This is a genomic window from Micromonospora sp. SD19, assembly GCF_054462275.1.
In genome coordinates, this window is the sequence record NZ_JBTLMN010000010.1 from 57,672 (window position 1) to 115,342 (window position 57,671).

The window sequence follows — 57,671 nt, forward strand, 5'->3', positions numbered from 1 at the left end:
GAACGCCACGAACGGCGACAACAACGGCGAGCACTGGCGGGTCACCACCACCGACGGAGTCCAGTACTACTTCGGGTTGAACAGCCTGCCCGGCCAGAGCAGCGGCACCAACTCGACCTGGACCGCACCCGTGTTCGGCAACCACGACGACGAGCCCTGCCACGCCAGCCAATTCCTCGACTCGGACTGCACCCAGGCGTGGCGATGGAACCTCGACTACGTCGTCGACCCGCGCGGCAACACGATGTCGTACTGGTACGACAGGGAAAACAACAAGTACGCGCAGAACCTGACTGCGGCGTCCGACGTCTCCTACGTCCGGGGCGGGATGATCCGCCGGATCGACTACGGCACCTGGGACCGCGGCGCCAGCGACCGGTCGACCACCCCGATCGCCCAGGTCCTGTTCACCCCGGACGACAGGTGTGTCACGTCGAACTGCGGCACCCACAACGCGACGAACTGGCCGGACGTGCCATGGGACCAGGAGTGCACAGGGTCGGAGTGCGGCGACAACTTCTCCCCGACCTTCTGGACCACGAAGCGACTCGCGAAGGTCACGACCCGGGTCTGGGACACGACGAAGGCGACCCCGGCCTGGCAGGACGTCGACTCCTGGACCCTCACCCACACGTTCCCGTCACCCGGTGACGGCACCAACGCGGGGTTGTGGCTCTCCTCCATCGCGCACACCGGTCACGTCGGCACGGCCGTCACCCTGCCGCCGATCACGTTCGAGCCGACCGCGATGCCGAACCGGGTCCTCACCGACTCGAACACGACGAACAACTGGCAGCGGATCGGCAACATCGTCGCCGAGACGGGTGCCAAGATCCAGGTCACCTACAGCCTGCCGGAATGCCACAAGGACAACGTTCCGAGCGACGCACACACCAACACCAAGCTTTGCTATCCGGTCATCGGACCCGACCCCAACGGTGCCGAGGGCGCGCTGCTGACTGAGTGGTGGCACAAGTACGTGGTACGCCAGGTGTCCGAGTCGGACGTGCAGCTCGCCGGTGGACACCAGGCGCCGCCGAAGTTCACCACCTACGCGTACGGCGGCAAGCCGGCCTGGCACTACTCGGACGACGACGGTCTGATCAAGCCGAAACACAAGACCTGGAACCAGTTCCGGGGCTATTCAGAGGTCACCACCCGAGTCGGCGACACCGACGGCCGGAAGACCCTGACCGTCACCAAGTATCTGCGCGGGATGCACGGTGACCGCTCCAGTCCCACCGGTGGCACCAGACAGGTCACCGTCGGTGCCTCGCTGGGCAACGAGACCGTTCACGACGAGGACTGGTTCGCCGGCTCGGTGCGTGAGGAGACCGTCTACAACGGCGACCTCGACAAGCCGGTCAGCAGAACCGTGAACGTACCCTGGCAGTCCCCGCCGACCGCCAGTCGCACGATCAACAATGACCTGGTCACAGCCCGCTTCACCAACACCAGGCTGACCTATTCCGCGACCGCGCTCGGCGTGGACGGTGCGGCCGGCTGGCGGGTCACCCGCTCCACGTCGGCGTTCGACGACACCTACGGCACGCTGAACTGGACCCAGGACGACGGCGACGTCGACGTGGTCGGTGACGAGCAGTGTGTCACCCAGACCTACAACCGCAACCTGGGCAGAAACCAGACCGGGTTGTTGAAGCGGGTCACCACGAACGCCCTGCCCTGTGGGACGGCACCGGTCAGCGCCGACGACGTCGTGGCCGATGCCCGTTACAGCTATGACGGTGCGGCCAGCGCGGACACCGCACCGACCTACGGCTCCATCTCCCGGACCGAACAACTGCGGGACTGGACGGCCACGGCCGGCACGGTATTCCAGACGGAGGGCCAGGCTACCCACGACGCCTTCGGCCGGGCGGTCACCACGACCGACGCACGGTCGGTGACCACCGCGACCGCGTACACACCGGCCGTGGGCGGGCCGGTGACCAGGGTCAGCAAGACCATCAAGAGCGGATTCAACTGGACGAGCCACGAGGAGGTGTCGCCGTACTGGGGGACGGCCTGGAAGACCACCGACGTGAACTCGCGAGTGGCCGAGGTGACCCTTGACGGCCTGGGACGGACGACCCAGGTCTGGAAGGTGGGCTGGTCGAAGGCGGACAACCCGCAGAAGCCGTCCGCCCGCTACGTGTACACCTATTCACCGACCCGGTCCGACTACTCGTCGGTCAAGACCGAGACCCTGAATTCGGCCGGCAACTACCAGACGACGTACCAGATCTACGACGCGATGCTGCGGCCCCGGCAGACCCAGTCCTCCGGGATCGGCGGCGGTCGTCTCGTCACCGACACCATCTACGACCGCTGGGGGCGGACCGCCGCCGCGTACGGGGCGCATGCCGAGCCGGGCACGGCCTCGGGGACGCTGTGGTGGGAGCCCGAATGGTCGGTACCGGCGGTCGCCCGCACCGAGTACGACGACGCCAACCGCCCGATCGCGGAGATCTCGCTCGCCGGGGACGGTGTGACGAACCTGGTGGAGAAGTGGCGGACCAGCACGTCGTACCGGGGTGACAGCATCGCCCGCACCCCGGCCCCCGGTGAGGTCCCCACCACCAAATTCCTCGACCTCAAGGGACGCGATGTCGAGGTACGCCAGCACACCACTGCGGCGGGTGTCTCCGGCGCGTACGACGCGGTCAGGTACACGTACAACCGGAAGAACCAGCTCACGAAGATCACCGACCCGGCCGGCAACGAGTGGACCTACAAGTACGACATCAGGGGTCGACAGATCGAGTCCCGCGACCCGGACAAGGGCACCAGCCTCTCCACCTACACCCTCTACGGCGACCTGGAGAAGAGCGTCGACGCCCGTGGGGAGGTGCTCGTCTACACCTACGACGCGATGGGCCGCCGGACCGGCCAGTACGACGATGAGGTCTCACCGGGCAAGCTGCGGGCCGAGTGGAAGTACGACCAGCTCTTCACCGGCGTCACCGTACGCGGACAACTGACCCAGTCGACCCGGTACGAGCCGGCCGGCTCGACGAATGCGTACACCTGGCGGACGATCAATTTCAACACCCGTTACCAGGTGACCGGAGACCAGTACGTCATCCCGGGCACGGTGACCGGACTGGGACAGGAGTGGACCTACTCGTACGGGTTCGCCCCCACCGACGGGACGCAAGTCTCGATCACCTACCCCGCAGCCGGGGGCCTCGCCCAGGAGACGGTGAGCACCGGCTACGACGGCACGACTGGACTGCCGCAGACGCTGACCACGAACCTGCCGACGGTCGGTTCGTACGTCGTCGGGCAGCAGTACACCGTGTACGGCGAGCCCACCGTCCTGACCCGGAAAACCGCCGGTGGGACGTACGTCGAGGACAACAACGTCTACGAGACGGACACCCGCCGGATCCGACAGACGACGATCAAGCCGGAGACCTCGCCCGGCACCATCTCCGACCGCACCTACTCCTACGACGCCGCCGGCAATATCCTGCAGTTGGTCGACAAGCCGGGGGCCGGCCAGGCCGAGAGCCAGTGTTTCCGGTACGACGGGCTGCGCCGCCTGACCTCGGCCTGGACACCCCGAGCCGGCGTGGAGTGCGCCACCGATCCCTCGGTGGGGAACCTGGGCGGACCCGCCCCCTACTGGACCGACTGGACGTTCGACCGGATCGGCAACCGGCTGACCCAGACCAGCCACGGCTCGACGGGCGACACCACGAACACGTACACGGTGCCCACCAGCGGCGCGAACTCCGTACGGCCGCACGCGGTGACGTCGGTCCGGACCGAGGCCCCCGGACAGGGGCCGGTGACCAACTCGTACGGCTACAACGCCACCGGCGAGACCATCACCCGGCCGGGTGTGGCCGCCGACCAAACGTTGGCCTGGGACGCCGAGGGTCGACTGACCAGCGTCACCGAAAGCGGCGCCACCCTGGCCAGTCACGTCTACAACGCCGACGGCGAGCGGATCCTCCGGCGGGACGCCACTGGCACCACCCTCTACCTGCCCGGAATGGAAATCCGGCGAGACCTCGGCGCCGCGCAGAACACCGCCACCCGGTACTACTCCTTCGCCGGCAAGTCGATCGCCAGCCGTTCGAGCGGCGGTGGACTGCAGTGGCTGTTCAGCGACCACCAGGGCACCCAACAGATCAGCGTGAACGCGGCGACCCAGGCGGTCACGATCCGCCGCCAGACCCCGTACGGTGCACCGCGCGGGGACCAGGCGGCCTGGCCCAACGGCAAGGGCTTCGTCGGTGGCGACATCGACTCGACCGGGCTCACCCACATCGGGGCACGGGAGTACGACCCGACGCTCGGCAGGTTCGTGTCGGTCGACCCGTTGATGGACCAGAGTCAACCGCAGCAGTGGCACGGCTACGCGTACGCCGGCAACTCGCCGATCACCTTCAGCGACCCGACCGGGCTGATCCAGGATGACGTCTGGGCTGGTCGGGCAAGTCCGGACGAGGTGAAGCGGAACGACGGAGGCTCGGGTTCCGGCGGTGGCGGCGGCGGTGGTGGCGGTGGCTCGAAAGCTGGCCAACCGGATCGTGATGAGGAAGTCAAGAAGCGGCGGAAAGCCTACATCAATTTCACGATTAACTACATGGGTGACTGCGACACGTACGGCCTCTCCCGCGGCTGGCGCCATTTCAGGTGCCACATAACCGACTTCACTCCGGCTGAACTCCAGTCGTCGCTGGCCGCCTTCATGTGTGAGGTCGAGGGTGACTGCGCTATGCGGGACGCCCGGGCCAAGGAATCGAAGCTCAAGTTCTACGAGTGGATGAGCTGGATTCCTGGCATCGGGATTCCGTACTCCATTGCGCTCGCCAAGGAGAAGCTTGACAACGGCGACTACGTTGGGCTGGTTCTCGATCTCGCCGGAGCAATTCCGGTGGGCAAGGCCGGAAAGGTTGTCGGCGAAGGCGCCGATCTTCTTTCCGGTGCCTCGAAGGTAGCCGATGACGTGGTCGAGGCATGCAAGATTGGCAACAGCTTCAGTCGGGACACGCCGGTACTCATGGCGGATGGTACGACGGAGGAGATCGGGGACGTCAAGGTCGGCGACCTGGTGCAGGCGACCGACCCCCACACCGGTGTGACTGCAGCCAAATCGGTGACTCGCCTGCACCTGAATCGCGACTCGCAGCTCACGACGCTCGTCGTGCTGCTGCCCACCGGCGCGAAGGCTCATGTCGAGACCACGTGGGAGCACCCGATCTGGTCCGTCTCCCGTGGTGTCTGGGTCGATGCTGCAGAGCTTGTGCCAGGAGAGAGGCTGCGCTCAAGCGCTGCCGGCGAGGTCCGAATCGCGAGCGTCCGTAACTACACTGGCGCCCAGTACATGTACAACCTCACCATTTCCGACACCCACACGTACTATGTGCTCGCCGGCAACACCCCGGTCCTCGTCCACAACACGGGTCCCTGTGGGCCGGGTACGGCTTTGCGTCCCGTAGGCTCCGCCTTGGAGTCTGTGAACGACATCATGGCTAATCCGCAGCTTTTGAAAGGAAAGACGCCAGCTCAGGTTGAAGCTGTTATCGGTTCTACGCCTGGATGGAGGGTTGAAACCCTAGGTAAAGGCAGTAGGGCGGGCCAGGGTTGGGTTTTCCGGCGTTACAATGCTCGCGGGAACCCTACTGGTGAGCAATTGCGCTGGCATCCCGGGGGAGGGCATCATGGACCTGACCCCTACTGGCGAGTCAAGGGTCCAAATGGGGATCTTGGAGGGGTGATCTATCAATGATAGTCCCGCCGGCAGGTGATTCTGGGCGTCTCCTTCACTGCCTCCTGGAAGTGCTTGCGCGCCTCTCGTGGCCTGCGGATCGTCAGCGAGCATATCTTGCCGAACTCGGTGTGGCGCCTTCGACTGACGAGCTCGCTTTGGAGTTTGACGATGCGCTGAAACCACTTCTTTCCTTATATGGCAAAGTCGGCATTGATGAGGAATCTGGGAAGATGCTCGCAGCGATAGATACCGCCTTTGCGGAAATGGAGTCGAATTCTGACGAACTCGATTCTGCCTGGGGGTGGGATTCCTTGGATGGCGATTCGCGCTGGACTGCGATTAGGCGCATTGCCGCCACGGTAAGTGCTCGGCTCCAGAATGGCGTGTCCGGCGTGGTGGGCGACGTGACATAAGGGCATCAACGCCAAAGTGACGCGCTGGCAATGGTGCGATATATGGGCGGCGACCATGCAACCGTCGTTACGCAGCGTAGTGGCCTGCTGTTCAGGGGTGTCGGCGGCAGCTTACGTTGCCGTCACGGTTGCCGTCACGGTTGCCGTCACGTCGTGAGATAACGTGCGATGCCAGTGAGATCCTATGTGGAGCGGGTCGGCCTGTGTGTGGGGTTGGCACTCTCGCTTAGCCGAAATACTTAATCGCTGGCTCCGGTCATCTCGCCGCGCCTGTTTATCGCCTTTCGTGAGATCTGCGTCGGCCTGGAATCCTTCCCATGTCCATGAGAAGGCCCACGGCCATGAGCTCGCCGATTCCGAATGGCGCTTTAGGTCGACGGCTGATTCCCGTTCTGCACAAGGCCCACTCCTTTGCCTTCCGCAGGAAGACCAAGCCCTCGACAATCGAGATTAGGGCCCCTAGGCCGCCCTTTTCCAGGTAGCCGGCGAATAGGCCGGGAGGTAGGTCGTCATCCCTGCCAGCCGCGACTGGTTCTGTCAAGATCTCGCCCCACCCGGGCCATGCTTCCCCCCGCCATCGGGCCGCCATCGCGCACGTAAGGCGTCGAAAATCCCGACGCAGAGTAACGGTGAAGCCCAAGAAATAAAGAAGCCACATCGCTGCGAGGAGTAGCAGGGAAGGAGCGAGCTTAACACCGGGGCTCGTCAGAATGAACGCGGCCATGATGGGAATCGTGACCATGCCAAATATGAAAATTGAACCAAGGGCAGCTTTGAATTTCACGGACAAAGGATCACGATTTGACCGGGGCATGCGGAAGGGTGCCTTGTAGAGAGCGCGCAGCGCAGTGAAGTTTGCCGCTCGAAGATTACCGTCGCCGTCCAGTTCAAATAGCGCTACCCGATGGGACGGATCTGAAGCCCACTCCTCGGCCTTCTTTGTATAACCGCTGCGGGCGAAAAAGAAGGCTTGCTGTCCAGGCTTCGTTAGCCCAGCCAATCGCTGCACCTCACTGATTCCCACACGCTTGGTGTGCCACAGTTTGACCTGTGCAACTGCGCCCCGCGCGGCTACGTCGATCCCGTTATCCGGGCCCACTGGCGTAACCTCAGCATCCGGGTAGCCGAATCGTCGAAGCCAGGCCGCCGCCATTTTCTCGGCATCGCGGTAATCGGTCAGTGCTACCTCATCCTTGCCTTCAGCTGGCGGCACATGTGTCTTGAGGATGCGCGGCAGTACCACCTCATCCTCGAATCGTTGGTCGATCGGTATGAACATGCAGATTGCGAGGGCGGCGACTTGAGCTATGCTGCATAGCCCTAGGAGCGTTCCCACTATCGCCTGGCCGTGCTCCATATATCCGAAGAAAAGAACCGCTGCTGCCCCAAGTGCCGACACCCAGGCCACGGCCCAGCCCTTAACCTCTGTGTCGCCATCGAGCCTTACCCCTGCCGCGAATCGTGCTACCGATAACGGAAATAGCGGCAATAGGATCACGAAAAAGACCCTGTCCGGCAGTAGGGCCGCCTCTGCGATCCCCGGAAAATTGTAGGAACCAATCACTACAACCACAGTGAACACTAACGAGGCCGCGGCTCCGAGCTGGCGCCTAGCGCGATGAGCTTTCGCGTACGACTGCGACCAGTCGCGCCGAGCTTCATAAATCGATCTTCCTGTGACGTCGGAATCCGGCCGCAGGGCGGGCGGCTCAGGCCGAGCCGGGTTCATCATGCCTCCATCATGGACCAGGGGTATGACAGGGAGATGCCCCGGCTCTGGATGTCTTCGGGTGATTGATGTCCAACTTGATTTTTAACCTGTTCGGCGTGGACGGGGATTCGCCGTCTTCGTTTTCTTGGTGTCCGGTTTGCTGGTCGTCTTGGTCGTCGCGATGTGGACGTCGTGACGCGGGGTGGGCTGGGTGTTGCGGCGACCGGGTGGTCGTCCGGGTCCTGGCTGGGAGGGTTTCGGTGCGCCGGCGGGGCAGGTGGTCTTCGTGCGGAGGTGTCGAAACCCTCGGCGGACGCGGGCGGGTGACAGGCGCTGGGATGGGGTGGGTTTCTCCCAGGGGCGGCGCAGGTCGGCGGACGCGGTGCGGGCCAGGCGGAGTGTGTGGGCGGCGAGGATCAGCCACGTCCAGAGGTCGGCTGCCTGTGGGGTGCGGATTTTCGGGCAGGTCCAGCCGAGGGTCTGTTTGAACAGGCGGAATGTGTGTTCGATGTCGAAGCGGCGCAGGAAGGTTTGCCAGAGCCGGTCGACGTCAGCGGCAGTGAGGGCGACGCCGGACCACCATAGGCACACCGGTTTCGGGGTCGCACCGCTGGGCAGGTGGCCGACCTCGAGGCGGATGACGGTTCCCTCGATGATCGGCAGTGTCTTCGCCGTGTTGGTTCAGGCGTTGCGGTGGGTCAGCCGGGGATGCAGCCGGTTCCAGGCTCGGGCCCATGCGGTGCCGTAGAGGCGGGTGTCGGTGATTGTGGCTGCGTCGGGTTCGCCCCAGGTGGCGGGATCGCCGAAGATGAACTCGCCGCCGTGGCGAGGCGGGCGGCCGTTCGTTCCCGGCAGGCGGGGCGGCGCGGCCCGGCGTAGTACCCGGTCCGAGCGCATCCGGGCGAGGACCTGCATGGGCAGATCGGCCAGGAGGAACGCCAGGCGGGGCGCGTCGTAGCCGGCGTCGGCCACGACCAGGACGTCTGGGTCACCTGCCTGCCACTGCCCGGCCGCGACCAGCCGGCCCACGATGGCGCGCACCTGCCCGGCGGTAATCGCCGCCGCGTCAGCACCGGGCGCCAGCCGCACCGCGTCCAGCGGCGCGGTCCACGAACTGCGGCCCGCCTCCAGGGCCACGACCATCGAGTACGGCCAACCCGGCATGATCGTCTGGTCCTTGCCACGCCCGTAGGTGTGGCACAGGATCCGCTGCGGCGAGGTGTGGGCGTCCGGCCTCAGCCAGCAGGTGATACCCACTGCCAGCACGAGACGCCCGTCGGCCCGCCCGAGGCAGCGGCAACCCGGCGAGAGCGGTCCGCAGCCGATCGATGTCCAGCCGTCCGCAGGCAAGGGCGTCGTACAACGCGCCGTGACCGCGGCGGTGCTCACCCACCAGCGACAACTCCACCAACGACCGGACCGGCCCATCGGCGCACAACACCGCGTCGGTCAGGTCGAACAACGCGTCAGCCCGAGAAGTCATGCAGTCGTAGAACACTCGCCGGAACCTGTCCAGGTCCCCGACGGCATCAGCCACACCACGGTCATGCACACTGGTCAGCAGAACAGCCCTTGGTCGATGCTCTTCCCTAGACAAGAAGGTCATCGACCAAGGGCTGTTTCCGTGGCCAGCTAGGGTCCCCAGAGGACCCACAGAGGTTAAAGATCAAGCTAAGGGATGTCTCGCAACTGGGTGAAGACGTTGCCCAGCACCAAGCCAGCGTTCAGCCGGTGAGGATGATGTTGCGGAGGTCGGCGATGCCGGGACCGACATCGGTCAATGTTCGGCCGGCGTAGCGGTAGTCACACGGGATCTCGAAGCACTTCATCCTGGCCTGAACGTCTTCGACTCCTGCCCGGACCATACGTGTTCGACGTTGAGGTCTTGCTTCCAGGCTGGTAGAGCGCTGCCGTCGGTGGGTTTGCGGTACGGGATGATCACCTCGGAGTTACCGCGGTAGCCGTCGTCTGCCATCACTGGCCCGAGCTGCTCATCACCGGTCGCGCACCCGGTGATCGATTCTCCCACGGCCTGGCCTCGGTTCGGAGCTGATCCAACGTGCCTGGGCAGTACATCTGCTAGCCCTGACGCGGTTCCATGAGCCCCATACCGCAGCAGTATCCACGGTCGGAAGGGCGCGGCTCTGTCGAGGACTACGGGGCTGTAGACGTCGATTCGGAGCCCACTCCCAGCTACTGGTCGATCGTGACGCGGCTCATTCCCGCCGCGTGAAGGGCGACCGCCCGGCGGCAGTCAGCACGCATATCGTAAAGCGGGCGCGACACGGTGGCAGGCCAGCGGGGCAATCAGACCTGGCAAAGGCCTGTTTGCGGCCCCCGTTTACCCCCCGAAAACCCCGCCCAGTCGTTGACGAAGGGTGACAAGGAGCGATGAACGCCTGGCGGTGTCTTGGCAGCTCAGCGACCACTTTCGGCAAGCAATGACAAGCTTGATCCGGTTACTATCGGTAACAAGGGGTCGTCGGTTCGAATCCGGCCGTCCCGACAGACAAAAAGCCCTGACCAGCGGAAACGCTGGTCAGGGTTTTAAGTTTGTCTATGGGGTGTTGAACCGCCCCCGAAAACCTCCCATTTACCGGGGTCGGTAACCAGGTTCGTCATCCCTGCGCGGCGAAGATCGCGTCGCGCTACGCCATGGGCACCGCGTTCGGGCCAGGCTCAGGCGGGAAAACCACCGGCCCGGAGCAGAGCGCCTGGAAGCCGATTGCCCAGTCTTCCCTCCAACCAAGAGACGGTCGAGGTGAGTTCCTTCAGGTCCAGGCCGGTGGGCAGCCCCATCCGGTCGAAGAGGTAGACGAGATCCTCGGTGGCGACGTTTCCGGTCGCCGCCGGTGCGAACGGGCAACCGCCTGTTCCGCCGATGCTGGCGTCGAGGGTGGTGACGCCCGCCTGGACTGCCGCGACCGCGTTGGCCACGCCGGTGTGCCGGGTGTCGTGCAGGTGCAGCCGCAGCGGTGTGCGGGACTGCGTGATCTCCCGGGCGAGCGTCAGCCGTTCGGTGACGTCGGAGGGTACGGCCACTCCGATGGTGTCGGCGAGGGCCAGCTCGTCCGGACCCGCGTCCCGCACCCGGGTGAGCACCTCCCGCAGCCGGCCCAGCGGGACCTCGCCCTCGAACGGGCATCCGAACGAGGCGCCGATGGTCACCGTCGCGAACACCCCCGCCTCGCGCGCCGCCCGCACCAATGCCGCCGCCGTGTCACAGGCCTGGGCCGTGGTCATGCCCTGGTTGCGGCCACAGAAGGTGTCCGTGGCCACGACGACGACGTTGATCTCGTCGACGCCTGCGGTCAGGGCCCGGTCCAGGCCGCGGCGGTTCATCACCAGGCCCGCGTACCGGACGCCGTCGTGGCGGGGGAGCGCGGCCATCAGCTCGTCCGCGTCGGCCATCTGGGGTACGCGGGCGGGGTTGACGAAGCTGGTCACCTCCACTCGCCGGGCTCCCGCCCGTACCGCCCGCTCGATCAGCTCGATCTTGTCGGCGGTGCTGAGCAGAGTCGCCTCGTTCTGCAGGCCGTCGCGGGGCGAGACTTCGACGATGTCGACCATGACCGTCATCGCTCCTCCGACAGGTACGCGACGGCCCTGGCCTCGCTGACCACCTCGGCGTACTTGGCTTGCAGGTCGAACAGGCTCGCCTCGTGCGGGCCGGGTGCGCGGTCGGCCACCGCGTCGCGGACCACCAGTGGGACGAGACCGTGCTGGATCGCGTCCACCGCAGTGGCGCGGACACAACCGCTCGTGCTCACGCCGACCAGCACGACGGTGTCGATGCGTTGCGCGCGCAGGGTGGACGCCAACGACGTGCCGAAGAAGGCGCTGGCGTACTGCTTGACCAGCACCAGTTCATCCTCGGCGGGGGAGACCTGCGGCATCAGCTCACCCATCGCGCCACCACCGGAGAAGAGCTGCCGAAGGGCGGTGACCTTCTGGACGAAGACGCCTCCGTCGACACCGCCGGGCCCGTACGCGACGCGGGTGTGCAGCACGGGGATCCGGTGGTCGCGGGCTGCGGCGATGACCCGGCCAGCCGATTGCAGGCAGTCCGCGGACGGCAGGCACAGAGGGCTGTCCGGGTCGAAGTAGGCCCGCATCAGGTCGATGACGAGCACCGCGGGACGGGCGCCGGGCGAAAGCACACCCCCGAATCCGTCGTCGCTGCTGTCCGGCACTGGGTTCATCATCGGGCGACAGGGGGGCGAGGAGCGGGAAGACCGGTCTCCTCCAGGCACCGGTCCAGGATGGTTTCCATCGGCGGTCCCATGTCGAACGTGGGCAGTGGGTCCGGACGTCCGTGGCGCAGCTCGGCCCGTACCTCCTCGGTGGCCGCGACGTCGACGGTGCCGGCCTCGTCGCAGACCACGCCGAAGCGGCGGGCCCCCGTGGGGCTGACCAGGCCCCGGCGGACCTCGAGGCCGACGAGTTCCGGGTCGCGGGCGAGCGGGTCACCCCACCCGCCGCCACCCCAGGTGACGAAGTGCAGCACGTCCCCGGGAGCTACGGGCACGTCGTGCACCTTGCTGCCCAGGATCTCGGTGCCGCCGTCGGCGCGTTCGAGCCACTTGCGGCCCCGGGCACCGGGCTCGCCACCGTTGACCCCCCACGGATAGGTGAGCCAGCGGTCGTCGTGGATCGCGATCGTGCCGGCCTCCAGGAACCGGTAGGCCACGTCGACGCCGTTCCCGCCGCGGTGGAGCCCGGCGCCGCCGGTGTCCGCGATGGTCTCCCATCGCTCGATCCGCAGCGGGTAATAGGACTCCAGGTACTCGCACGGGATGTTGACGAACGACGGCCACAGCGAGTGGCCGTCCGGGCCGTCGCCCACCGGCCGGCCGGGAATCCCGCCGAATCCGATCGAGTACAGCTGGAACCACTCGCCCTTGCGCTCACCCGGCCCGTAGGTGCCCGAATACATGAAGTGCGGTGATGACGAGAAGCCGGCGGCGTTGAGCAGCCCGGGGTTCGTCTGACCGAGCAGGCCGCCGAACAGGTCGAAGACGCGACCGATGCCGTGGTTACGCGCGTTGAGGGCGGCAGGGTACTGGGGCTTCCAGAACGAATCGTCGGGGATCGTGACGTCGACCAGCGGGTAGAAACCGTCGTTCCAGAGGATCTGCGGGTCGGCGACGGTGATCATGTAGATGCCGAAGAACATCCGGACGAGGTTCTCGTTGATGTAGTAGTTGATCGGACCCTGCGCCTGCGGGCTGCTGCCGGTGAAGTCCAGCAGCACCTTGTCACCGGTACGGGTCAGGCTGAGCTTGAGCTCGTAGGGGCCGTAGCCGAGGCCGTCGTCGCAGATGTAGTCGGTGAACGAGAGGGTTTCGCCCTCCTTGAAGACCGCTGCGAGCAGGACCTTCATCGCCCGGTAGTTGCGGTCCAGGAGTTGGTCGAGCGCGGAGTTGTAGGTGTCCACCCCGAACCGGGCGCACATCTCCTGGACCCGACGGGCAGCGGTCCGGCACGCCGCGACGATGCCGTTGAGGTCGGCGCGGTTCCAGTCGGGCTTGCGCACCTGGTTGAGGATGATCCGCAGGGCGTCCTCGGCGAGCACGCCCTTGCGGTACAGCTTGAAGGGCGGTATCACCACGCCCTCCTCGAAGATGGTGCGGGCATCGGTCGGCATCGACGCCGGTGTCTTGCCGCCGACATCGGACATGTGCCCGAACATCGCCGCCCAGCCCACGATGCGGCCCTCGAAGAAGATGGGCAGCACCACGAGCCAGTCGTTCGCGTGGCTGATCGCCGCACCGCAGGAGTAGGGGTCCGACGTCAGCAGGACGTCGCCCTCCTCGATGTCGCCGTCGAAGTTGTCCAGGAAGTCGGGGATGGACAGCCCGAACTGTCCCACCATCATTTTTCCGTCAGGGTTGGCGATCAGCGGAAACTCGTCGTGCTGTTCACGGATCCCCGGCGACAGCGCGGTCCGGAAGAGCACCTCGTCCATCTCATAGCGGGCGTTGCGCAGCCCGTTCTCGATCAGGTCGATGGTGACCAGGTCGACATCCACGGAGCGAAGCGGTCCGGTAGCGGTCTCGATGAGGCGTGCCATGGTCAGTTCTCCCGGTGGGTGTCGGCGGGGCGGATGAGGAGGCTGCCGCTCGGGTGCACCGCAGCCGTGTGCCCGGGCAGCACGAGGGTGGTGGAGTCCATCTCGGTGATGATCGCCGGACCGGGCACGACGTTGCCCGCTCGCAGCAGGGCCCGGTCGTAGATTCCGGCTTCGACTTCGGCGCTCTCGACCCAGATGCGGTGCTGCGCCCGCAGTGCGGGGCCTGGGTCCGCGTCACCGTGCTCCAGCGTCGGCGCGGCGACCTGGGGCCGGGGACCGTGGGCGGTGGCCCGGACGGTCACCAGCTCGTGTTCGGCGTCGAGAACGAAGGAGAACAGTCGTTGGTGATCGGCGTCGAACGCCGACCGCAGGGCCGCGAGCCCACCGCCGGCCCCGTCGAAGGCGTCGATGTCGACTGCCACCGGAATCTCGAAACCCTGTCCGTGGTAGCGCAGGTCGGCGGAGTAGACGACGTGCTGCTCATCCTCGGGAACACCCTGTTCGCTGAGCGTGGCGCACGCCTTGCTCGCGAGTTCGGTGAGCACCGCGCGCAGGCTCTCGTCGGTCATCTCGGTGAAGCGGCGCACCAACGTCCGCACCGACTCGTCGCGCAGATTGGTCGTCGCGTCGCCGTAGGCGCACAGCACTCCCGGCGACGGCGGGATGATCACCGGCCAGGCACCGGTCAGTCTGCCGAGGGCGTTGGCGTGCAACGGGCCGGCGCCACCGAAGGCCACCAGCGCGTAGTCGCGCGGGTCGAAGCCCTGCTGCACCGACACCAGCCGCAACGCCCCGAACATGTTCTCGTTGACGATGTCGATGATGCCCGCGGCGGCGGCCTCGACCGACTCCAGCCCGGTGGCGTCGGCGATCGACTTCACCGCGGCTCGTGCCGCCGCACGGTCCAGGGTGATCTCGCCACCGGCCAGATCGGTGGGCAGGTAGCCGAGCACCACGTTCGCGTCGGTCACCGTCGGTTGCTCACCGCCCGCCGCGTACGCGGCGGGACCGGGTGCGGCACCGGCCGACTGCGGTCCTACCCGCAGCGCCTGGGTCAGCGGCGGTACGTGGGCGATGGATCCGCCGCCGGCACCCACGGTTCGTACGTCGACGGAGGTGGCGCGGACCTTGAGGTCCCCGACCGTGGTCTCCCGACCCACCCGCGGCGTGAGCCCCTGCACCAGGGCGACGTCGGTGGAGGTGCCGCCCATGTCGAAGGTCAGGAAGTCCGGGTAGCCGGCCTGCTCCGCCACCCAGGCCGCGCCGGTCACCCCGCCGGCAGGGCCGGACAGCAGCAGGTTCACCGGGTTGTCCGCGGCGACGGCAGCGGAGACCAGGCCACCGTCGCTGCGCAGGATGCACAGCCGGCCGTCCACCCCGGACTCGCGCAGCTGCGCCTCGAGGTTGGCCACGTAGCGCGCCACCTGCGGCTGAACGGCCGCGTTCGCGACGGTGGTGATGGTTCGCTCGTACTCCCGAAGCTCCGGCAACACCGAGGACGACACCGACACCGGTACGCCCGGAAGCTCCTCCGCGGACAACTCGGCCACCCGGCGCTCGTGCTGCGGGTTGGCGTAGGAGTTGATCAGGCTGACGCTCAACGCCTCAATGCCCTGCGCGCGGAGCTTGCGCAGCTTCGCACGGACGTCAGCCTCGTCGAGTTCGGTCACCACCGCGCCGTCGGCGCCGATCCTGCCGACGACCTCCACGGTGTCCTCCAGCGCCGCCAGCGGCTCCGGCTTGGGCCAGATGATCCAGCCGGCAAGGCCACCTGGCACGAAGGAACGGGCGATCTGGAGCACCTGCCGGAAGCCGTCGGTGGTGACCAGCCCAACCCGGGCGCCCTTGCCCTCGAGGATCGCGTTCGTGGCGACAGTGGTGCCGTGGAACACCTCAGTGATCTCCGACATGGGCACGCCGGCGGCCTCGCAGGCCCGCTCGGTGCCGCGCAGCACCCCGATGGACTGATCCTCGGGGGTGGAGGAGGTCTTGGCCCGGTAGGTCTCTCCGGTCGCCTCGTCGATCAGCAGGATGTCGGTGAACGTTCCCCCCACGTCCACGCCGAGTCGGTAGGTCATGGTTCCTCCTCAGATGACGCCGGCGGAACGCAGCGACGCCATCGCGTCGTCGCCGAGCCCCAGCAGGTCGCGATAGATGTCCTCGTTGTGTTCACCGAGCTCGGGGCCGACGTGCCGGACCCGGCCCGGGCTGTCAGAGAGCTTGGGTACGACGTTGTGCATGGCGAACTCCCCGAGACCGGGGTGGGTCAGTCGGACTATGGCCTCCCGCGAGGCGAAGTGCGGGTCCTCGAGCATGTCCCGGGCCCTGAAGATGCGGCCTGCCGGAACGCCCTGGGCGTGCAGCCGTTCGAGCAGATCGTCGGCCGCGAGCGTCGAGCTCCATTCGGCGACCAGGCCGTCCAGCTGCTCCATCCAGCGGCCTCGGGCGCCGTGGGTGGCGTACTTCTCGTCGGTGGCCAGCTCCACCCGCCCCATCGCCTCGGCGAGCCGGCGGAAGACCGTGTCCTGGTTCGCCGCGATCAGCACCATCTCGCCGTCGGCCGTCGGGTAGACGTTGCTCGGGGACACGTTCGGAAGGGTCGTTCCGGTCCGTTCCCGCTGGTAGCCAGCGATCTGGTACTCGGGGATGAGCGATTCCATCATCGCCAGCACGGCCTCGTAGATGGCCGAGTCCACCACCTGGCCTCGACCGGTACGTCCGCGCTGGTGCAGCGCCACCAGGGTGCCCAGGCAGGCGAACGTCGCCGCCAGCGAATCGCCGAGAGAGACGCCGGCCCGGGCTGGAGGGCGGTCGGGGTCGCCGGTCACGTAGCGGATGCCGCCCATCGCCTCGCCGATCGATCCGTATCCGGCACGCGACGAGTACGGGCCCGTCTGCCCGAAACCGGTCACGCGGGTGACGATCAGACCGGGGTTGATCTCCCACAGCCGCTCCGGGGCCAACCCCCAGCGCTCCAACGTGCCGGGCCGGAAGTTCTCGATCAACACGTCCGCTCGCGCGACGAGCTGGCGTACCAGATCCTGACCCTGCTCGGTCCGCAGGTTCGCGGTCACGGACTTCTTGTTCCGCGCCACCACCGGCCACCAGAGCGACTTGCCGTAGGGCTTCTCGCGTCCCCACTGCCGCATGGGGTCGCCCTGACCCGGGTCCTCGACCTTGATCACCTCGGCGCCGAAGTCACCCAGGAGTTGACCGCAGAACGGCCCCGCCAGCAGCTGTCCGAGCTCGATCACCCGGATGTCGTCAAGCGGCAGTGGAGTGCTCATGAGCCCCTCATCAGTGTCTCTTTGCATGCAATTCACAGGTATGTGACTGCCGTTACAGCAAGTTGTGCTGGGAAAGTAGGCCTGTGTTCCTCGGGTGTCAATGCCCTGGAGGGAGATTGCATACAACCTGCCGTGTTGCTACGGTCCGGGCATCATGAGTGACCACACGCCACTGCGGGAGGCCGACAACGGCCACGCCGCCGACGATGCCTATCGGCTGATCCGGGAACAGATCCTGTCCGGGCAACGGTCGGCCGGCGCGTGGCTCCGCGAGGGCGAGTTGGCCGAGTCGATCGGGGTGAGTCGGACCCCGGTCCGGGAGGCGCTCAGACGGCTGACGGCGGAGGGACTGGTCCGCCACGAACGCAACCGTGGCGTGCAGGTCCAGGCGTGGAGCATCCACGACCTCGACGAGATCTTCAGCCTGCGGGCCGTGCTCGAGCCCTGGGGCTGCCGACTGGCGGCGACCACGGGCACCATCGACGTGGACGCGCTCGACGCGCTGGCCCACCGGATGGACGAGGTGGCACCGGACGGACGACCGACCGATGTGGACGAGCTCACCGAGCTGAACAACCGGTTCCACCGGATGATCCTTGAGGCGTCCGACAACAGCCGACTGGCCGGCGTCGTCTCATCGGTGATCCAGATGCCGCTCGTCTGGCGTACCTTCTCCCGCTACAGCCCGGACGCGCTGCGCCGTAGCCTGGCTCACCATCACGAACTGGTGGCGGCGCTGGCCGCGCCCGACCCCGACTGGGCGGAGTCGGTCATGCGCAGCCACGTACGCGCGGCATGGCATTCCATCCGGCTGCGAGACGGCGGCGACCGGGCACCCGGCCCGGAACTGCCGGACCAGGTCAGCACCACCGCAGGTCAACCGCCACTCTGATCATGTGGTCGGGTTCAGCGACCGCGCGAATGGCGGGTCTGCTCTTGGGTTCGGCGGCCGTGCTGTCGGAAGCTGCGCATTCGTTGTGACGCACCACCATAGGCACCTGGTGACCGTATGGCAGCCAACGCTTCCACCGCGGCTGGGTCAGGCCGGCGGATCGTCTCCGAAGAGGGCTTTCTTCACGCCCGGGCCGCCCCAACGGGTGGCGACGAGCTCGGGACGAGGGCGGGCCGGCCCGGACGGGCACCTCGCCGGCGCCGCCCGGCCGCGCCGGCCCGGGCGCGCGTTGACCACCGATGGTGCAATCGAGTCGGATGGATCCTTACCCGGGGAGGAACCTGATGGCTGACCACAGCGGGCTGCCGATCGCCGCGCTCCTGCGCGGGGGCCCGGAGGACGGACCTGGCGAGCTGGAACTCGGTGCCCGGCAGTTGGCCCTGGAACTGGCGCCGTACGGGGAACGGTTGCCCGCACCGACCGAGGTCGCGCCGGACGGCACCCGTGCCGGCGAGATCGAGATGATCGGTGCCGTCGCGCTGGCCATCGAACCCGCTCTCCCGTCGATCATCGCGGTGCTGGAACTCCTCCTCGCCTGGGCCGGCCAGCGCCAGGGGCGCGGCGTGCGGATCGTCGAGCCGGACGGCAGCGAACTCGACCTCACCGGAGTCTCCGCCGCCGACCAGCGCCGCATCGCCCAGACCTGGCTCGACCGGAAACTTCCCCGGTGACGCGCAGACGCGCCCTGTTGATCGCCTGTGACGAGTACGACGATCCCAAGCTGTCCCGCCTCCGGTCTCCGGCACACGACGTCCAGGTGCTGGCCCGGCTGCTCGGTGACCCGACGGTCGGCGCCTACGACGTACGGCTGCTGGTCAACCCGACCGAGCACGAGGCCCGGCTGGAGATCGCCCGACTGCTGCGGTCGGCCGGCCGGTCGGACCACCTGCTGCTCTTCTTCGCCTGCCACGGCCGACGCGACATCGACGGGCTGCTCTACCTCGCTCTCGCCGACACGGACGTCGACGACCTGCCGGCCACCGCGCTTCCCACGGAACTGATCAACCGCCTGCTCAACCGCTCGGCCTGCCAGCGGATGGTCCTGCTGCTGGACTGCTGCTTCAGCGGAGCGGTGTCGCGGGTGTTGACCCACCAGGGCGACGCGGGCGTCCGCGGCGGGGACCTGTTCCCGGGCGAGGGCACCGGCCGCGCCGTCCTGACCGCCACCACGGCCCACGAGTACGCCTGGGAGCCGGCCGGCGAGCCGCTGCCGCTGACCGACAACCCTCGGCACTCCGTCTTCGCCGGCGCGGTGATCGAGGGGCTGCGCACCGGTGACGCCGACCTGGACGGTGACGGACTGGTATCCGCCGACGAGCTCTACCGGTACGTCAGGGACTCGGTCGCGGTGGCCGGCGGGCAGACGCCCCGCCGCTGGATGTACGGCGAGGGCGACCTCTACGTCGCCCGAAGCTCACGGGGCCCGGCCCTGGCCACGGCGGCCGGCCGGACCGCGCCCCTGCCGCCGGCCGGTGTGGAGGTTCGGGACGGGCGCGGTGCCGACCGGTCGGACGGTCCGGTCCCGCCCCGCCAGCGGCCCGTCCCCTGGGCGGCGGAGCGCCTGCACTGGGAGGCGGGGTTGCCCGAACCGGTGGAGCGGATGCTGAGGGGTTCGGCCGACCGTACGGGTTGGCTGGCCCTGCGGGCGGGCAGCTGGGACGAGGCGACCACCCGGTTCGAGGCGGCGGTGCGCGTCGACGGGACGGCCGGTGCCTGGTGGGGACTCGGGATCAGCCATGCGATCGGCGGACGCTGGCGGGCCGCAGGCCACGCGTTCGCGGCGGCCGCCGGAGGGCTGCGGGAGGCCCCGCCCGACCGCCCGGCGCCGACGGCCGCGCTGACCGCCGGGGCGCTGCTGCTCGCGGTCGTCACGCTGCGGGCGGGCGGCGACCAGCGCGCGACCCAGGTGCTGACCGACTCCGTCGACGCGTTGCCGCTGTGCCCGCCGCTGCTGGTGCTCTCCGCGGCGTGGGCCGGTGACGGTGCGGCGCTGACCCGCGCGTTCCTGCTCGACCCGGAGATGGCGGTGGAGTGCGAGGCCGCGGGCATGGAGATCGGACCGGCCGTCCAGGAGGCCATCGCCTGCGGCGAGGCGCAGGTCCGCCGGCTCGACGTCGCCCGCACCCGGCTGCGCGCCACCGACCCGGCCTGGTCCGGCGGTCCGGCCGGCGACGGCGGGCCCGAGGGAGTATGGCGGCCGCCGCTGGCGCGGCTGCCGGAGGTCCGGCGGGCCGTGGAGGTACGCCGAGACGAGCTGATCTCCCTGCTGCACGCCCGCCAGCTCGGCGTACGGGACGCGTTGCGCGCACCGGTGCCGGACGGGGGCGGAGCGGTGGTGGCGGACATCCGCAACGCCATTCACACCGGTCACGAGGCGCTGCGGGCGACGGACCGGCCCGCACCGCTGGCTGCGGTCGGTATTCCACCGATCCGTCCGATGCGTTCAATTTAAGCTAATAGATTTCCTCCGTGCGAAGGGTTCTACCGCACGCGGTTGCCTCCGTACTATCTGTATACCCGCCGCAATGGGTGGTTCTCGGCATCGCATCGGAGGAGACATGGTCGATAGCGGTGTCCTCCGGCGCTGCCGAAGTGCGCTCGGATGGCGGCGCCGGTGACCCTCGAATCCCACGACCACCGCCGGCTGGTCGACGCGATGCTCGCGCTCACCGGTGCCGAGGTACGCACCCACCGCGACCGGTACGTACGGCAACTCGGCCACCTGATCGACGGCGAGCCGGTCTTCCGCCGCTCCGACGTGCCCTTCACCGACCTCTGGGGACTCGTCGCGGCCTGCGAGGAGGTGCCGGGGGCGCTTCGGCTGTTGCCCGAGGCGGTGGCGGCGGTGGACGGTGAGAGCCCGGAGCTGGACCGCTTCCGCGCACTCGTCGCCATCCACCTGCCGCCGGAGATCCTCACCGCCGACGAACGCGGCCGGATCGTCGAGCTGGCCGGCGGCCTCGATCCGCCGGTGCTGCTGGACCTGTGCCGCGGCGCGGTGGCGCGGCTCGGTCCGCGGGTGCGCCCACCGGTCACCGACCTGGCGGCCGTACTCCGGGAGCTGGAGGACGCGATCTCCGACCCCGACGTACGCCCGCCGCTGGTCGCCTTCCTGGACGACCTGGCGGGCCGGGTCGCCCTACCGGCCCGCCGGATCGCCGGCCGCCTCGCCGACGCGGTCGCGCGGCGGATGGGGGTCCCGCCGGGTCCGGCGGCGACCCCGCCGCCGGCCGGGTCGGCGGGCGGTCCCAGACCCTCGGACGGCGACCAGTACCGCTCCTACTTCGTGGTGCTGCTGGACGCGGACGGCATCGACGCCTCCCGGTACCTGTTCGAGGCCTGGTTGGTGACCCCGGGCGATCCCGGCCGGCTGCCGTGGCACTGGGAACGCGTCCCGGACGGGCCGGGGGATCGGTTCCGACTGGAGCAGATCCAGCTCAAGATCGATGAGGCGCTCACCGAACTGGCCAATCGCAGTACCGCCGAGATCGGTCAACTGACTGTCGAGTTCATCGTGCCCCGACCCCTGCTCGACTACGAGTTCGACCGGTGGCAGGTGGCGGCTCCGGGGCTCTACACGGCCCTCGGCGTGCACTACCCGGTGGTCGTCCGCGACCTCACCCGGATGCGCAACTCCCTGATGCGTCCCCGCTGGCGGACGCGGCACCGGCGGCTGCGCGAGCAGGGTTCCGCCGTGCAGGCCCGGGCGGTCGCCTTCGAGCGGCTCACCGAGCCGTACGTCGCGCAGCACCTGCACGCCCGACTGCTCGGCAACGACGACTACCCGGTCTGTCTCGTGCTGTTCGTCAGCGGCGCCGAACGGCACATCCAGGCGGCGATCGGCGCCGCGGTCACCGCCGGACTGCCGGTCGTCCTCTGGTGTCGCGATCGCGCGGCGGCGTCACGGTTCGATTCGTACATCCCCGAGGTGCTCATGGCGCGCAGCGTCGCAAACCTGCGCGAGCTGGTCTGGGAGCTGCGTCGCGACGCGGGCAGCGAGGGCGGCTCCCCCGAACACCTCGGTCTCCACCTCACCCTGCTGTGGGACGAGATCGACCGGGTGCCACCGGCCGACGCCCTCAGCGCGCCGGTCTAGGAAGGGACGACAGCGTGTTGGAATCACCACCGCAGCCGGAGGACTCCGCCACGGGCGACGGCGAGGACTGGCGGATCTACCTCGGCACCGGACGGCCGCACAACGGCGTCGAGCGGCTCCCCGAACCGCCCCAGTGGCGGCGGTTCGGCGGCGGGCCACTGATCACCTCGGCGCTGCCGGAGGACCGGCAGGGCGCCGAGCGGGCACGCGGCTACCAGATCACCGACGAGGCGATCGAGATGGTGAACGCCGCGCTCTACCTGCGCCGCCCGCTCCTGGTGACGGGCAAGCCGGGCACCGGAAAGTCCACCCTCGCCTACAGCGTCGCGTACGAGCTGGGCCTCGGGCCGGTGCTCTACTGGCCGGTGACCAGCCGCTCCACCGTGGACGACGGCCTCTACCGCTATGACGCGATCGGCCGGCTCCAGGAGACGAACCTCTTCCAGTCCACCGGGCGGACCGAGGAGATACCGGACATCGGCCGCTACCTGACGCTCGGCCCGCTGGGCACGGCACTCCTGCCCTGGGCACGTCCCCGGGTGGTGTTGATCGACGAGCTGGACAAGAGCGACCTGGGGCTCCCCAACGACCTGCTCAACGTCTTCGAGGAGGGCCGGTTCGAGATCCCGGAACTGGCCCGGCTGCCGGAGGACCAGAGCCTGGCGGAGGTGATGACCAGCGACGGCACCCTGCGGGCACCGGTACGGCGCGGCCAGGTCCGCTGCGCCGCCTTCCCGGTCGTCGTCATCACCAGCAACGCCGAGCGGGAGTTCCCACCCGCCTTCCTGCGCCGCTGCCTGCGACTGGACATCCAGCCCCCGGACGAGCAGGCCCTGACCCAGATCATCACCTCGATGCTCGGCGAGGAGGCGGTGGCCGCCAGCGCCGACCTGATCACGCACTTCCTCGACCTGCGCGACCGGGGTGCGGTGGCCACGGACCAGCTGCTGAACGCGATCTTCCTGGTCACCTCCGGGGTGCGACCGCCCGAGTCGACCCGCGCCCGGCTGCGGGCGAACCTGATCCGCGACCTCGAAGCGGCCGGCACCCTATGATCGATCGGCTGGTCACCGCCCTCGGCGGCGCTCCCTCAGCCCTGACGGCCGAGGAGTGCGCCGAGGCGATCTGGCTGGCCCGCTTCCTGCCCCGCCAACCGGGGCCGCCCCGGGCCGGGCCGGCCGCGACGGCGAGCGACGCGCCGCCGGGGGCGCCACCCGAGCCACCGGCGTCGCCGCCGTCCACCTCCCCGGCCCGGCAGCCCACCCGGCCGGAGGCGCCCGCGGTGACCGAGGCGGAGCCGTCCGCCAAGCTCTACCTGCCGCCGCCCGCCAACGGGCCCCGCGACCCGTCCTCGCTGCCGCTACGCACTCCCGGGGTGCCCGCCCTGCCGCACGCCCGGGAGATCGCCCGGGCGCTGGCCCCGCTGCGCCGGTCCGTACCCGCCCGGCACGCCGTGCGGCTCGACGAGGCGGAGACGGCCCGCCGGTCGGCGGAGGCCCGGATGCTCCAACCGTGCCTCACCCCGGTCACCGAGCCGTGGCTGGATCTCGTACTGCTGGTCGACGGCAGCCCGTCGATGGTGGTCTGGGAGGCGACGGCGACCGAGATCCGGATCCTCGCCGACCGGATGCGGGTGCACACGTTCCGCCGCATCCAGGTGTGGTATCTGCGGCCGGATGCCAAGGGCCACCGGCCGATCCTGACCTCCGACGGCGGCAGCACCGCGCGGGACCCGCGCGAGCTGGTCGACCCGGAGGGCCGGCAGTTGACGATGGTGTTGAGCGACTGCACCGGCGCCATCTGGGACGCTCCCGAGCTGCGACGGTGGCTCGCGATCTGGGGCCGCTCCGGTCCGGTCGCCGTGGTCCAGCCGCTGCCCCAGCGGCTGTGGCACCGCTGCCGCCCGACGCTGCACCCCGTGCTGGTCCGGCCGACCCGGCCTGCGGCACCGGCGGCGCAGCTGCACCCTCGCCTGCGTGACGAGGTGCCGGACCACCTTCCGCGCGGTGCGGTCGCGATACCGGTGCTGGAACTGGCACCGCGATGGTTCGCCGCCGGGGCCGCCCTGGTCAGTGGCCGCACCCTCGGCCCGGTCGCGGCGGTCGCGCTGCTGACCACCGACCCTCGTCCGCTGCTCGTCGACCCGCTGCGGGAGCCACCGTCGCCGGAGCCGCTGGACCTGACGCCGGCCCAGCGGGTCGCCCGGTTCCGGGCGATGGCCTCGGACGAGGCCCGTCAACTCGCCGAGTTCCTTGCCGCCGCACCGCTGACACTGCCGGTGATGCGCCTGGTGCAGCGCCTCATGCTGCCACGCTCACAGCCGCAGGACCTCGCCGAGGTCTACCTGAGCGGGCTGCTGCGCCACGCGGCGAGCTGGGCCGAGGACACGCCGGTCGAACAGGCCCGCTACGAGTTCCTTCCCGGCGTACGGCAGGAACTACTCTCCGGACTGCGGGTCGGTGAGGCGCTGCGGATCCTCGACGTCGTTTCCCGCTACGTCAACGAGCACATGGGCGCGGCTCTGGACTTTCCGGCGCTGCTCGCCGGACAGGTCTCGGACCGGCTGGCGACCCGACTGGGCCGCCCGTTCGCCGAGGTGGCCTACACGGTGCTGCGCAGCCTGGGAGGCCGGTACTCGGAACTCGCGCGGCGGCTGGCTCCGGCCGCCCTCGGCCCGCCAGCCACGCCAACGCAGCGGACCGACCGGCGGCTACCGATCGCGGCGACACCCGAAGAGGGGGACGACATGACCGCACAGACCGCTCCAGGAGATCGGGGCCGTTCCAGCGTCGGGGAGCAGCCAGCGGTGTTCGGGAACGTGCCGCCCCGCAACCCCGACTTCACCGGGCGGGAAGAACTGCTCAACGTGCTGCGCCAGCGGTTGACCGACAACGTCACCGCGGTGCTGCCGCACACCGTGCACGGCCTCGGCGGAGTCGGCAAGAGCCAGCTCGCCGTGGAGTACGTCTACAAGTACGCCAGCGACTACGACCTGATCTGGTGGGTTCCGGCCGAACAACCGACCCGGATCCGGGAGTCGCTCGTCGCCCTGGCCCGCAAGCTCGATCTGGTCAGCGACGACGTCGACGTGTCGCAGGCCCTGGAGACCGTGTACGACGCATTGCGCACCGGACGGCCGTACGGCCGGTGGCTGCTGGTCTTCGACAACGCGACCCGGGCCGAGGACCTGATGCCGTTTCTCAGCAACCCCGGCGGGCATGTGCTCATCACCTCCCGCAACCACAACTGGGCCGGGGTGGCGGACAGCATCGAGGTGGATGTCTTCACCCGGGAGGAGAGCATCGAGCTGATCCGGCGGCGGCTGCCGGAGCTGGACGACGAGGACACCGACCGGCTGGCGGAGCAGCTGGGGGACCTGCCGCTGGCCCTGGAGCAGGCGGCGGCCTGGATGCTGGCGACCGGCACCCCGATCGACGAGTACCTCGGCCAGTTGGAGAAACGGGTCGGCCTGTTGCTGCGGGAGAGTTCACCCGCGTCGTACTCGACGCCGGTGGTGATCACCTGGGGGCTGGCATTCGACCAGCTGGCCGAGCAGACCCCTGCCGCGTTGCAGTTGCTGGAGCTGTGCGCCTTCCTCGGTTCGGAGCCCATCTCGATCAGACTGCTGCCGATGGGGCGCTACGCCGGGCTGCCCAGCCTGCTCGACGCCACCGTCCGGGACGACATCCAGTTGCGCCGGGCGGTGCGGGACATCGGCAAGTACGGCCTGGCGAAGGTGGACGCGACCCGCAACAGCATCCAGATCCACCGCCTGGTGCAGGCCACCCTGCGGGACCGGCTCACCCCGGCCGACCGGGAGACCTACCGCACCGCCGTGCAGAAGCTCCTCGCCGCCGCGAACCCCGGTGATCCGACGGAGGACCAGGAGATCTGGCCCCGGCACGCGGAACTCAACCCGCACGTGCTGGCCTCCGGGGCGATCGACGGCGAGTCCGACGACATCCGCAAGGTGGTGCTCGACCAGATCCGCTACCTCTACGTCAGCGGCGACTACGAGAGCAGCCGCGAGCTCGGCTCGATCGCGTACCGCCGGTGGCTGGAGAAGCTGGGGGCGGCCAACGAGCAGACCATCATCACCGCCCGGTTCCTCGCCAACGCGCTGCGCTCCACCGGCAATCCGCAGGAGGCGAGGCGGTTGAACGAACGGACGTACGAGATCGCCCGCGACACGCTCGGGCCCGACCACGAACACACGTTGGCGCTGGCCAACAGCTTCGGGGCGGACCTGAGGCTGTTCGGCGAGTGGCAGCGGGCCCGCGAACTGGACGAGGGGCTGCTCGAGGCGCACCGCAGGGTGTTCGGTGAGGACGCCCCGGACACCCTGCGCTGTGCGAACAACCTCGCCGTCGATTACCGGTTGCTCGGCGACTTCGAGCGGGCGCGGCGCACGGACGAGGACAACTGGGCGCGCTACCGGCGGGTGCTGGGCGACACGAACCCGTACACCCTGTTCACGGCCACCCTGCTCTCCCGGGATCTGGACGGGCTGGGCCGCTACCACGAGGCGCTGCGGTTGCAGCGGCAGTGGCTGCCGCTGCACCGGGGGAGCCTGCGGCCGGACCATTCGAACGTGCTGCGGGCGACCCGGCTGCACGCGGTCACGCTCCGCAAGACCGGCCTCTACAGCGAGGCGCTGACGGTGGCTCGTGAGGTGTACTCGCTGTGCCTGCGCCGGTTCCGGGAGAACCACGCCGACACGATCTCGGCGGCGATGACGCTGTTCAACATCCTGCCCCGCACCGAGCAGGAGCGGGTGGCGCGGGCCCGGGCCCTGGCCGAGGCCCGGGTGCTGGGCGAGGAGACGCTGACCGGCTACCAGCGGGTCCTGGGCGACGAACACCCCTTCACGTACGTCTGCATGACGAACCTGGCGATCGTGTTCCGCCTACTCGGGGACTACACCGAAGGGCGCCGGCTCGACGAGCGGGCGGTCGCCGGACTCCGTGCCGGGCTCGGGATGGAGCACCCGTACACCCTCTGTGCGACGGTCAACCTCGCCAACGATCTCGCTGCCAGCCGGGACCATGCCGGAGCGGCTTCGCTACTGCGGGAGACCCTGGCGGCGGCCCGGCAGGTGAACGGCCAAAATCACCCGGAGACGTTGATCTGCGCCGCGAACCTCTCGATCGAGCTGGCGGCGCTCGGCGACCGGCCGGCCGCCCGGGAGCTGCGCGACGCGGCCATCGCCGGGTACGAGCGGACCGTTGGCCTGGACCACCCGGACGCGGCCGAACTGCTGGCCAGCCATCGGGTGTCGATCCCGATCGACCCGCCTCCGACGTGAGCGCTGGCGGGTCCGGGAGGACGGCGGCTAGGCCCGGGCGGCGAGCGGGGCGCCCGCCGCCGGGCTGACCGCCTCGGGCGCCTCGGCCACGAGGGGGCGCAGCCAGCGGGTCAGCCGGAGCGGGTCCGGTGCGTCGGCACCGCGACGCCGGATCTCGCGGTGCAACGCGGCGACGAGTTCCGGCATCTGGTGCAGCGCGGCGGTCTCCCCGTCCGCGCCGTCGCCGCTCAGCTCGGTGAGGATCGCCAGACCGATCCAGGACCGTGGCTCGTCCGGCTGGTCGAGGATCTGGCGGAGGTAGGCGGCGCGGGCGGTCGCGTGGTCGCCGAGGATCTGCGCGATGTCGCCGGCGGACGCCTGTGGTACCTGCGTGGTCACCTGCGCCGGGTCGGTGCAGAGCTGGTCGAAGCCCTCCGGATCTGCCATCTGGAGTCCGGCCAGGTCGAATCGGACGTTGTGGGTCGAGGTCCAGCCGACGTCGTGGGTCAGCACGGCGGAGATCGGCCCGGGTGAGGCCGCCGCCCCGGCCAGCCAGTCGTCCGCCAGCCGGCGCACCCGGTGCGAATCGGGCACCCGGTTGCGCAGGCGCCAGCCGAGCCGGTGTTCGGCGGTGACCTGCCGGGCCAGCGAGGCCGCAGCCGGGGAGACGGGTTCCGCGAGCCAGCGGCGCTGCCGTTCGGTCAGCGTGGCGAGGAACCGCCGGCCCTCCTCGGTCAGGTTCGGGACCCCGTGCAGCAGCTCGGTGGTCTGCCAGACCATGGAGCGCCAGCGGGCGAATTCGAAGTCGGCGAACCGGGCGGCGGCGTCGCGCTGGACCCTCCGTTGCACCCGCCAGAAGTCGGTGACCCCGAAGAAGGCGTAGACACCGTGCAACAGCCCGCCGAGCGGCCGGGGATCGTCGCGCCACGGCGCGTAGTGCCGGGGTTCCGAATCGGCGTGGTGCAGCGGGATCAGGTCGAGCAGCGCCCCGAGTTTGGCGTGCTGCCACTCGTGTACCAGCGCCGCCGCCAGGGCGAGTGGATCGGTGGGTGGGGTCAGGGACACGGCGCCGAACGACTCCATGGCGGTCGCGTTGACGCCGTAACTCTCCGCGGGGGCGACCAGCGGGACGATCGTGGTGAGTCCCGCGGCGATCCCCTCGGCGTAGCCGGGATGTGACCGCACGAGCACCGGCCACGCCTCGTCGAGGGCCGCCTGCCACCCGGCCAGCTCGGGGTCGGAGAGCCGGCCCGCCGCCCGGAGTTGGTGGATGTCGCGGCACGGGTCGAGGTCGTCGACGATCAGCCGCAGCGTGCGGCCGGCGGCCTGGGCCGTGATCGTGCGCAGACCGGACCAGCCGGGCGCGTCCGCCGACGGGTCGCTGGGTACCAGGACCGGGCCGATCCGCAGCCGGCCGTCCTCGGCGGTGACGGTGACGCTGCCGGCCCCCGACTCGGCGCGTCCGTACGTCGGCAGCATGACCTGGCCGTCGGTGCTGGACAGCTCGATCGTGAAGTCCAGCCCGGCCCGGGCCGCCGCGGCCGCGGCGATCTCGCCCAGCCGACTGACGTCGCGGGAGGCCGCGACGGTGGCGCCGGAGCGGCGACTGCGGGGCGGCACCGTGGCGGGGCCGGCCCGCAGCCGCCGGAGTGTGACCGTCAGCCAGGAGCCGACGTGCGGAGCGAGCAGTACCTCGTCGACGGCCTCCGGCCGGTGGGCCTGGGCGCGGACGAGCAGCTCCAGCGAGGCCTCGGTGGCCGGGGACGAGTCGGCGTCCAGCAGTGCCCGCAGCAGGAACAGCCGTCGGCTGAGCTGGCCGCGGCGGAGCCGGGCGATCGTCTCGGCGTCGCCGTGGCCCGCGGCGAGCTGGCTGAAGGACCGGGCGGGAAGTCGGATCACGTCGGTCACGCGCGTTGCCTCATCACTCGGGCGACATCGGCCTGTACGCGGCCGGCGATGTGGTCGATCAGATATCGCAGGTCGGCGCAGTAGACCGAGGGATTGCGGAATCCTGAGCCCTTACGGTATCGGTGCGGATAGTACCCTCCACCACAGACCGGATGAACCGAACAATCAAGACACGCCGGAGCGAGTGCTTTCGCGCCGATCTGTCGGGCGATGACGGCCGGGTGCCGCAGGGCGGCGTCCAACGGGTGATCGGCCACGGTGAGGCCGGTGGCCGGGGCGCCCTCGTAGGCGGAGCGCAGCGTGTCGACCTGTTCGAGCGACCCGTCGACGTCGATGACGATCACCCCGACGGGGCTCAGTCCGATCTGCTCCGACCTGCTGTGGCCGCCCAGTACGCCCACGACGATCTCTTCGAAGAGGCGGAGGCGGGTCTCCCGCCGGGGCGCGTCGTACCACCGGTCGAAGACGGCGACGAGCCACTCTCCGTACCGGGTGCTGGCGTCGGGCGGACGACCCGGCGGTGGCTCGCTCCAGTTGCCGTGCGGCAGCAGGAAGTCCAGGGCCGGGGGCTGGTACGCCAGCAGCGTCTCGTAGGTCTCAACCGGATCGTTGCGCAGGTCGATGACGCTGAGTATGCCGGCGAACAGGTCGGGCTGCTCGCGCAACAGCCGCAGCGCGCGGTCGACGGCGGGGAAGCTGCTCCGGCCGCCGAGGTGCCGGCGGTGCCGGTCGTTGGCCACCCGGCCACCGTCCACGCTGACCCCGACCCGCAGGCCGGCGGCGCTCAGCAGGCGCAGGCGTTGCTCGGTCAGGCGGGTGCCGTTGGTCTGCACGGTGAACTGTGCCACCGTCCCGGACGACAGCGCCGCACGCAGCGTGCTGACCACCCGCTGCAACGTGGCGGGCGGGGCGAGCAGCGGCTCGCCGCCGTGCAGGATGACCCGGATCGTCGACAGGCGGTGGTCGCGGGCGTGTTCGGCGATGCGCCGGGTCGCCAGGTCGACGACCTCGTCGGGCATGAAGGCCGTCCGGCCTCGCCAGGAACGGTCGGCCAGCTCGTACATGTAGCAGTAGTCGCAGGCGAGGTCGCACCGACTGTGCAGCTTGACGACGAAGTCGTGGAACGGGGTGGGCCGCCAACCGGCCGGTGTGATGTCCAGCGGTGACTCGCCGAGAGGCCATTCAGACGGCAAAGGAAGTGACGGCGGCGCGCTGGTGACCACGACGGGGTTCAGATCGCGGAGGTGAAACCAGCGACGGGGTCCTGCGGTCGGTCCAGCTCGTCGAGAATCCGCTCCAGGCAGTGCACAAACGCGCCCTGCCTCGCCTCCCGGAGTTCGGCGAGGCTGATCTTGCTCACATCCAATTGGTGAGACAGATAATCATCGACCGTGGGTTCCATCGATTCCTCTATAGGACAATCGCACGCTAGTGATCCTGACCGGCTCCGAACGCGGCAGCTGGACGCGGAGCAAATTTCCCAAACTAACCCAAGATACCAGTGGATGCCGGACAACCGGGCCAGTCTACGGCCGACGCCCCGGCCCGGACAGTCCATAGCCGGCGCGCGCACCGTGGGCTGTCCGATTTCTGGCAGTGGTCGCGGAAGTCGCGGACGCCGGTGATGCGCCGGAGACCTGCCACCGTGCTGGGGACCGAGTTGCGTTGCGCATCGCGGACCCGCTGGGGCGTAAGGACCAGTCTGGCCGGGTGATCCCGCACGAGTTCGTCGTCTGCGGGCCGCGGGCCGCAGAGATCCACTCGGCGGCGGACCGACTCGCGCTGGTGTGGCCGCAGGTGGCCGAGGAGTTCGAGCGGGCCTGGGAGGCCGCAGCCGCCCTTCTGAACCGATCGCGGGCGCGAGGGGCGCGCCTACCTGATCCGGGCCGTCAGCAGGTCTTCCACACGATGTCGGCGACCGCTTGGCCATCGGTGCAACGGCACGGCCTGTTGTCCGCGCGGCAACTGATCGATTTGTTCGGCCTTGATGTCGGCGAGGGTGACCGACTCTTGAGTGCACCTCGCAAGCAGTCCACCGTTCTGCGCGCGCCCGGACTTTCGCCGGCCGTGATCCGCGATCAGTAGCCGATGAAATTCATCGCCGAGAGCTCAACCGGAATCACCGTCCGCCGCGTCCTGACCGCGGCTCCTGCTACAAGTCCCGCCTCTGGCACGACACCTGCAACCAACTCGGCGTCACCGTCAAGAAGACCCGCCCCTACCGGCCACAGACAAACGGCAAGGTCTGTGAGTATCGACGCCGGTGCCGCGTCCTGCCGGTCTGACCCAGGCAAAATCTGAGCCTCGGTGTCTTTCGTTCGATTTGTCGACCGGCTGGGACGCGGCCCCGCTGGCATGCCGATCGGGTGGGCGTGACTGATAGGAGCTTGGCAGGGCCCCGTCACACCCCCGGTGACGACGGCTGGCGGCGCTTCGATCATGAGGGGTCGGAAATCCGGGATTCGGCGGCACGGTACCAATAGTAAAAGATCGACATCTATGGCGAACCGGGTAAGTTTCCTGTCGCTTTAGCGACCTACATAAATATCGACAATCCCCTATTGTCGGTTGGGTAAATGCCCGGTGATCTGAACCATCGGGCATGGCTTTCACGGGGAGGCTCAAATCGTGTTCAGTCGTACCCTGCTGTGGATTCCGCGTGCCCGCTGGTTGGCACTTCTCTGTGTGATGACCCTGATCGTCACGCTCGCGCCGCCCGCGAAGGTGGCCCGGGCCGAGACGGCGCCCGTCCCCTCGGCCACTCCCGGACCCGGTCCGGTCGACCGGCCGCTGCCCGATTCGGTCCGTCCGGACAAGGAGTTCCCGCCGGACAAACGCCCGCCGGTGGTGCCGTTGGGCACCCGCGCGCAGGGCGAACCAGCCACCCTCTCCGCCGCCGAGTGGGCCCGGGTACCCAAGCCGGGCCCCGCCCGCGCGGCACCCGAGGACGAGGTCTTCAGCAACCTGCTGCTCCGGTCCGGCTTCGCGCTCGGCGAGACCTCGGTCGTCGCCTACTTCGACGTACGCGGCGATGAACAGCCCTGGACCTCTTGGAAGGCGACGCTCTACGACGCCGAGTCCGGCACCGAGCAGGCGTCGATCCCGCTCAGCAAGGACGACCTGGAGCGGGCGCGGTGCAGTGGCCAACGCCAGTACTGCCGGTCGTTCGGGGACCGGGATGGCTGGGTGCTCGACCCGACCAAGGACTACTTCGTCACCGCCGCTGCCGTTTTCGACGACGGCCGGGAGATCGTTTCCGGCCCCTCGGACAACGCGAAGCCGCGTACGACCATCGAGCCGCCGGCCATCCCGGCCGGTCAGGCGGCCGGCTGCGGCTGTGGCAACGCGCTCGGCCTGACCGCCGCCGGCCAGGCGGTACGCGGCGTCGGCGTGAACACCGCCACCGGTGCCTTCGTCCGGGTGGAGCACGACCTGGGCATGGCGTCGTTCGGCGTACCCTTTGCCTCGTCCCGCACCTACTCCTCGGCGAGCCCGGCCGGCGGCCCCTTCGGTCCGGGCTGGGCCTGGTCCTACGGGATGACCGTCACGGAGTCGGCAGACGGGGTGGTGGTCCGGGTCGAGGACGGCGCCGAGGCGCTCTACCGGCTCGAGGGCGAGAGCTACCGGCGTCCGCCGGGCGTCCGGTCGAACCTGCGCCGGGTCGCGGACGGCTGGGAACTGGTCACACCCTCGCAGATCACCCACCGCTTCGACGCACAGGGCCGGCTGGTCTCGGTCGCGAACGCGCGTGGCATGGGGACGCGGCTCGCGTACACCGCGACCGGGGTGACCGTCAGGGACGCCTCCGGGCGCGAGGTGAAAATCAAGGTGGACGCCGGCCTGATCCGGGAGATCCGGCTGCCGGACGGCCGCCACACGCACTACTACTACACCGGTACGGTGCTGACCGCGGTCAAGGACGCGCGCGGCTTCCACTGGAAGTACACCTACGGCACCAACGGGCTGCTGACCGAGGTCACGAACCCGCAGCGGATCGTCGAGCTGCGCAACGAGTACGGCCCGGACAACCGGATCGTGCGCCAGACCGACGCGCTCGGGAAGGCGACCAGCTTCGAGTGGAAGGCGGCCGAGCAAGAGTCGCTGACCGTCGACCCGGACGGGGTGAAGGTCTACGACGGTTACCGGGGCAACGTGCTGATCTACACCCAGCGCGGCAACGGTGACACCGAGAACCACCGCTACGACGGTTCGCTCAACCGTCCGCTGGTGGTCAACGGCAAGCACAGTCAGCACGAGGCGGGCTTCGACGCCGCCGGCAACCGCATCTCCCAGACCGCGCCGAGGTCGCTCAACTTCGGCACGAAGACGACGTACGACGCCCGGAACAACCCGACCGAGCACACCGACGCGAACGGCAACGTCTGGAAGGACACGTACAACGAGTTCGACGAGCTGGTCGAGAGCGTCGACGCCGAGAAAAACAAGATCACTTACGCGTACGACGAGCGGGGTCTGCTGGTCAGCCAGACCGACCAGCGCGGCAAGGTGACCCGGTACGAGAACCTGCCGGTCGGGGACCACAACTCCGGGCTGCCGAAGGCGGTCATCTCACCGGAGGGGCGGCGAACCGAACTCGGCTACGACCGGACCGGCCGGGGAACGTCGTTCGTCGACCCGCGTGGCACGGTCCGGCACGCCGACCGGGACGACTACACCACCCGGTACGAGTTCGACGCCCAGGACCGTCCCACCTCCGTACACCAGCCGGGCAAGCGCGGGGCGGTGCGGACCAGCTACGACGAGGTCGGCCGGACCAGGAGCCAGACGACCCAGCTCGACGCCCGCACCGAGTACCGCTACTTCGACAACGGGCTCCTCCGTTCGGTCAGCGACCCCCGCCGCACGGTCTCGTATACCTACACCGGGGCCGGTCGGCGGGCTTCGGCGCGGGTGGAGATGAAGCACGAGCCGGACCTGGTGACCACGTACGCGTACAACGCGAAGGGGCTGCTGAACAAGGTCACGTCGCCGCGCGGGAACGTGCCCGGGGCGAACTCGGCGGACTTCACCACGACGTACCACTACGACGCGAACGACAACCCGATCCGGGTGGAACGCCCCTATCCAGGCGGCCGTACGGTGAGCCGGGACATCGGCGTGGACGAGCTGGACCGGACCACGTCCAAGGTGGACGAGCACAACCAGCGGTCGGACTTCGGTCGGGACAACCTCGGCAACGTCACCTCGGTCACCGACAACCTGCGCCGCACCTCACGGATGGAGTACGACCGCAACGGGCGGCAGACCGCAGTCCAGGACGCGGGCACCAACACCTCCCGATTCGAGTACGACGAGGCCGGTAACAAGATCAAGCACACCGCCGCCGCCGGTGGGATCAGCACCTGGGAGTACGACGGCGACGGTCTGCTCGTTGCCGCCACCGAGCCGCGCGGCAACGTCGAGGGCGCAGACAAGGAGCGGTTCACCAGCCACATCGAGTACGACCTGGCCGGTAACCGGGTCAAGAGCATCGACCCGCTGGACCACGTCACGTCCTACCGCTACGACGCGAACAACCGGCTCGTCTCGGTCACCGACGCGAAGGACCGCACCACGCACTACACCTATCGCGAGGATGACCTTCCCCGTACGGTCCACAACCCGGACAGCCCGTACGACCCGCGCGAACCGGCCGACCGCTCCACCGTCTACGACTACTACGAAGACGGTCTGCCGTCGTCCGTAAGGGACCCGAACGGCCACCGGACCTGGATGAAGTACGACGAAGCCGGCCGGACGACCAGCAGCACGGACCCGCTCGGCCGGGTCACCGAGGTCAGTTACGACGCCGAGGGCAACCCGGTCTCCACCATCACCCTGGACGAGCGCGAGCGGCTCTCGCCGCAGGAGCGGGCCCGCCGGACGGTGGTGGACACCTACGACATCGTCGGTCGTCGGGAGGCGCGGGCGGTCGGCAGCGAAGGGCCGAGGTACACCTGGGGTTACGACGCCAAGGACCGGACCACCACGTACGGCGACCCGACCGGCGTACGCACCGTCGTCTACGACGACGAGGACCAGATCGACAAGGTGACCCGTAACGAACCCGCCACCAACCTGGTGGAGGAGTTCGACTACGACTACGACGTGCGGGGCAACATCACCCTGCGCGCCTACCCGGACGGCACCCGGATCACCGCCGACTACGACGGAGACAGCCGGGTCACCTCGTTGACCGCCGCCGGTGGCTCGGCCGGCGCGGTCGCCTCCACCTGGCAGTTCGGCTACGACGTCGCGGGCCGCCGGACCAGCACCACGCTGCCGGCGCCGACCGGGTTGATCGAGCAACGCGGGTACGACGACGCCGGTCGCCTGACCAGCATCGGCACCACCCGCGCCCCGGCACCCGAGCAGTTCACGCTGCCCGCCGCCGAATCGGGTGGTGCCGTCGCCCGTGACGACCGGCCGAAGCCGCCGACCGATGTCACCGCACAGCCCGGCGCCGGACTGGCGGTGGTCTCCTGGAAGCCGTCGAAGGACCACGGGCACGACGACGTCTCCGGTTACACGGTCACCGCCCAACCCGGCGGCAAGACGGTGACCGTCGGCCCGACCGCGAGCAACGCGATCGTCAACGGACTCGACGCGGGTGTCGCGTACACCTTCACCGTCACCGCCCACGACCGGTACGGCGCCGGTGCGCCGTCCGTCGCCTCGGCCCCGGTGGTGCCGGTGGCGCTGCCCCAGGACCCGATCTCGGCCTACCAGCTCGACCTGGACGAGGTGGGCAACCCGACGAAGGTGCTGACCACCCGGGGCGGGATCTCGGAGAAGGTCGCCTACGCCTACGACAAGGTCGACCGGCTCACCTCGGCCTGTTACGCGGTCGACTCATGCGGCGGAAAGACCAAGCCGGTCGGCCGGATCGACTACGAGTACGACCTGGTCGGCAACCGGACCAGCCAGAAACGCACCGGGAACGCCGGTGACGACACCACCATCTACCAGTACGACGACGCCGACCAGCTCACCAAGCAGGTGATCCGGGAGCCGAAGCACGTCACCACCACCGAGTACGCCTACGACCTGAACGGCAACCAGACCCGGTCCGGCACCGACAAGTTCGAGTACAACCTCGACAACTCGCTGGCCAAGGCGACGGTCAGCGGTCGGGTGGCGACATTCGCGTACGACGCGACCGGGTTGCGGTTGACCACCACGACCGATCCAGGTGAGCAGGCACAGACGCAACGCTGGTCGTGGGACGTCAACGCCACCCTGCCGCAGATCGCCGTCGACACGGTCACCAACGCGACCGGCCAGACCCTGGAGAAGCGGGGCTTCGCGTACGGCCCGGACGACGAGCCGTTGGCGTTGCTGGACGAGGCAGTCGGGGCACACTCCTACACCCACGACTGGTTCGGCGGCGTGGCGAACATGCTCTCGCCGACCGGTACGCCGCTGGTCGGTTACGACTACGACCCGTTCGGCAACCCGCGCGTCGGCCCGACCCTGGCCGGTCAGGGCGGACAGGAGCATTCGCCCAGCGGCTGGGGCGGGCAGGGGCCGGGAACCCAGGCGAGCGCCCCGGACAACCCGATGCAGTTTGCCGGCGGCTACCAGGACTCCAGTTCCGGCAACGGCAACTACTACCTGCGGGCCAGGAACTACAACCCGGAGACCGGCAGGTTCACCTCTCGGGACCCGATGCCCCAGGGCGGCGGGGCGACCTCTGCCTACACGTACGGGGAGAACAACCCGACCTCGTACACCGACCCGACCGGCGCGACCCCGGAGGCGACCGCCACCGGTGCGGCGGAGACCGGGCCGAGCCCGGAGGACGTGGCCAAGGCCCAGCAGTTGCAGAGCAAGAGCGTGCTGGACATCGTCCTGGAGGCCGGCGGCCAGATCCTGATGGAGTTCCTCGGGATCAACGACATCCTCAACTGCCTCAAGGGCGACCTCGGCGCATGCGTATCGATGGTGATCGGCGCGTTGCCCTGGGGCAAGATCTTCAAGGCAAAGAAGATCGCCGAGGCGATCTTCCGGGCCGGCAAGGCGGTCGTCACCTTCTTCCAGGAGCTCAAGTGGGCCCGCGCCATCCTCCAGGGCGCGGAGAAGGCGGCTCAGGCGGCAAAGGAGGCGGCTGCCGCCGCGGCCAAGGCCGCCGCCGCCAAGGCCGCCGCGGCGAAGGAGGCCGCGGAAAGGGCGGCCAAACGGGCGGCTGCGGAGGCTGCCGCGAAGGCGAAAGCGGCGGCAGCCAGAGCCAAGGCGGCCACCAAGAAGGAACCAAAGGCATGCAAGGTCAAGGGCGTTGGGCATGGTGGTAGTGACAGCTTCGTAGGCGGCACTGTCGTCCTGCTCGCCGACGGCAGCCGTGTTCCCATCGAGCAGGTGGAACCCGGCGACACGGTGCTCGCCACCGACACGGAGACCGGCCGGACTGAGGCGCGACAGGTGACCCACACCATCCGGACCGACCACGACAAGGCGTATGTCGAGGTCACCGTCGAGGGAGCGGACGGCAAGGGACACTCCCTCACCACGACCGACCACCATCCGTTCTGGTCGGTCACCCAGGGGCGCTGGGTGGATGCGGGGGACCTGAAGCCAGCCGAACTCCTCCGTACCTCAGCCGGCACCTACGTGCAGGTCGGAGCGATCCGGCAGTACCGGGCGGAGCAGGCCACCTACAACCTGACCGTCGACGACATCCACACGTACTACGTGGTGGCCGGTGACGATTCGGTCCTCGTACACAACCAGGGCTGCGGTGGTGCCGAGCCAGGAGAGATCGGCAAGCGCGGTGTGGACGAGCTCGAGAAGGAAATGCTTGCCGCTGGACATACGGTTGTCGGGCGTGAAGTTCATGCGCGCATTCCGGGAACCCGACACGCGAAGGGCAACTACCGCAAGTATGATCTTGTGACGCAGAGGGACGGCTACATCTTCCTCCACGAATCGAAGAATGGTTCGGGCGCGAGGTACGAGCCAGACCAGCAGGCAATGGACAATCTCTTCGGGGAGACCGGCGTCCTCCTGTACGGCCGGTACGCGCGCAAGGCGGGCATAGCGGGCTACCTCGACCCGACAAGATTCATCATCTCCATTCGTTATCTGGACGTATAATGGCCGACGCGCCCGGCCCTCGCGGGAAACCGCGGAGGTCGGGCGCGTTCTGGCGTTCCGGTGAGCATCTTCTGTCGTGGAGGTCTTGTGGTGAAGAAGTCCGAACTCTTTGCGGCGATAGCGGGCGAGATGAAGACTCTCGGTTTCAGGAGGCGGAAGTCGAACTACGAGTACCTCCTGGACCTCGGCCCCGGAATCGAAGGTTGGTGTTCATTCGCAGATTCGAACCAGGGCAACCGGTCTGTCCTGCGGATCGCCACGTTCGTGGGTGTGCGCTCGCAAGAAATCGAGGACCGGATTGCTGCGTGGTGCGGCGATGTGGTTCCGGGTTGGGACGGTCGCTTCTACGTTCCTACCGTCTCGGCGAACGTCGGGTACTTCACCTCGCAAGCTCAATGGTTGGAGCATTGCGTCGACCTTGCGGGAGAGTCGATTGAGGATGGTATTCGATCAAACGTCTCCGACGTCACGAAGATCGGCCTCGACTTCATGAGATCACACGCTTCGTATGAGGGACTGATTGCGGCGCTGAAAGTTGACAAGGGGCAGCTACTGGATCGCCGGATCGAGCGCCTTCCGCTCGCCTTCGCCCTTGCGGGGGATATCAAAGGAGCCCACCGGGAGTTGGAGGATATGAGGCGGAGGATCGATGATCAATCATTGCTGGCCGTGCGTTACATTCGCTTCATCGAAGGTTTCGAGAGTGAGTTCCCGCTGAGCTGAAGCCCGACCTCGGCGGCCGCCGGTTCGATCTCGTCGCTCGGGTACGGCGTGGACCGGCTCTCCCCGTGCATGCTCCAGAAGAAGTCGCCATCAACGGACCCAGCTGCCGGCTCAAGAACCGCCTCACCGCCATCGACGGCCAAGGAAGTTGCGCAGCACACCTTCCTGCTCGAAGGCAGCCGCGGTGAGAACCCGCCGGGACGCCTCATTGTCCGGCTCCACCCACGCCTCCACCCGCTCCATGCCCGCGACGTCCAACGCCCATGACGACGCCATTCTCACCGCACGAGTGGTGATTCCTCGCCCTCGCGCCGACGGGATGAGCCAGTAGCCGAGGCCAGCCACGTCCGGCTGCGGCCGAAGCATGAGCACGACCGAACCGAGCGCTTGATCAGTCACCGCATCGGCAATCGCAAGCGAGACGCCGTCACCGCTGTCGACTCGACTCCACTGCCGAGCGATGAACGCCTGTCCCGCATCGACCGAGAACACTCCCGGAACCGTCGTGGCCTCGACAATTCGCAGATCCTGGGCCGCGGCTCGAACACAGTCCAGATCATCCTCCCGCCATCGACGAAGACGGACAGGCCCATCAACAAGATCGACAGCAGGGTAGGTCAACGGCACCGAACCAAGCTACGCCACAAGCCGTCCCCGGTAGTCCCCGCCGACGCTGCCCCAGCCCGATCAACCTCCCGGGACAGCCTGGCCACGCTCATCCGTACCCACCTGGGACACCAACCCGTAGCTAATGCGATGGCTGGGAACCTTTGATGACATGGCCCATGCGCATGATCTGCCTACCTCGCTGGCTACCATCCGGGGCCGGCAATGACCGAACGGCTCGGCCGAGGCGGAGCAGAAACAGCGACCGAGACGCATCTACGCCGACCCTGGCTGACGGTGACTGCGGCGGACGGGTTCGGCCTGGGCTGGCGCCAGGTGATGACCCGGGTGGCGTGCCGCGTGCAGAGACCTGAGCGAGAATGGGCCAGTTCGAACCGCAACCCTGAAAGGATCCTCCCTTGGCCGGTGGACTCGTAGCCCTGCTGGATGACGTGGCGGTGCTGGCCCGGGCCGCTGCCGCGTCGATCGATGACATCGGGGCGGCCGCCGCGAAGGCCGGCGCCAAGGCTGCGGGTGTCGTCGTCGACGATGCTGCCGTCACGCCGCAGTACGTGCGGAGCCTGGCGGCCGAGCGCGAGTTGCCGATCATCAAGCGCATTGCCGTGGGGTCGCTGCGCAACAAGTTCTTCATCATCCTGCCGGCGGTGCTGCTGCTCAGTCAGTTCGTGCCTTGGCTGCTCACTCCGATCCTCATGCTCGGCGGCGCCTACCTCTGTTATGAAGGCGCGGAGAAGGTGTGGGCCAAGATCGCCCATCACGGTGCCTCCGGCGCCGGCGAGGAGAAGGTGCAGGACGAGACGACACTGGTGTCTGGGGCGGTACGAACCGACCTGATCCTCTCGGCGGAGATCATGGTCATCAGCCTTAACGAGGTGATCGATGAGGCCTTCTGGTCCCGCCTGGTGATCCTGGCTGTCGTCGCCGTCCTCATAACCGTCCTGGTGTACGGCGTGGTGGCCCTGATCGTAAAGATGGACGACGCCGGGCTGCGCCTGTCGCAACGTTCCGGCGCCGTCGCCACGTTCGGCCGCGGTCTGGTGAGGGCGATGCCGGTGGTCCTCACCGTGCTGACGGTAGTCGGCACCGCGGCGATGCTGTGGGTGGGCGGGCACATCCTGCTGCTGGGCACGAACGAGCTGAACCTGCACTTCCTGTACGAGGCCGTGCACCACGTGGAGGTCGCCGCCCACGACGCCACGGGTGTTCTCGGCGGGCTCGTCGGCTGGCTCGTCAACACGGTGGCCAGCGCGATCCTCGGGCTGATCGTCGGAGCGCTGGTCGTGCTGGTCATGACTCTCACGCTCCACCGCCGCACATCCAAGGCTGCGACTGCGACTGCGGCGGCCACGACTCGTACCGACGGCACCATCCCCGCGCCGCAGAGCCGTGCAGCTCAGCGTCGCGACGCTCCTGCGGACCGGGCGCCGCGCGGTTGACCGCAAAATCACTGCAACTCGACCACGGGGGTCAGGCCAGGCGACCCATCGCCCGGTGGGCCGCCGAGGTGATACCAACGAAGGGTGTCTGATCTGACCAGCTCCCTCGACGCCACGTCCCTGGAGACTCCGCGCCTGCTCTTGCGCCCTTTCCGGCACGACGACCTGGACGGGTTCGCCGCGATCAACGCGCAGCCCGAGGTGATGCGCTACATCCATGACGGCAACACCCTGGACCGCGCCGCGACCGCGAAGCGCCTGGCCGTCTATCAGCGGCATTGGGACGAGCACGGCTTCGGCTTGTACGCGGTTCAGATCAAGGAGACCGGTGAGCTGGCCGGTTTCACCGGACTGGCGGTGCCGACCTTCCTGCCCGAGATCATGCCGGCGGTGGAGATCGGTTGGCGGTTCGGCCGTACGCATTGGGGTCGGGGCCTGGCCACCGAGGCGGCCCAGGCGGTTGTCGCCCGTACTCGTGCCGAACTCGACCTCCGGCGGCTGGTCAGCATTCACGTCGTCGGCAACGAGGCGTCCGCTCGGGTGATGGTCAAGCTGGGCATGTCGTTGGATCGCGAAACGGTGCAGCCGGACACCGGTCGCCGGGTCCGGGTGTACGCGATGGACCTGTAGCGCGGCATCGAGGCCTGAGCTCGGCGGTCAGCGTTGGCCGGGCTGACCTGCGAAGCGCGTCACGATCGACGAAGCGCCTGAGCGATCTCCTGCCGCAACAGTGTGGCCTCGTCGTCGCTGTCGCACAGCAGCAGCACCGTGAACTCTGGCTGACCGGCCGGAAACGCCCAGTGCCGCACGGCCTGCGACAGGACCCGGAACAGCGTGTTCCGTTCGTCTGCACTGCTCGAGAGCATCCGGGACACGTTGTCGACGACGATCAGGTACCCGTCCGCGGGCAGCCAGTTCAGATCACGAAGACAGTCGGACAACGCGTCCCAGTTCCAGCCGAAGTGACCGGGGAAGAGCAGCGCGTCGGAGAACTCGTAGAAGGCGAGGTCCGCGTCCGCCATCCTCGTTCCGTCAAGTCGGGCGACGACGAACCTGCCCGTTGCCGGTAACACCGCCGCCAGCTCGACCAGGGCAGTGCGTGAGCAGACCACGAGGTGATCGGCGGAGTCGTTCCGCCCGCTGCTCGTCATTCGGCCCAAGCTACGCGACGGCGTTCGATGAGGCTCGTGAGCATGCCGGTCACGCCGACATCCTTCGGGGTTCCACCGGTGGGAAGGGTCCCGCAGCTCCCGGGGCGACCGCGAGTCGACCGCCCCGGGCGCCGTTCGGCGGTTTGCGGCGTACCCCTAGACCGGGGTTGCGGGAATGAGCTCGACGACGCTGCCGGTGGCGCGCGACTGCTCAGCCGCCCACACGACACGGTGTGAGGAGATGCTCTCCTCGGGCCCGGAGGTGACCAGTGAGCGGTCGCCGGTGGCGACCGCCGCGATGAACGCCTCGATGAGGGCGCCGTCGGCGCCGCCGTGTCCGTCGGCGGCGGAGGCGTCGCCGTCGGGATCCAGGTCGATGGTCTCGACGGTGTCGGTGAGGAAGTCGTGGACACGCAGGGTGCGGCCGTCGCCCTCGATGCTGCCGAGCGTGCCGAAGATCCGGGTCTTGCGGAAGTCGAGCGCCGTGAAGGCCGTCATCGTGAAGGCGACGGTGACGCCGCCCTCATATTCGAGGTTGACCACCTGGTGGTCGACGACGTCGTTGCGACCTGTGTAGACGCAGACGCCGTACGGGCCGTCCTCCAGGGCTTTTCGCACGCCGTCCGCGCTGACGTCGTCGGTGAGCACGCCCAGCGGCCATGCCTCGTGGACGGGGTCGCCGAGGAAACGTTCGTAGATCCGGATCGCGGAGTAGGCACAGGATCGTTCGACCGGGCAGTCGACGCAGCGTCCCGCCGCTCCGGTCGGACGGTTCTCCGGCCGGAAGTGGGCGAGGCCGCCAAAGGAGGAGACCCGGCGGACCGGTCGGCCGATGAGGTGGCCGAGCCAGTCGATGTCGTGGCAGGACTTGGCGAGCAGCATCGAGGAGGATTCGGCCTCCACCGCCCAGTTGCCGCGCACGTAGCTGTGGGCGTGGTGCCACCAGCCGACGGGCTCCAGGTGGTCGATGCTGACGATCGTGCCGACCCGCCCGGCGTCGATCAGCCGCTTGAGCGTGCGGGAATAGGGCGTGTACCGGAGTACGTGACAGACGGCGAGGAGGACGTCGTTGTCGACGGCTGCGGCGACGATGCGTTCCGCCTGCTCGGGCAGCGGCGCCATCGGCTTTTCCAGCAGGATCGCGTAGCCGCGCTCGGCGAAGGCCACCACCGGCTCGACGTGCGCGCGATCGGGGGTCGCGACGATCACCGCGTCGGCGAGCCGGGGCTGTGCGGCGAGGTCTTCCCACGAGGCGAACCGGCGCTCGGCGGGTACGTCGAACTCGTCGGCCAGGGCGATGCGACGGGCGGGGTCGGGATCGGCGACAGCTGCGATCGTGGCTCTGGTGGTGGCGGCGGCGAGGCGTGCGTAGGCCGCGCCGCGCGCTCCGGCACCGACGATCGCCAGTGTGATGGACATCAGGTGTCTCCTATTTGATGGCGCCGGAAAGGATGCCTTTGACGAAGTGGCGCTGGAAGAAGAGGTAGAGGATGACCACTGGCACGATGACGATGATCGTTCCGGCGCTGAGCAGCGGGATGTTGCGGCCGTAGGCCTGGATGAACTTGCCGAGCCCGGACGGTGCCGTACGCATCGCCGGGTCCTGGATGAGGATCAACGCGAGCAGGAACTGGTTCCACGCCCACATGAAGTAGAGAAGGCCGAGGGTGGTGAGCGCCGGCCGGGCGGTGGGCAGCAGGACCTCGCGCAGGATCTGCCTGCTGGACGCGCCGTCCATCTCGGCGGCCTCGGTGAGTTCCCGCGGCAGCGACTCGAAGTGGCTCCGCATCCAGAACACCCCGAACGGCATGAACGCCCCGATGAGCGGCAGGATGACCGCCCAGTAGGTGTTGAGGAGTCCGATCGACTTGAGGTCGTAGTAGAGCGGGATGACGATCGACTCGTACGGCAGGGCCAGACCCAGCATGAGCAACGCGAAGATCGGCCCTCGGACGGGGAGCCGCATCATCGCCAGCCCGTATCCGGCGAGCGTCGCGAGCACCAGTGCGAGGGGTACGACGCCGAGCGCGATGATCAGACTGGACCGCATGAGGTCCGCGAAGCCGCCTGTCGACCAGGCGTCGACGTAGTTGTGCCACTGCGGGTCCGACGGCCAGGCCAGGCCCGGGCTGAGATTGTCCTGTGGTTGCAGCGACGCGGCGAGGATCGCGTAGAAGGGAACGAGCACCGAGGCTGTGGCAGCCAGCAGCGACAACCGGGTCATCGACCGGATCATGTCTTCTCCCGGGTGAGGCGGTTCAGGGCGAACATGACCGCGCAGGTCAACAGGGACAGGACGACGGCGAGCGCACAGGCGGTGCCGACCTGACCCGCGGTGAAGGTCAGCCGGTAGATGGCGACACCGGGCACCATTGTCGACTCGCCGGGGCCGCCGCCGGTCATCACGTAGACGACGTCGAAGCTGGCCAGGGCGGCGATCACGGTGACGGTCGCCGCCACCGACAACTCCCGGCGCAGACCCGGCACCGTGACGTGCCAGAACTCGTGGATCGCGCGGGCGCCGTCGAGCCGGGCGGCTTCGTACAGAGCCGGATCGATCTTGCCGATTCCGGAGTACAGCAGCAGGAAGCAGAGCCCGGTCGAGACCCACGTCCCGACGACCCCGACCGCCGGGTAGGCCCAGGTGAAGTCACCCAACCAGGCCCTGGTGAAGTCGGACAGGCCGACCGCGCGCAGCAGCGCGTTGAACGGTCCGTCGTCGTCGAAGAACAGCTTCCAGACGCTGCCGACCGCGACCAGCGGAAGGATCTGCGGCAGGAATATCACCGTACGGACGAAGGGCATTCCCTTCCAGGGCACGTTCGCGACGAGCGCCGCCAGCACCAGGCCGAAACAGATCGGGATGACCGAGTAGAAGAGGATCAGCCCGAAGGCGTGGACCAGGGAGAGCCGCAGCGCCGGATCGGCGAGGATCTCCCGGTAGTTGTCGAGCCCGGCCCAGGTGGCGACGCCGATCCCGTTCCAGTCCCAGAACGAGATCCACAGGCTGTGCAGCCAGGGTGCGATCACGAAGGCCGCGTAGAAGAGCAGCGCCGGTGCGGTGTAGAGCAGCGGTACGAGGCGTGCCCGCGACCGCCGGGGCCGCACCGGCGTCGCGGATGCGACGACGGTACGGTCCCGGACGGTCACGCGATTCGCGAGGCTGTCAGCCATGCGTCTTGGCCCAGTCGGACTGGACGGCGCGGATGAAGGTGGCGGCGTCGACCTTGCCGGCGATCAGCTTCTGGGTCTCGGCGACCAGCGTGTCGTTCATTGTCGCGGTGGCGTTGTTGTTGAACCCGATGAGCCCGTCATCGGCGTTGACCTTGTTCCAGGCGGCGACCAGGTCGGCGGAGATGGTGCCGGGCTCGGCGGTCACCGTCGAGGTGTCCGAGGGCAGGAAACCCTGCGCGAACGAGGCCTTGGCAGCCTCCGGGCCGCGCAGGAAGTCCAGGAAGGCGGCGGCGGCCTGCGCGTTCTTCGACTTCCGCGAGATCCCGTACGCGACCGAGGTGCCGATCGCGGTGGCCTTGGGGCCGGGGAACGGCACGAAGCCGGCGTCGCCCTTCAGCGCGTCGCCGATCTTCTTCGAGTCCCAGGAACCGTCCACGAAGAAGACGCCGTCGCCCTTGGTGAACTTGTCCACCGCACCCTGCAGGTCGATGCCGTTGGCGTCCTTGGAGTAGTAGCCCTTGGTACCCCAGTCGGTGATGCTCTGGGCGCCCTTGGCGTTCCCGGCGGTGTCGAAGGTGGCGCCGCCCTCTCCGAAGACCCACTTGGCGTACGCGGCCGGGCCGTCCGTGGACTGACCGATGAGCTGGATCGGGAAGGAGGCGTGGCCCTCCTTGTTACCGAGTTGCAGTGGGGTCTCACCGCCGGCCTTGGCCTTGGCGAGCGCGGCCTCCAGGTCCTCCAGGGTGGCCGGAGCCGCCTCGATACCCAGCTTCTTCAACTTGGCCTTGTTGTAGTAGAGCCCGACCTGGGAGAAGGACGCGGGTGCCGCGTACAGGTCGCCCGACCCGAGGGTGGTGCCGTCCTTGGCGACCCGCCACTGGTTGAGCTGTCCGGCCGGGTACGCCGACTCCCAGCCGTATGCCTTGGCGTAGGGCTGGAGGTTGAGGATCAGTTGGTCCTTGACCGTGGTGCCCACCGCGTTGAGCAGCACGATGTCGGGCGAGGTGTCACTGGACAACGCGAGGTTGAGCGACTTGTTGTAGTCGTCGTACGTGGTGTCGACGTAATTGATCTTGACGTTGGGGTGCTTCGCCTGGAACGCCGGGATGATGTCCTTCATGGCGGCGCCCGACTCGGGGGTGGCGATCAGGTTGAGTTCCACAGGTCCGGCCGGCACACCGGTCTGGACCGCCGCGTTGGCGTCGGCGGCCGGCTCACCGTCCGACGAACTGCCCGGCGCGCACGCTCCGAGCGCGAGGAGCACGGCGGCCGCGCTGAGCGCACTCTTCGCTGATGTCATCGATTTCATGGGGGTCTCCCTGGGCAGGAGTAGTTTCGAAGGAAACTTGCGTTCGCTATAGTGAGCCGTCGACGAACGCACGTCAAGGGGCAGCGAATGACCGTGGGAGATGCTCTTCCAGGCGGGGACCAGAGCGCCTTACGGCACCTGAACACGCGTCGTGTGCTGCGGCTACTCTACGAAGGGCCGTCGCTGACCATCAGCGGTGTCGCCCGCGAGACCGGGCTGTCCCGCCCCACCGTGCAGGGCATCCTGACCTCACTGGTGGAGTCTCGACTCCTCGTCCTGAACGGATTCGACAACGCCCCGACCGGGGGGCGACCCGCGCAGCGGTACCGCTTCGCCGCGGACGCGGGCATCGTGGCCGGCCTCGACATCGGGGCGCACGCGGTGTCGGTGCGGATCGCCGACCTCGCCGGCGCGCAGGTGGCGGCCGCTCGGACCGCCATCGACCCGGCTCTGGACCCGGCCGGGCGCATCGACGCCGCTGTCAGTCTGCTGCGACGGACGATGCCGGCCGGCACGCCGCGGTTGTGGGCGGCCTGCGCCGGTTCCCCAGGCATCATCGCCGACGGTGTCGTGCGGCTGAGCGTGGCCATTCCGGACTGGACCGGCACGGCGCTGGCCAAGGAACTCACCGCCCGTCTGGAGTGCCCGGTGAGCGCCGTCAAGGACGCCAACCTCGCGGTCCTCGCCGAGCACCGCGTCGGTGCCGCCCAGGGGGTCGACCACGTCCTGTACGTGCATGCGGGGCACCGCCTCGGCGTCGGCGTCCTGGTGGACGGCAGGCCGTTCGGCGGCGGCCGGGGGGCTGCCGGAGAGATCGGCCGGCACCCCGGCCTGGGCTGGGAGGCGGCACCCCGCAAGCTGCTCTCCGACGCGGGGGTCGCTCCCGGCATGAACTCCCGCGAGTGGGTCTTCGCGCAGGCCAGGCGGGGGGACAAGCGCGCGGTCGAGGCCGTCGACGACTACGCGCGAGCACTCGCCGAGGGAGTGGGCGCCATGGTTCTCGCCATGGACCCGCAGTTGGTCGTGGTGGGCGGGGGCGTCGCGCGTGCCGGCGAGACGGTGATGGAGCCGGTGCGGCGCCACCTCGCCGAGATCCTGTACGAGTTGCCAGGCCTGGCGATCTCCGCGCTGGGAGACGACGCGGTGGCCATCGGCGCGGTCGAAACCGCCCGGGACGCGGTCCGCGCGGAGCTCTTCACTGACGGCTCTTGACAGCGGTAGCGCTCAACGGCATATTCCGAAAGAATTTTTCTTTCGTTACCCCCCCCGGGAGTGCCCTCATGGCGCATCGCTTTCGAAGAGTTCTAGCCGCAGCCAGCTCGATGATCCTCGGCGTCACCCTCGCCGGCATCGTCACCGCCCCGCCGGCGCAGGCCGACGACACCCCGCCCAGCCCGCTCGCCAAGCCGGGCTACACGCTCGACTTCTCCGAAGAGTTCGACGTCAGCACCCTCGACACGAACCGCTGGCTGCCCTACTACCTGCCGCACTGGACTTCCCCCGCCAACCGCGAGCTGGGTGCCAAGGCGCGCTACACGATCGCCGACGGCGTGCTCACCCAGCGGCTCGACGCCGACACCCCGGCGTGGAACCCGCAGTACGACGGCACGGTCAAGATCTCCTCGATCCAGACCTACAACAAGGACTACTGGCACAAGTTCAACAGCTCGATGCCGTTGAACCACCACGAGCCCGACTTCAACGGCTACACGTTCCAGTACGGCTACGTCGAGCTGCGCGCCAAGAAGTCGAACGTCGGCGGCGGCGGCCACCAGGCCCTCTGGCTGGTCGGCACCGGGGACACCTCCAGCGCCTCGCGCAACCCCGAGGTCGACATGGTCGAGACGTTCTTCAACGAGCCGAACAACTGGCGGATCGCCGCCCACGGCTGGGGCGACCCGAACTTCCTGTCCAGCTCGTACGCGTCGATCGCCCCCGTCCCCAGCGGGTCACCCACCACCGAGTTCCACACGTACGGCATGGAGTGGACGCCCACCGACATCAAGTTCTACTACGACGGCCAGCTCTACCGGACGATCAACGACGCTCCCAACATGCCGATGGGGCTGATCATGGGCATCTACACCGATGCCGGCTCCGGTCGGCACAACGACGTCTGGCCCAAGACCTGGAGTGTCGACTACCTGCGCGTCTACAAGAAGGACGGCGGCTACCCGGTGTCCTATCAGCGGTTGAAGAACCGGCAGACCGGCCAGTACGTCAAGGACGACGGCAGCGGCACCGCCAGGTACGTCGCCGCTTCCGGCACCGACCAGTCCGCCCAGTGGGCAGTCGAGAACGTCGACGGTTACGTCCGGCTCAAGAACCGTGCCACCGGCAACTACCTGCACGTGGAGAACCAGACCGGCAACGTGCAGACCGGTGCGGTACCCGGCACCTACTGGTCGGCGCAGTGGGCCCAGGAGCCTGTCGACGGCCGCCTGCGCCTGAAGAACCTTTGGAAGGGCACCTACGCCCATACCGAAAACATGACCGGCAGCATCCAGTACGGCGCCGCGCCCGCCAACTGGTGGACCAGTCAGTGGAATCTCGAACCCGTCTCCTGACGAACCGTAACCCAACCGTCCGTCAGTGGGATCGACGAGGGCCGCACATCAGCCTCGCCCACTGTCAGGTCTCGTAGTTCACAGGCCGCCTCCAGGGTGTTGGAGGCGGCCTGTCGGCTGCCTGAGTGGTCTCGTCGGGTGATGGTTGGCGGCGAATGACGAGCAGGGCGATGTCGTCGTCCGGTGCTCCTCGGCGGTGGTGGCCATGACGTGGTCGCACAACGCGTCGGCCGGCCCGGACCGTACGCCGTCGGCGACGCGCTCGATGTCGGTGTCGATCAGTTCGTTGCGGCGTCGGACCAGTCCGTCGGTGTAGAGGACGAGCGCCGCGCCCGGAGGTGGGTCCAGGGGGAGCAGGGTGGGAGCAGCGGGATGCCCTGAACGGCCGTGAATCTACGCCCAAGCGTAGCTGGGCTCCGATCGGGAGACCTGCGTTGTTGAGGCGAGCACCTGGGTAAGGGCTATGCCCAGGGTGGGATGTATCGGCCGATGTAGTCGCGGGCGCGGGGGCGCGGGTCATGCCAGTACTGGTCCGGCGTGCGGTGGTGGTGCTTCTGGCAGAATTCAGCGAGACCTTCTGTGATCTTGAGGCGCTCCAGGGGTTGGCCTTCGAAGTCTGCGTTGACTGCCAGCAGCTGCGGCTCGGGATTCCAGCCTGAATGGTCGAACGCCCAACCGTCCCAGGCCGCATAGGTGTGGAAGACCTGCGGCTGACCCGGGAGGCGCACGGCCACTATCTCAATAGTTCTGTCCGAATAGGATTCCCGGCAGACCCAGGCGAGGATGTGACAGGCACCGGCAGCGAAGAAGGCCTGGTCCGTTCGGTCCCATGCGACTCGCTGGTCTGACCGCTCAATCGGCGTCCGACGAAACGCTCCCGCTGCTGTGGCTGCCACAGCCCGGACGGTAGTGGATGAGCTGGCACATCCGATCACGCTGCCCGTGGCGAGAGGCCGGCCCTCTCAAGATGGCCGGCCTCCACGCGTCACGCCGCCGCTCGGCTCATCGCGGCACTGGCCAGCCCGTTCAACGTGGTCAGGTCGGCCGTCCCCAGGTACGAGTCCGACATCATGACCACCACCACGTAGTGGCCGACTGCCGCGGCGACATAGCCGACGTAGCGGTCGCCCTCGTCGTAGGTGCCGAGGAACAGCACCGTGTCCGGCCCAAGGTGGTCCTCGGCGATCGGGTCGAAGCCCTCGTCGTCGCCGCCCACCCCGCACCGGGCGAGCTGCGCCTTCAGTTCGGTGATGTATGCGTGTGCCCCGTCGCCGCGGTACCGGGCGACGTTCTCGTAGATCCGAAATCGGGTACCGAGATCGGCCGCCTCAGTGCGGGACACGACCGGCTGCGGCACCGGCGTGTCCGCGCACGGCTGGGGTAGCAGCGGCCACACCAGCCCGTCCTCCACCGGCCCCGGCGCGGCCCCGCCGAGATCGTCCGGCTGCAACATGACCCGGTCAGGGATCCCCCGCTGCTGTGCCCCCGCCGGCCCGTTCGCCGCCACCAGCCCCAGGATCACGGCCGTCATCACAATCAGTGTCCTTCGCATGCGAGCCATCCTTCCCATCGCTGCCAACCGATGGATGAGTAGAACTACCTAGCCATCCCTAGGGCCACGTACTCCCTCCGGAATGGAAATTCGATGCCGTGCCGCAGCAGTTCGTCGGTCTGACGTTGCACCGGGGTGACGGTCGACGGCTTCAGTGCGAGCCTGGTTCAGGGGGAGCAGGGTGGGAGCAGCGGGATGCTCTGTGTCGACTGGTGGGGTAGTGCGACGTCCGCACATGCCAGTGGGCCGATGATCGCTCCGGCGCTCTTCGTAAGGATCGTCGGGTTGTGAAGCGAATTAAGTGTGTGGGCGGCTTCAGCTTCCGTTGATGCGCGCGGCTGCGGCCTGACGCACGTTTGCTTCCTCGATAGGGTCGTCGCGTAGCGTGAGCAGCCAGCGCCGCGTCTGGTCGGTGAGTGGGGTGTGCTGAGCGGCTAACAGCCGGACGTCCGGCTCACAGTCGAGGAGATAAGACGGCAGCACCGTAGTTGTCTTGTCCGGATCGAGAAGCAGCAGGCTATGCAGGTAGCTGCGTCGCTCGTAACTGTGTGGCGATGCGATGGTCAGTCGGCGCAGCCGGCGGATCACTGTTGTCCGCAGGTCGGCCTGGGAGGCTGATGGGGAACTGGTGAGGATCCGGGCCAGGCCTTCGGTGAGTCGGTCGTGGCCGCACCATTCGTCGGTGAGCCGGTCGAGTGCGGCGAGGATCGACGGGATGTCCTGCTCCTCGCCGTGCTCGGCGAGGAGGTGTGCGGCCGCGTCGAACAGCGGGTGTTCGGGGTCGGCAGCCCAGCCTCGCGCAGCCGGGAGGACCTGCGGGCCGAGGACACGGAGCGCACCGAACAGTCCGGCTTGCCGTTCGGCGGCCAACTGCTCGACCGCGTCGAGCAATTCCGGTACGGGCCGTGCTCTGCGACGGATCTGGTGCAGTGCGGTCACCTTCACGGCCCGGCCGGTGTCCGGGGCCTGGAGGAGCGCGATCAGTTCGGCCTCACTGGTGGTCGAGAGGTCGACCCGGCGACCTTGAGCGTCCTTTCGGCTGCGCTGCGCGGCGTTCAACACGCTGTCGATCTTCGGATCCCGACCCCGCCAGCGCAGCCATGGCTCAGAGGTCGGCAGTATCTCGGCCACATCTTCGGGCCTGATACGCGTGGCTGCGGTCTCCCACAGGTCGTCCCACCACTCCGTCGGCCAACTGGAGGCCAGCGTTGTCATTGCATCGATCCAGCGGACGCCGTCACGGACGTATCCGCGCAGCGTTTCGTGCGCCTGCGTGTTTCCTTTGCGGGCGAGCGCCTCCAAGATGCCAACAGCAAGGTTGAACTGATTGTCGTCATCGGTCGGGTCCGTGTGGGGCCAGGGGCGGTACGGGCCGCAGGCGCGAAGCTGCGCGACCAGTGGGGCTGGGTCGAGGCGCAGGTCGTGTAGCAGCCGAGCCAGGTACGTGTAGCGGTCGTCGACCTGCCAGTCCCACCGGGTGTCGCGAGTGGTACAGGTGTAAACCATGTGCCCGTGATCCGGACGGCCCTGCAGCCAGGCCACTGCGGAACCCTGGCCGCGCTGCAGCGCGCCCAGCCCGGTGCGGTACGGCGCGTAGTGCCACTCGTGCGAGCAGCCGTCGTTTTCACAGCCCATCGCGAGACAGAATGAACCCGCGGGTTCCCCCGCCTCAATGAATTTGTTGCGATAGCAGGGTGAGCAGCACAGCTCCCACCGTGGGGGCCACGTCAGCACACCGGCCGCTGGCGGCGCTGAATAAGATCGTGCCCGTCGTCAGCCCAGTCCCGACGCGTTGCGAGACCGTCAGCGGTGCGACGGGAGACGGGGGCAGCGTAGGAGCCCGTCGTGTGATCTGATCCCTGCCGATGACGACACCGGATACCGACGCCACCGTTCCCGACGCCGCCACGGCTACCCCGCCCCAGGTGCGTCGCATGATCGTGCTCATGCTGGCCAACCTGGCCCTGAGCGCCCTGCTCGCCGGTCTGATGCTGGTGTTCCAGGAACATCTGCTGGACTACCAGCTCGCCCACCTCGATGTGCCAGCCGGCACTGACCTGGTTACCGCTCGGGAGGAACTGCGCTCCTCGGTGTGGTCGCACGTGTTGCCCGTGGCGCTGGTCGCACTCGCTTACCTGGTGGTGATGGGCGGGCTCCGGTCGGGCCGGCGCAAGGCGTACCGGCAGGTGATCTTCATTTCGATGATCGTGCTGCTCGGCACTGGCCTGACCCTGTTTCAGCCGTTCCCCTGGTGGGTGCGAGCGGTCAACGTCGCGAAGGCGCTCGTGGTGGTCGCGCTGCTCTTCCTGGCCACCCGCCCCGAGGTCCGCAGTTGGTTTCGCCGCGACCAGCCACCCAGAGTTGGTTGATCGAGTGGTGTGGAAGGTGCAGCGATTCCGGCCTTCCGGCGAACTGCGGCGGATGTGGCGATGACGGTTGACTGGAGTCGGCTCGGGCATGCGTACGGCCCGGCTGTTGACACCCCGGGCCACCTGGCCGCGCTGGAGTTCGGTGACGCCGAGGCCCGGGAGGCCGCGCTGAGCCACGTCGACATGGCGGTGCTGCATTGGGGTTTCTCCCGGAGACGGCTGCGGCGCCGGGAGTTCGGGCCGTGACCGCGCTGCTCGCCGAGGGGCGAGTGAGCTAGCTCAGACCCGGGTGATCCGTACCGCGTCGGCGACCACGAGTCCGGTGCCGCTGGTCCAGCGACTCACGCCGACCTTGTTGCCCGTGCCGGCCGCCAGCGTGAACACGCCGATCGAGACCCACCTACCGCCGTTGATCCGCTGATTGACGAAGACGGACCTGCTGCCTGTGGTTGTCTCCACAAGGTATGGCGTCTGGTTGTTGTAGCCCGCGTCGGCGGGGTACCAGACTGAGATCTCATAGCTTCCGGTCGCCGGGATGGTCGACCGGAACCAGGCGACGTCGCTGGACGACACCGGACTGGTAAACCGGTAGTCGGTGCCGAACCGTTGGCCGGAGTAGGCCGACGTGCCCCATTCGGTGCTCGCGGTGAAGCCGCCCGAGGTGCTGTTGTCGATGGTCGTGGTCCACTGCGGCGGCGGGGTCTGCGTAACCCTCACGTCGAGGTAGTTGCGGTCGATCTTCATCGTGACGCCGCCCCACGTCTCGGTGACCTCCCCGGCGTACTGGTGTATGCGCTGCTGGTCCGCGTAGTGGGCATCGGCGCAGTAGCTTCCGGCGTCGGTGTCAGCCACCCCGTTCCACCAGGCGATCCAGATCTGGTCGAGTCGCGTGTAGCTCGGGTTGTCGTATGCCTCGCAGACGTCCTTGATGCCGGACGAACCGCTGGAGTACATGCCGGCGAGGTGGCCCCGTACGTGCAACTGCTCGGTCCAACCGGACAGGAACGACAGCACGGCGGCCCGGCACGACGCGTTCGACGGGTATTGCTCGATGTCGTTGTAGAGGGTGCTCGCAGCGCCGATGCCCAGTGCCTGGGCGGCATTCGCGGCGCTGTTGGCCGCGGAGACGCCTTGTGACCGAGCGGTGGTGGGATCGGCGGACATCTTCGGCGTGCGGGTGCCGCATGGTGCCTGGTAACCCAGTTCGATGGGGATCAGCCGCCATCCGTTGCTGGTCTGGCTGGCCACCCAGCTTGCGGTGAGGTTGGGCTGGGAACAGGAGCGACTGGCCCCGCTGATGTAGATGCCGACCGCGCCGTAGGGCGAACTGGTCCGCCACGCGTTCATCGTGGTCTGGGACGGAGCGGCACAGGTGTCGAATCCCCGGCCGGTGAAGGTGCCGGGTTGCGGGCCGGTGGCCAGCGGCGTCACTGCAGTTGATGCTTGTGTGGGTGTCGCGGCCACAGCAATCGGCTCGGCGGGCGCCACGATCACCGCGGCAACGGTAAGACTCGCCAGCCACCCGGCAGTGACTCTCACGTCGCCTCCATCTGAAGAAATCCTTGCCTGGGAACTGGCCGTGCGAAAGATTTCTACCATGAATCGATGAGTAGCAATAGGGGCTCGCCGCCGACCCGGCGCCGAGCTCACGGGGACAGACCCCCGACCGCGAAGTGCCGGCCCGGCGGCTCAGGCCGGGCTGAACTGGATGAGGACCGACGCGGTCGGCAGCTCGTCCGGAGCGGGTGGCGCCTCGGTGCGCCAGGCCAGCCGTACGCTCCATCGGCGGCCCGGCGGAAGGCGGTAGGCGTCGGCGATGCCGCCGGCCGTGCCGCTGGAGAACCCGAGGATGCCCGACTCGAAGACCACCTCGAGTACGTGGCTGCGGTCCCAGCCGGCCGGATCGAAGTCGGCCGGCCCGTCCCAGGTCTCCAGCCGGGTGTCGCTACCCAGCACCACGGCGTCGTCGATGTTCTCGACCACCACGTAGCCTGGCGCCGAGCTGACCCATTGATCGAGCTCGTGCGGTGAGGGTGGAGCGTTGCGCCGGTCGTTGCTGTCGTCGATCATCGCGAACAGTCGATAGTCGACGTCGACGTACAGCTCGGTGTGTTCGACCAGCGCCGCCATGCTGGCCCCTCCCCGCTCGATGGACTACGAGGCTAGCGATCTCCCGCCGACCGTGAGTGTCCGCATACCTACTCACCCTGAGCATCGCTGCCGCTACCTCCTCACTTCGAATCCCGGCCCTGGCCTGGGCCCCACGCTGACCGCACCGCGGCCGCTCATGCCGCCGAGAGGTCGCTACTGGGCGACCGCTTGCCGTCGGACCTCGGGGCCTGAACACTTTCCCGCCTGATCGGCAATGTCAGGGTGAAGCGCGGACTTTGCCGAGGAGGGCTATGGCTTCGGATGCGGATTTGATAGGCCGGTCGCTGGATGGCGATGTCGACGCCTTCGTGAAGGTGGTCGAGCGTCATGAGGCCGCCGTCGGTTCGTACCTCGTTCGCCGGGTTGGGCGGGATGCGGCTGAGGACCTCCTGGGCGAGGTGTGGGTTGCGGCGTTCGAGTCGCGGCGATCGTACGACCGGTCGTACAACGATGCGCGGCCGTGGCTGTACGGGGTGGCATTGAATCGCTTGCGGCGCTACTGGCGGTCCCGGCCGGCCGAGGACCTGGTCGCGGACGTGCCGGACGTGGCTACTGGATGGGATCCGTGGTCGGCGGTGGACCTTGGCGTGGACGCCCGGGCGGTGCTCCGGTCGGCCCTGACACGGCTCAAACCCGAAGAGCGGGAGGTCCTGAGGCTCGTCGCCTGGGAGGACCTGACCGCGGCCGACGCCGCGCGGGCACTCGGCATACCGGCCGGCACCGCGCGGCGGTTGCTGAGCCAGGCCAGGACGGCATTGCGCGACGCCCCGGGGGTGTCCGCGCTTCTGAAGGACCGCAACAGCGCGAAGGAGAGACACCGATGACCGACGAGCTCGATCTGGTCGGTGCGTTGGGCAGCGCGGAACCACTACGCCCGGAGGCGTATCAGCGGGCGCGGGCGGTGCTGCGGGCGGCTATGGCCGACCCCGGAACCGTGCGGCTTCTGCGCGCGAATTCAGCGGAGGACACGACTATGGAGGCGACTTCAACCATGGAAACGACGACAACCACGCGGGACCACGAATCCAGCCCGGCACTTCAGCCCCGCCGCCGGATCGGCATCGCGGGCCGATGGGGCATCGGCGCCGGGGTGGGGGTCGCCGCCGCGGCGGCAGTTGTCGCTGTGGTGCTCAACTCGCCGGCGACCGGGGGCGTGGAGGCCGGCAAGGATTCGTCAGCCGCCACCTCGGCCTCGACCGCAGCCGACGGGTCGGCCGAGCGTACGCCGCTGATGACCCTGGCCGGGTCCATCAAGACGGTCACCCCGGCGGCGGGCGACGCGTGGCTGGTGAAGGCGACGCAGGTCGACGGCACCAAGACCATGCAGGTCGTCTACACGCTGTACACCGATGGTCACGCGATCTACACGGGCAACAGCGTGAAGGACATCAAGCGTGCGATCGCCCGTCACCAGGATCAGATGACCGACGGGGGCTACGCTCCACTCCTCAAGGCGGCCATCGCCGCGGCGGACAGCAGCCCGGCCGACGGCCGGACCCAGATGCTCAAGGCAGCCAACGATCCGCTGGTGGGCCTCGACCCCGCAGCGCAGAAGGCGGTGTGGGACAAGCAGCAGGCGGACGCCCAGGTGATCATCAAGCAGAAGGGCGGCAACGCCGAGCCGAAGCCGTACAGCCCTCAGGCCGTTCAGCGGCACTTCGACAACGCCCTGTGGACGTACAGCACCCAAGCGTTGTCCGCTGGCGACGGCAACACGCAGGTCCGGGCCGGTGTGCTGCGTCTGTTGTCCACCATCTCCGCGGTCAGCGTCAAGAACTCGACCACCCACGGCAAGGCCACGCTGACGATCACCGCCGGCCCCGAGGTGTTTGGCGGCATGGGCAGCGAGGTGCTGACCATCGACGCCACGACCGGCATGCTCGTCAAGGACGTCTCCACCGTGCCTGGCCTCCCCACGGCCTCCACGACGTACGAATCCTCCCGCGTGACGAAGGCCGACCTGTAGGCCGGCAACTTCCACCCACCAGCGTTCCGGCAGACGGGGCACCGATCCCGCTGTATACGCCCTGACCAGCGCGCCCTGTGGTGGTGACCTCTTCGGAGGTCACCACC

General features: G+C 68.5%; 40 protein-coding genes and 2 pseudogenes (1 of these 42 only partly in view). 20 read left to right on the top strand and 22 right to left on the bottom strand.

Features of this window, described 5'->3' with window-relative positions:
* Together ACX27O_RS26745 and ACX27O_RS26750 are read left to right on the top strand one after the other, a co-directional pair.
* On the top strand, window positions 1-5,743 hold the 3' portion of the coding sequence (locus tag ACX27O_RS26745; protein ID WP_458940263.1) for an RHS repeat-associated core domain-containing protein. It extends 1,142 nt beyond the left edge of the window; only the last 5,743 of its 6,885 coding nucleotides appear in the window; its start codon lies off the left edge, out of view; it ends in the stop codon at window positions 5,741-5,743.
* Between the two features lie 137 nt (window positions 5,744-5,880).
* Window positions 5,881-6,138, top strand: a complete 258-nt coding sequence (locus ACX27O_RS26750; RefSeq protein WP_387217674.1) for a hypothetical protein — start codon at window positions 5,881-5,883, stop codon at window positions 6,136-6,138.
* A gap of 274 nt (window positions 6,139-6,412) precedes the next feature.
* Here the strand turns inward: ACX27O_RS26750 and ACX27O_RS26755 are convergent, their stop codons facing one another.
* The 7 genes and pseudogenes from ACX27O_RS26755 to ACX27O_RS26785 form a co-directional block, all read right to left on the bottom strand.
* Window positions 6,413-7,720: a restriction endonuclease gene (locus ACX27O_RS26755; RefSeq protein WP_210857520.1), complete on the bottom strand. Its 1,308-nt coding sequence runs from the start codon at window positions 7,718-7,720 to the stop codon at window positions 6,413-6,415.
* Window positions 7,721-7,951: 231 nt separating this feature from the next.
* A pseudogene (locus tag ACX27O_RS26760) lies at window positions 7,952-9,410 on the bottom strand (NF041680 family putative transposase).
* Window positions 9,411-10,528: 1,118 nt separating this feature from the next.
* On the bottom strand, window positions 10,529-11,428 hold the full coding sequence (locus tag ACX27O_RS26765; RefSeq protein ID WP_458940264.1) for a hydroxymethylglutaryl-CoA lyase: 900 nt from the start codon (window positions 11,426-11,428) through the stop codon (window positions 10,529-10,531).
* Window positions 11,425-12,042, bottom strand: coding sequence for an isochorismatase family protein (locus ACX27O_RS26770; protein ID WP_210857522.1), 618 nt, complete (start codon window positions 12,040-12,042; stop codon window positions 11,425-11,427). Before ACX27O_RS26770 ends, ACX27O_RS26765 begins: the two co-directional genes overlap by 4 nt.
* Window positions 12,043-12,050: 8 nt before the next feature.
* Complete coding sequence (locus ACX27O_RS26775) at window positions 12,051-13,922, bottom strand: hydantoinase B/oxoprolinase family protein (protein ID WP_030328564.1); 1,872 nt, start codon at window positions 13,920-13,922, stop codon at window positions 12,051-12,053.
* A 2-nt stretch (window positions 13,923-13,924) separates the two neighbouring features.
* Window positions 13,925-16,000, bottom strand: coding sequence for a hydantoinase/oxoprolinase family protein (locus tag ACX27O_RS26780; protein ID WP_458940265.1), 2,076 nt, complete (start codon window positions 15,998-16,000; stop codon window positions 13,925-13,927).
* A 9-nt stretch (window positions 16,001-16,009) separates the two neighbouring features.
* A complete protein-coding gene (locus tag ACX27O_RS26785; protein WP_030328559.1) occupies window positions 16,010-17,209 on the bottom strand; it encodes a CaiB/BaiF CoA transferase family protein in 1,200 nt (399 codons plus the stop codon).
* Between the two features lie 154 nt (window positions 17,210-17,363).
* Here ACX27O_RS26785 and ACX27O_RS26790 point away from each other — a divergent pair, with 154 nt between their 5' ends.
* The 6 genes from ACX27O_RS26790 to fxsT all read left to right on the top strand — a co-directional run bounded on the left by ACX27O_RS26790 (window position 17,364) and on the right by fxsT (window position 27,562).
* A complete protein-coding gene (locus ACX27O_RS26790) occupies window positions 17,364-18,101 on the top strand; it encodes a GntR family transcriptional regulator (protein ID WP_051708166.1) in 738 nt (245 codons plus the stop codon).
* Between the two features lie 344 nt (window positions 18,102-18,445).
* Complete coding sequence (locus tag ACX27O_RS26795; protein WP_210857523.1) at window positions 18,446-18,832, top strand: hypothetical protein; 387 nt, start codon at window positions 18,446-18,448, stop codon at window positions 18,830-18,832.
* Window positions 18,829-20,613, top strand: a complete 1,785-nt coding sequence (locus ACX27O_RS26800) for a caspase family protein (RefSeq protein WP_458940266.1) — start codon at window positions 18,829-18,831, stop codon at window positions 20,611-20,613. The genes ACX27O_RS26795 and ACX27O_RS26800 overlap by 4 nt, the downstream gene beginning before the upstream one ends.
* A gap of 150 nt (window positions 20,614-20,763) precedes the next feature.
* A complete protein-coding gene (locus tag ACX27O_RS26805; RefSeq protein WP_458940267.1) occupies window positions 20,764-22,257 on the top strand; it encodes a VMAP-C domain-containing protein in 1,494 nt (497 codons plus the stop codon).
* Window positions 22,258-22,271: 14 nt separating this feature from the next.
* Entirely contained in the window at window positions 22,272-23,312 is a 1,041-nt protein-coding gene (locus ACX27O_RS26810; RefSeq protein ID WP_245233520.1) for an AAA family ATPase, read from the top strand.
* A complete protein-coding gene (fxsT, locus tag ACX27O_RS26815; protein WP_458940268.1) occupies window positions 23,309-27,562 on the top strand; it encodes an FxSxx-COOH system tetratricopeptide repeat protein in 4,254 nt (1,417 codons plus the stop codon). Before ACX27O_RS26810 ends, fxsT begins: the two co-directional genes overlap by 4 nt.
* 27 nt (window positions 27,563-27,589) lie before the next feature.
* Here fxsT and ACX27O_RS26820 read toward each other — a convergent pair whose 3' ends face one another.
* From ACX27O_RS26820 to fxsA, 3 genes are read right to left on the bottom strand one after another with little or no spacing between them, the layout of a single operon-like run.
* Complete coding sequence (locus tag ACX27O_RS26820; protein WP_458940269.1) at window positions 27,590-29,449, bottom strand: HEXXH motif domain-containing protein; 1,860 nt, start codon at window positions 29,447-29,449, stop codon at window positions 27,590-27,592.
* Complete coding sequence (locus tag ACX27O_RS26825) at window positions 29,446-30,642, bottom strand: FxsB family cyclophane-forming radical SAM/SPASM peptide maturase (RefSeq protein ID WP_458940270.1); 1,197 nt, start codon at window positions 30,640-30,642, stop codon at window positions 29,446-29,448. The genes ACX27O_RS26820 and ACX27O_RS26825 overlap by 4 nt, the downstream gene beginning before the upstream one ends.
* Before the next feature lie 38 nt (window positions 30,643-30,680).
* Window positions 30,681-30,809 carry an FxSxx-COOH cyclophane-containing RiPP peptide gene (gene fxsA, locus ACX27O_RS26830; RefSeq protein WP_231639982.1) on the bottom strand — a complete coding sequence of 43 codons (129 nt, stop codon included), beginning with the start codon at window positions 30,807-30,809 and terminating at the stop codon, window positions 30,681-30,683.
* A 350-nt stretch (window positions 30,810-31,159) separates the two neighbouring features.
* Here fxsA and ACX27O_RS26835 point away from each other — a divergent pair, with 350 nt between their 5' ends.
* The 4 genes and pseudogenes from ACX27O_RS26835 (at window position 31,160) to ACX27O_RS26850 (ending at window position 39,262) form a co-directional block, all read left to right on the top strand.
* On the top strand, window positions 31,160-31,534 hold the full coding sequence (locus ACX27O_RS26835) for a DUF7002 family protein (protein ID WP_458940271.1): 375 nt from the start codon (window positions 31,160-31,162) through the stop codon (window positions 31,532-31,534).
* Window positions 31,535-31,587: 53 nt separating this feature from the next.
* Window positions 31,588-31,695: pseudogene (locus ACX27O_RS26840) on the top strand (IS481 family transposase); the annotation flags it as partial.
* Between the two features lie 382 nt (window positions 31,696-32,077).
* On the top strand, window positions 32,078-38,539 hold the full coding sequence (locus tag ACX27O_RS26845; protein WP_458940272.1) for a polymorphic toxin-type HINT domain-containing protein: 6,462 nt from the start codon (window positions 32,078-32,080) through the stop codon (window positions 38,537-38,539).
* Window positions 38,540-38,629: 90 nt separating this feature from the next.
* Entirely contained in the window at window positions 38,630-39,262 is a 633-nt protein-coding gene (locus ACX27O_RS26850; protein WP_458940273.1) for a hypothetical protein, read from the top strand.
* A 123-nt stretch (window positions 39,263-39,385) separates the two neighbouring features.
* Here ACX27O_RS26850 and ACX27O_RS26855 read toward each other — a convergent pair whose 3' ends face one another.
* Window positions 39,386-39,889 (bottom strand): GNAT family N-acetyltransferase, encoded by a 504-nt coding sequence (locus tag ACX27O_RS26855; protein ID WP_458940274.1) that lies wholly within the window; start codon window positions 39,887-39,889, stop codon window positions 39,386-39,388.
* 398 nt (window positions 39,890-40,287) lie between these two features.
* Here ACX27O_RS26855 and ACX27O_RS26860 point away from each other — a divergent pair, with 398 nt between their 5' ends.
* Window positions 40,288-41,325: a DUF808 domain-containing protein gene (locus ACX27O_RS26860; RefSeq protein WP_458940275.1), complete on the top strand. Its 1,038-nt coding sequence runs from the start codon at window positions 40,288-40,290 to the stop codon at window positions 41,323-41,325.
* An 84-nt stretch (window positions 41,326-41,409) separates the two neighbouring features.
* On the top strand, window positions 41,410-41,955 hold the full coding sequence (locus ACX27O_RS26865; protein WP_458940276.1) for a GNAT family N-acetyltransferase: 546 nt from the start codon (window positions 41,410-41,412) through the stop codon (window positions 41,953-41,955).
* A gap of 59 nt (window positions 41,956-42,014) precedes the next feature.
* Here ACX27O_RS26865 and ACX27O_RS26870 read toward each other — a convergent pair whose 3' ends face one another.
* The 5 genes from ACX27O_RS26870 to ACX27O_RS26890 all read right to left on the bottom strand — a co-directional run bounded on the left by ACX27O_RS26870 (window position 42,015) and on the right by ACX27O_RS26890 (window position 46,959).
* Entirely contained in the window at window positions 42,015-42,476 is a 462-nt protein-coding gene (locus ACX27O_RS26870; RefSeq protein WP_458940277.1) for a barstar family protein, read from the bottom strand.
* 156 nt (window positions 42,477-42,632) lie between these two features.
* Entirely contained in the window at window positions 42,633-43,895 is a 1,263-nt protein-coding gene (locus ACX27O_RS26875) for a Gfo/Idh/MocA family protein (RefSeq protein WP_458940278.1), read from the bottom strand.
* A gap of 10 nt (window positions 43,896-43,905) precedes the next feature.
* A complete protein-coding gene (locus ACX27O_RS26880) occupies window positions 43,906-44,712 on the bottom strand; it encodes a carbohydrate ABC transporter permease (protein WP_458940279.1) in 807 nt (268 codons plus the stop codon).
* The gene (locus ACX27O_RS26885) at window positions 44,709-45,626 is read right to left on the bottom strand and encodes a carbohydrate ABC transporter permease (protein WP_458940280.1); all 918 of its coding nucleotides are present in this window, start codon (window positions 45,624-45,626) and stop codon (window positions 44,709-44,711) included. The genes ACX27O_RS26880 and ACX27O_RS26885 overlap by 4 nt, the downstream gene beginning before the upstream one ends.
* 16 nt (window positions 45,627-45,642) lie before the next feature.
* Window positions 45,643-46,959: an ABC transporter substrate-binding protein gene (locus ACX27O_RS26890; RefSeq protein ID WP_458940281.1), complete on the bottom strand. Its 1,317-nt coding sequence runs from the start codon at window positions 46,957-46,959 to the stop codon at window positions 45,643-45,645.
* Between the two features lie 153 nt (window positions 46,960-47,112).
* Here ACX27O_RS26890 and ACX27O_RS26895 point away from each other — a divergent pair, with 153 nt between their 5' ends.
* The gene (locus ACX27O_RS26895; RefSeq protein WP_458940282.1) at window positions 47,113-48,171 is read left to right on the top strand and encodes an ROK family transcriptional regulator; all 1,059 of its coding nucleotides are present in this window, start codon (window positions 47,113-47,115) and stop codon (window positions 48,169-48,171) included.
* A 68-nt stretch (window positions 48,172-48,239) separates the two neighbouring features.
* Window positions 48,240-49,526 (top strand): family 16 glycosylhydrolase, encoded by a 1,287-nt coding sequence (locus ACX27O_RS26900; RefSeq protein WP_458940283.1) that lies wholly within the window; start codon window positions 48,240-48,242, stop codon window positions 49,524-49,526.
* 78 nt (window positions 49,527-49,604) lie between these two features.
* On the opposite strand, the gene ACX27O_RS26905 is transcribed toward ACX27O_RS26900, so the two are convergent.
* The 4 genes from ACX27O_RS26905 to ACX27O_RS26920 all read right to left on the bottom strand — a co-directional run bounded on the left by ACX27O_RS26905 (window position 49,605) and on the right by ACX27O_RS26920 (window position 52,713).
* Window positions 49,605-49,919: a SpoIIE family protein phosphatase gene (locus tag ACX27O_RS26905; protein WP_400447852.1), complete on the bottom strand. Its 315-nt coding sequence runs from the start codon at window positions 49,917-49,919 to the stop codon at window positions 49,605-49,607.
* A 68-nt stretch (window positions 49,920-49,987) separates the two neighbouring features.
* Window positions 49,988-50,260: a hypothetical protein gene (locus ACX27O_RS26910; protein ID WP_247680438.1), complete on the bottom strand. Its 273-nt coding sequence runs from the start codon at window positions 50,258-50,260 to the stop codon at window positions 49,988-49,990.
* A gap of 251 nt (window positions 50,261-50,511) precedes the next feature.
* On the bottom strand, window positions 50,512-51,057 hold the full coding sequence (locus ACX27O_RS26915) for a hypothetical protein (RefSeq protein WP_210865255.1): 546 nt from the start codon (window positions 51,055-51,057) through the stop codon (window positions 50,512-50,514).
* A 336-nt stretch (window positions 51,058-51,393) separates the two neighbouring features.
* Complete coding sequence (locus tag ACX27O_RS26920; RefSeq protein ID WP_400447799.1) at window positions 51,394-52,713, bottom strand: hypothetical protein; 1,320 nt, start codon at window positions 52,711-52,713, stop codon at window positions 51,394-51,396.
* A gap of 230 nt (window positions 52,714-52,943) precedes the next feature.
* On the opposite strand from ACX27O_RS26920, the gene ACX27O_RS26925 reads away from it, so the two are divergent.
* Together ACX27O_RS26925 and ACX27O_RS26930 are read left to right on the top strand one after the other, a co-directional pair.
* Window positions 52,944-53,447 (top strand): hypothetical protein, encoded by a 504-nt coding sequence (locus ACX27O_RS26925; protein WP_210865253.1) that lies wholly within the window; start codon window positions 52,944-52,946, stop codon window positions 53,445-53,447.
* Between the two features lie 60 nt (window positions 53,448-53,507).
* Entirely contained in the window at window positions 53,508-53,693 is a 186-nt protein-coding gene (locus ACX27O_RS26930; RefSeq protein ID WP_458940284.1) for a hypothetical protein, read from the top strand.
* Between the two features lie 33 nt (window positions 53,694-53,726).
* On the opposite strand, the gene ACX27O_RS26935 is transcribed toward ACX27O_RS26930, so the two are convergent.
* Both ACX27O_RS26935 and ACX27O_RS26940 read right to left on the bottom strand, forming a co-directional pair.
* Window positions 53,727-55,097, bottom strand: a complete 1,371-nt coding sequence (locus ACX27O_RS26935) for a glycoside hydrolase domain-containing protein (protein WP_458940285.1) — start codon at window positions 55,095-55,097, stop codon at window positions 53,727-53,729.
* 39 nt (window positions 55,098-55,136) lie between these two features.
* The gene (locus ACX27O_RS26940) at window positions 55,137-55,577 is read right to left on the bottom strand and encodes a hypothetical protein (RefSeq protein WP_030328481.1); all 441 of its coding nucleotides are present in this window, start codon (window positions 55,575-55,577) and stop codon (window positions 55,137-55,139) included.
* Between the two features lie 272 nt (window positions 55,578-55,849).
* Between ACX27O_RS26940 and ACX27O_RS26945 the strand changes: the two genes are divergently transcribed.
* Window positions 55,850-56,422: an RNA polymerase sigma factor gene (locus ACX27O_RS26945; protein WP_358134979.1), complete on the top strand. Its 573-nt coding sequence runs from the start codon at window positions 55,850-55,852 to the stop codon at window positions 56,420-56,422.
* Window positions 56,419-57,564, top strand: a complete 1,146-nt coding sequence (locus tag ACX27O_RS26950) for a hypothetical protein (RefSeq protein ID WP_358127782.1) — start codon at window positions 56,419-56,421, stop codon at window positions 57,562-57,564. Before ACX27O_RS26945 ends, ACX27O_RS26950 begins: the two co-directional genes overlap by 4 nt.
* Window positions 57,565-57,671 lie beyond the last annotated feature (107 nt).

What these genes read in the sequence shown, in the direction of transcription:
- ACX27O_RS26795 (WP_210857523.1), top strand. Translation starts at nt 18,446, where the DNA reads ATGGCTGACCACAGCGGGCTGCCGATCGCCGCGCTCCTGCGCGGGGGC.
- ACX27O_RS26780 (WP_458940265.1), bottom strand. Translation starts at nt 16,000, where the DNA reads ATGACCTACCGACTCGGCGTGGACGTGGGGGGAACGTTCACCGACATC.
- ACX27O_RS26790 (WP_051708166.1), top strand. Translation starts at nt 17,364, where the DNA reads ATGAGTGACCACACGCCACTGCGGGAGGCCGACAACGGCCACGCCGCC.
- ACX27O_RS26875 (WP_458940278.1), bottom strand. Translation starts at nt 43,895, where the DNA reads ATGTCCATCACACTGGCGATCGTCGGTGCCGGAGCGCGCGGCGCGGCC.
- fxsT (WP_458940268.1), top strand. Translation starts at nt 23,309, where the DNA reads ATGATCGATCGGCTGGTCACCGCCCTCGGCGGCGCTCCCTCAGCCCTG.
- ACX27O_RS26775 (WP_030328564.1), bottom strand. Translation starts at nt 13,922, where the DNA reads ATGGCACGCCTCATCGAGACCGCTACCGGACCGCTTCGCTCCGTGGAT.
- ACX27O_RS26945 (WP_358134979.1), top strand. Translation starts at nt 55,850, where the DNA reads ATGGCTTCGGATGCGGATTTGATAGGCCGGTCGCTGGATGGCGATGTC.
- ACX27O_RS26785 (WP_030328559.1), bottom strand. Translation starts at nt 17,209, where the DNA reads ATGAGCACTCCACTGCCGCTTGACGACATCCGGGTGATCGAGCTCGGA.
- ACX27O_RS26880 (WP_458940279.1), bottom strand. Translation starts at nt 44,712, where the DNA reads ATGATCCGGTCGATGACCCGGTTGTCGCTGCTGGCTGCCACAGCCTCG.
- ACX27O_RS26805 (WP_458940267.1), top strand. Translation starts at nt 20,764, where the DNA reads ATGGCGGCGCCGGTGACCCTCGAATCCCACGACCACCGCCGGCTGGTC.
- ACX27O_RS26925 (WP_210865253.1), top strand. Translation starts at nt 52,944, where the DNA reads ATGACGACACCGGATACCGACGCCACCGTTCCCGACGCCGCCACGGCT.
- ACX27O_RS26870 (WP_458940277.1), bottom strand. Translation starts at nt 42,476, where the DNA reads ATGACGAGCAGCGGGCGGAACGACTCCGCCGATCACCTCGTGGTCTGC.
- ACX27O_RS26915 (WP_210865255.1), bottom strand. Translation starts at nt 51,057, where the DNA reads ATGACGGCCGTGATCCTGGGGCTGGTGGCGGCGAACGGGCCGGCGGGG.
- ACX27O_RS26930 (WP_458940284.1), top strand. Translation starts at nt 53,508, where the DNA reads ATGACGGTTGACTGGAGTCGGCTCGGGCATGCGTACGGCCCGGCTGTT.
- ACX27O_RS26765 (WP_458940264.1), bottom strand. Translation starts at nt 11,428, where the DNA reads ATGACGGTCATGGTCGACATCGTCGAAGTCTCGCCCCGCGACGGCCTG.
- ACX27O_RS26950 (WP_358127782.1), top strand. Translation starts at nt 56,419, where the DNA reads ATGACCGACGAGCTCGATCTGGTCGGTGCGTTGGGCAGCGCGGAACCA.
- ACX27O_RS26890 (WP_458940281.1), bottom strand. Translation starts at nt 46,959, where the DNA reads ATGAAATCGATGACATCAGCGAAGAGTGCGCTCAGCGCGGCCGCCGTG.
- ACX27O_RS26940 (WP_030328481.1), bottom strand. Translation starts at nt 55,577, where the DNA reads ATGGCGGCGCTGGTCGAACACACCGAGCTGTACGTCGACGTCGACTAT.
- ACX27O_RS26920 (WP_400447799.1), bottom strand. Translation starts at nt 52,713, where the DNA reads ATGGGCTGTGAAAACGACGGCTGCTCGCACGAGTGGCACTACGCGCCG.
- ACX27O_RS26900 (WP_458940283.1), top strand. Translation starts at nt 48,240, where the DNA reads ATGGCGCATCGCTTTCGAAGAGTTCTAGCCGCAGCCAGCTCGATGATC.